The sequence below is a fragment of the Pseudomonas sp. W15Feb34 genome (assembly GCF_023127765.1).
GTDB lineage: Bacteria > Pseudomonadota > Gammaproteobacteria > Pseudomonadales > Pseudomonadaceae > Aquipseudomonas > Aquipseudomonas synxantha_A.
The window spans coordinates 57,672-115,342 of the sequence record NZ_SPKN01000033.1; the positions used below are offsets into that span (position 1 = coordinate 57,672).

Here is a 57,671-nt window from a genome sequence, read left to right on the forward strand (position 1 = left end):
TTGCGTTTATCGGCGGATCGGGCGCGACCTTGTGCCTGCTGCTGGCGATCCTGGTGTTTTCCCGCAGCCACTCCATGCGGTTGCTGGCGATCGCCAGCTTGCCGTTGTCGTTATTCAACGTCAGCGAGGTGCTGTTGTTTGGCTTGCCGATCATTCTCAACCCGCGTTTGTTCATACCGTTTCTACTGGTGCCGGCGTTCAACGCGATGGTGGCTTTGACGGTGGTGCAATTGGGCTGGGTCTCGCCGGCGGTGGCCAGCGTGCCGTTTACCGCGCCGGTGCTGCTCAATGCCTACCTCAGCACCCATGGCGACGTGGCGGCTGTGGCCCTGCAAGTGTTGCTGTTGGGCATGGGCACGCTGGTGTATGCGCCCTACGTGCGGGCCATTCATCGTCAGTCCATCGACGGTGGCACGGTTTACCTCAAGTCTCTGGACATGACCTTTCGCGGACTCGAAGAAAAAGGCCGCCTGCTGGAGTTCGATCCGGTAATGGCCTCCCACCGGACCCTGGCGCGGCAGGCCGTTGAATTGAGCCGGATCCAGCAGATCAGCGATTACGAGTTCTACCTTGAATTCCAACCCCAGGTGTCTACCCGTACCGGCTTGTGCACCGGGTGCGAGGCATTGATGCGCGCCCGGGACAGCCACGGCACGGTGCATTCACCCTGGGAGTTCCTGCAATGGCTGGCGCAAGCCAGGCTGATGCCGGACGTGGACGTGTGGGTGGCGTCCCAGGCCGTGCGCCAGTATCAGAAGTGGCGCAAGATCGGCTTTGAACTGCCCATGACCATAAACATTTCCAGTGCCACCTTGAAGGACGCCGCCTATGGTGATCGCCTGGTGGAAATTCTTGCCCAGGCCGATGGCCGGGTGTCGGTGGAAATCACCGAAGATGCGCTGGTCAGCGATATTCCCGCCGCCCGCCAAACCATCCATAAACTGCAGGCCACCGGAGCAAAAGTGTATCTCGATGATTTTGGCACCGGGTTTTCCGCGTTGAGTTACCTGCACCAGTTCCCTGTGGACTTTATCAAGATCGACCGCAGTTTTGTGGTGGCCCAGCGCGACCCCAAGGGCGCCCAGGTGCTGACCGGCATGTTGCGGTTTTGTGAGGCGTTGAACCTGGGCGTGGTAGTGGAGGGGGTGGAGACTGCCGAGCAACTGGCGTTCTTGAGTACGGGACCTGAGTTGTTTATCCAGGGGTGGTATTTCAGCAAGGCATTGCCGGGTGATCAGTTGCCGCGCTTTGTGCGCGAGCGGGCGGCGGTGGTTTGATCCGGCGGTGGGGACGACCGGATAGCCAGACGCTCTTGCCCCACCACTCGGCGATTGGCTAGCGGCAGGTCTGGTCCGTCATGGTCTCACGAGGCGCCAACGTCGTTTTCGTCGATGACCGTTTTTTCGTCACGTTGGGGCAATGCACAGGTCGGGCTGGGCGTGGGCAGACTGGACATGATGATCAGCGGGAGCAGTACCAGCAGGTGCTTGAGTGTTGACATGAAGAGTGAGTCTAGGCCTGGAATCACGCCTTTACAGAATCACCACAAATGTTCACCAAGGGGCATTTTGTTCAATATCCGCAGTGTCTGAGCCTTTACCGTGAAGTCACCTGTGTTTGACATAACAAGAAGGGACTGCAATGAGCTTGATCATTTCCATGGCCGCTTTCGCCCTGGCCACCTCCATTACCCCTGGCCCGGTCAACGTGGTTGCCCTGAGCAGCGGTGCACGCTTTGGCTTTGCCGCCAGCCAGAAACATGTGTTCGGCGCGGCAGTCGGCTTCACTTTACTGCTGGTGCTGATCGGCCTGGGGCTGCATGAAGTGCTGGTGCGCTGGCCGATACTGACTCAGGTGATCCAGTGGGGCGGGGTGGCTTTCCTGTTGTATATGGCTTGGAAACTGGCGATGGATGACGGTCGCCTTGACGCTGAAGGCGCCGCTACCGCGCCATCAATGCTGTACGGCGCGATCATGCAATGGCTCAACCCCAAAGCCTGGCTGGCCTGCGTGGCCGGGATGGGGCTGTTCGTGGCCGATGGCGACGCCAGGCAGGTATGGCTGTTTGCGGCGCTTTACCTGGTGATTTGCTACCTGTCGGTAGCGTGCTGGGCGTATGCCGGGACGTTCTTGCGTCGCTACTTGAACAACCCGCAGGGCGTGCGCCTGTTCAACCGCTCAATGGCCGCGTTGCTGGTGGCCAGTGTGGGTTATTTGCTGATGGCTTGAGGTTCTCGCGGTACTGCCCGGGCGTGGCGGCAAAGTGCTGTTTGAACGTGCGTTGGAAGTGCGCCTGGTCGGCAAAGCCTGCGGCCAGGGCGACATCGGCAATCAGTTCGCCGTCGCGCAATCGAGCGCGGGCGAACTGGATACGGCGATTGACCAGGAAGGCATGGGGTGTCAGCCCGTAATACTGCTTGAAGGCGCGAATCAGGTACGACGGCGACAGCTCGGCCGCCAGGCAAATGTCCTCCAGCTTCAACGCCTCGGTGCAGTGTTCACGGATGAAGTCCGCTGCACGCTCCAGCTTGTGATTGACCTCCCGTATCGGCGTAAGCGAGGGGTTCAAACGCTGCTGGACTTCGCTGAAGTAACCCACCAGCGCGCTCTGTTTGTGCAGCAGTTCGGCCTGCTCATCCACCAACAGTCGGTACAACGCCAATAAGCCGTTATACAGCGAGACGTCTAGGGTATAGGGGGTGCTGAACGGGCGGTAACCCTGGTCGGTGCTGAAACCCAACTGGTGCTGCAGGTCGGTCAGCCAGGGTGTGTCCAGGTAGAGCATATGGTAGGACCAGTGCTCATTCTGGATAGGGTTACAGGCGTGCACGTCGCCGGGGTTCATCAGCACCACGGTGCCTGCGCTGATCTCGAACGTCTGTGTGTCGTAGTGGTAATAGCTGCGCCCGGTGGTGATCGCACCGATGGAAAAGTGCTCATGGGCGTGCCGGGTATAGGTGACTTTGCGCCCGTCGGCAATGGTGCGCGCCTCGATAAACGGCAAGCGTTCGTCGCGCCAGAAACAAGGCGCCTGAGCGGGGCGGGCAGTGGTGTTCAGCGACATGGCGGTGGCTCCATCCCTTGAGAGATCGAGGGTTGATCATTACACACACCGTCAGGGCCGTCAGCCGAGAAGTTCCGTTTGGTCGCCAGTTGCAGGCTGCGGGGTTCGCCGTAAAAAGCGGCGCCGAAGTTGACCGTGTCGTTCGGTCTGGCTGGAACACGTTGCCGAAAAACTCGCTCTGCCAGTGCACTCCGCCGCCCACGGTGAGGCTTTACAGGGCACTGGGTAGCCCCGGTGGGCTATCAAACCAAAAAGCCAACGAAATCCCTTACAGCTATCACGCAACGACCCGCTCCTGCGCGGGCACTGCTGACAAACTAGTTTCATTGGCGAAGAGTATTTTGGGAAATTTCCTACTCACTTTCAGCAAGCACCGATTCAGGGTGTTGGCTGATAATCAAGTTTCCTGCCTATCAGGTGATTGACGCCCAAAGGCCGGTCTAGTCCGACGTGACACCAGCGAAACCCTTAGTGACCGTTGAAGCACTCCAGCCGAACACACTCTTAAATGACTCATGGAAGCCCCGTTATGTCTGATTGGGACCATCGTACCGATACCATTTGCACCTACAAGGTCGTTCAGGGAGGCAAGCAGATCAAGCACTGGCTGGAGTTTCAGTTGCTCGATGAGCTAGGGGACCCTTTGCCTCATCAACCTTTTCGGGCGATCAATGAGGCGACTCGTTGCAAGCTCATTCCAGAATTCAGCGGCCAGAGCGATGCCCAAGGAGTGATTCGCCTGGAAGGGTTGCACCCGCTGGCGGTGACCTTGCTTCTAACGGCCAACCCGCTGGCAGAGGTGATGCAGACCCGACGCCCACGTGCGATACGTGCCGAATCTCGGGTTTCAACGCCTCTGGAAGTTCCTTATCGCTATGATCCCTCTCCATCCTTCTTCTCCCCCATCGAGCCGAAGGCACTGGCCAATGGGCACTCTTATCACTACCTGCGCATCGGCCAGCTATGTGATCGCTTCCCGGACCTGAAGCCGTGGTCGGAGGAAGAAAAACTACCGGCATTTCATTTCCCCGACCCCAAGTTCGGCGGTTTCACGGTGACCGACGATGCACTGGACCGCCGTCACGTCCTGGAAATTTGCCCCTTCCGAGCCTGGTCATTGATTCTGCACCATCAGCCTGAATACAGCATGGCCAACGCCTATAACCTTGGGCTGATGGCCAATCTTTCCTACAGCGTTGTCGCCCAGAACATGTTGAAGAAAAAACCAAACACTGACACCAGTACGGTATCTGGCTCGGTAGAGGAGTTCTTTTTCCGCCAGTGTCTGGACCTGTCGCGTACACCCACGATGATCGACTCCAATGGGAGCCGTCTGCCAGCGCTAGTGATTGATGTCCCTTTTGACGAGCGCTACACCACGGCTGTCATGCTGGACTCACTGAAGGCCGAGCGCCCGCCGGGTGGGCCGGAGATTCCGCGACACATCATCGAAAACACACAACTCTTCTATTTCTTCAACAAGACTCAAGTAGTCGTGGCCTGGCGCGGGACCCAGGAGCCCATGGACTGGCTAACTGATGTGCTGTACCGGCCCATGCCAGCCGATGGCAGTGGTTGCGACTTGAAGTCGGCGTGTACGCCTTTGACGGATGTCGGCAGCGTTCATTACGGTTTTTTACAGGCGTTTGAGGTGGCTAAGAAACTGTTTCCTCAGCGATTTGAAGACATTCAGGACGCGTTAGCCAACAGAAAGTTATTTATTTGCGGCCATAGTCTGGGCGGCGCCCTAGCGCTAATCTACTCCGCAGAACTGAAAAATCGTAATCCCCTGCTTTATACCTACGGCATGCCTCGCACCTTCACCGCCAAGGCACAGGAACGCCTGAAATCAGTGATGCACTTTCGCCATGTGAACGATGCGGACACCGTTACCAGCGTGCCGCCCGAAGCGGAGCTGGGTAACTGGCTATACGAAGCCTTGGGTCCGTTGGGCCAGGACCTGGGGTACATCTGGTCCGTGGGACAGTTGCTGGCCGGAAAAATTGTTAGCTTTGGAGACCCCTACTGGCATCACGGGAAAATCGCCATGTTTTACCGAGCCGACCAGCATGTGGAAACGATGAGCTCCAATTCCTCGGCCTTTCGCAGTAAAGACGGGCTTGCCGTGGACCACACCACCGTTCTTAAGCGACTCCCGCATCGCACACGCATCTACCTCGTACCGAGCCTAAGCGATGAATTCAGTCGCTTCGCCCACGAAGATCAGAAAGCCCTGATCCGTTCATTGAACCGGGAAAACATGGCGGATCTGTTTCCATCACACACCAACCCCGAGCGCAGTACCCGCCGCACCAACCCTGCGGATCATTCGATGATCAAGGCCTACCTGCCCTTCCTGCACAATCAGTTGCTGGAGTTGAGCGACTCCAAGCTGCCACTGCGGCGCAAAGTGCAACGAGCGACGTTTGAGAAGCAGATGCAGACGCTGGGAGTGCCTGAGACGGAGATACACCGTAACGAGCAGTTCCTGGCGCTGCAAACATTACTGTCGATGGCGCTGCGCGCAACTAGAGCACTGGAAGGTGGGCCTGAAGCCCTACAACGCTTCTGCCAAGAGCGTGAGTTCGGCGAGATGATCGAGATTACCCAAGCCCGAAGCAGTCCTTCGGTACGACACAGCTAGCCAAACGCTTCTATCGCAAGGGAACCGCTTAAGTCATGAACATTCAGATTCATCAGGAAGGGATACAAGTATGAATGCTCTCCTAGGTCGCACGAGCGCTGCCTTGTTGCTGCTGGTCAGCATCAGTGGATGCGCACAGAACACGGCCTTGTCCCCACCTCCGGGCGGCGAACAGGTCAGTATTACAGTGAAGGTCCCCCCGAATCTCGCAGCAGACCCGATGCGGGTGATGTACCGCTCTGAGAAATGCCCGATCAAGCGCTCAGGGCCGGACTGGTCCAGTTATGAGGAGGATGGCTACCTGTCTACCACGGTCCAGCCGCAGCAGCAGGGGCAGAGCGACGTGTACGAGGCAAAGCTGCCCATCAATGGCGGTAGCAGATGCCAGTGGCAGTTGAGTAATGTGACCTTTGGTGTCACCTATGCCAACACAACGCACTTCGGGGAGAATGTTAGAGGGGGCCCGGGGGGAGGGCTTATTGTGATGTTCGATCAGCGCCTGCCACAACAACGCTCTGCTTTTGCGGTGACGCACGAGGTCAGCGGTGATGTGTTAATCAAGAAGGACTACTACCCTTGGGTAATCGAACGATTTCTGGGCCGGCATGAAAAGGTTGCCAGGTTACTTAGTGGGGGGGAAATCTACTCATATTATCGCGCCCAAAATACCAGAAAGGTGGTGTTCGAACCCCAGTTGTATGCCGACTATGTTCTGTATTCGGTAGAGCCAAAAGTGCAGAACGAGGGCTACAGACGCGAAACTTACCCCGATGGCAGCGTGACGGCCGATGGCTTTGACCCAAGTTTCAAGAGACTGCAAGCCATTCGTCTAGGACAATCGCAATGTACCTCGAAGTTCTAGGCTCATTGCCTGCCACCAGGGATGAAGAATGAACACGCTCATCCGCCATGCACTGGGAGGCGTGCTGCTGGTCAGCGTCAGTGGCTGCGCCCAAAACCAGACCTTGTCCCCACCTCCGGGCGGCGAACAGGTCAGTATTACAGTGAAGGTCCCCCCGAATCTCGCAGCAGACCCGATGCGGGTGATGTATCGCTCTGAGAGATGCCCGATCAAACGCTCAGGGCCGGACTGGTCCAGTTATGAGGAGGATGGCTATCTGTCTACCACGGTCCAGCCGCAGCAGCAGGGGCAGAGCGACGTGTACGAGGCAAAGCTAGCGATCAATGGCGGCAGCCGATGTCAGTGGCAGTTGAGTAATGTGACCTTTGGTGTCACCTATGCCAACACAACGCACTTCGGGCCGGACGTTAAAGCCAGCCCAGGGGGGGGAGGGATTATTGTGATGTTCGATCAGCGTCTGCCACAGCGACGCTCTGCTTTTGCAGCGACGCACGAAGTCAGCGGCGACGTGTTGATTCGTAAGGACTACTACCCCAGAGTTAGTGAGTATTTTCTTGGTAGGCATGAAAAACTCGCTCGGCTGCTCGGTGAGGGCGAAACCTATTCATATTACCGCGCCCCAAACGCACGAAAGGTAGCATTCGAACCCCAGTTACATGCCGACTATGTTCTGTATTCGGTGGAGCCTAAGGTGCATAAAGTGGGTGATTACACCCAGATTACCTACCCCGATGGCAGTGTTACTGCGGATGGCAATAAACCGGACTTTGAAAAGGTGCAAGCCATTCGTCTTGGACAATCGCAATGAACCTCGAAGTTCTAGGCTCATTGCCTGCCACCAGGGATGAAGAATGAACACGCTCATCCGCCATGCACTGGGAGGCGTGCTGCTGGTCAGCGTCAGTGGATGCGCACAGAACACGACCTTGTCCCCACCTCCGGGCGGCGAACAGGTCAGCATTACAGTGAAGGTCCCTCCAAACCTCGCAGCGGACCCGATGCGGGTGATGTACCGCTCTGAGAAATGCCCGATCAAACGCTCAGGGCCGGACTGGTCCAGTTATGAGGAGGACGGCTACCTGTCTACTACGGTCCAGCCGCAGCAGCAGGGGCAGAGCGACGTATACGAGGTAAAGCTAGCCATCAATGGCGGCAGCCGATGCCAGTGGCAACTGAGTAATGTGACCTTTGGTGTCACTTACGCCAACACAACGCACTTCGGGCCGGACGTTAAAGCCAGCCCAGGGGGGGGGAGGGATTATCGTGATGTTCGATCAGCGCCTGCCACAACAACGCTCTGCTTTTGCCGCGACGCACGAAGTCAGCGGTGATGTGTTAATCAAGAAGGACTACTAGCCCAGAGTTAGTGAGCATTTCCTTGGTGGGCATGAAAAACTCGCTCGGCTGCTCGGTGGGGGCGAAACCTATTCGTATTACCGCGCCCCAAATGCACGAAAGGTAGCATTCGAACCCCAGTTACATGCCGACTACGTGCTGTATTCGGTGGGGCCGAAGGTGAAAATGGATGGAAATTATACCCGCTATACCTACCCCGATGGCAGCGTGACGGCCGATGGCTTTGACCCAAGCTTCAAAAGACTGCAAGCCATTCGTCTGGGTAAGTCACAATGAGGGCTCCATGAATGAATCCCACCTCCGTGTAGGCATTGGTGGAAGTGCAGCGCCTCCCGATTTTCATTTGCAGATAGCATGAGCCAGCCGTACTTTACCCCACCTGTTTTTTACGGGCAGTGGTCAATGGTCGACATACGCGGCGCTGTAACTTGAGAGGCTCACAACATTCCGGTCGGCTGTCAGGCCGCCATCACGCCCTGAGCCCGTCCGTCAGGCAGGTACCAAAAAGGCGGCCTTGAGCAATTGGCGGGTGTAGGCATGTTGTGGGTCGGCAAAAATCGCCTTGGCATCGCCTTGCTCCACCACCTGGCCTTGCTTGACCACCATCAGTTGGTGGCTGAGCGCCTTCACCACCGCCAGGTCATGGCTGATAAACAGGTACGTCAGGTTGTACTTTGCCTGCAAGCCGCGCAGCAACTCAACCACCTGGCGTTGTACCGTGCGGTCCAGGGCGGAGGTGGGCTCGTCCAGCAAAATCAGGCGCGGCTTGAGCACCAGGGCGCGGGCGATGGCGATACGTTGGCGTTGGCCACCGGAGAATTCGTGGGGGTAGCGATGACGGGATTCGGGGTCCAGGCCCACTTCCCTGAGCGCTGCGATAATCGCTGCTTCCTGCTCGTCAGGCGTGCCCATCTTGTGGATGCGCAAGCCCTCGCCGACGATTTCGCTGACGCACATTCGCGGGCTCAGGCTGCCGAATGGGTCCTGGAACACCACCTGCATTTCCCGGCGCAACGGGCGCACCTGTTGCTGGGTAAGCGTGTCCAGTTGCTGGCCTTCGAAGCGTATCCCGCCCTTGCTGCCGATCAGGCGCAAAATCGCCAGGCCCAGGGTGGACTTGCCCGAGCCACTTTCACCGACGATGCCCAGGGTTTGCCCCTGGGGCAGGCTGAAATTGATGCCGTCCACCGCCTTGACGTAATCCACGGTGTTGCGCAAAAAGCCTTTCTTGATCGGGAACCAGACTTTCAGGTCGTCTACTTCCAGCAACGGTGGGCCGACCTCATTGCCGGCCGGCCCGCCGCTGGGCTCTGCTGCCAATAATTCCTGGGTATAGGGGTGCTGGGGCGACCGGAACAATGTCTCGCACTCGGCCTGCTCCACGATGCAACCTTGCTGCATCACGCACACGCGATGGGCGATGCGTCGCACCAGGTTGAGGTCGTGGCTGATCAGCAACAGCGCCATGCCCAGCCGCGCCTGCAACTCCTTGAGCAACTCCAGGATCTTCAACTGCACGGTGACATCCAGGGCCGTGGTCGGCTCATCGGCGATCAGCAGCTCCGGCTCATTGGCCAACGCCATGGCGATCATCACCCGCTGGCGCTGGCCGCCGGACAATTCGTGGGGCAGCGCCTTGAGGCGTTTGTGCGGTTCGGGGATGCCCACCAGCTCCAGCAATTCCAGGGTGCGCCGGGTGGCGACCTTGCCCGTCAGGCCCTTGTGCAGGCCGAGGACTTCGTTGATCTGCTTCTCGATGGAGTGCAGCGGGTTCAACGAGGTCATCGGCTCCTGGAAGATCATTGCAATGCGGTTGCCGCGAATATGCCGCAGGGTCTTTTCTTTAAGGGTCAGCAGGTCTTGCCCGGCGTATTCGATAGTGCCGGACGGGTGCCGCGCCAACGGGTAGGGCAGCAGCCGCAGGATCGAGTGGGCCGTTACCGACTTTCCGGAGCCGCTTTCGCCGACCAGCGCCAGGGTCTCACCCCGCTTGATGTCAAAGCTCACCTGGTTGACCACGCGGTGGTGATGTTCACCGGTGACAAACTCGACACTGAGGTCACGGATTTCGATCAGATTGTCCGGATTCATCTCATTTCCTCGGGTCGAACGCATCGCGAGCGGACTCGCCGATAAACACCAGCAGGCTCAACATGATCGCCAGTACGGCAAAGGCACTCATGCCCAGCCACGGCGCTTGCAGGTTGGATTTACCCTGGGCCACCAGTTCACCCAGCGACGGCGAACCCGCCGGCAGGCCGAAGCCAAGGAAATCCAGGGCGGTGAGGGTGCCGATGGCGCCGGTAAGGATGAATGGCAGAAAGGTCATGGTCGAGACCATCGCATTGGGCAGGATATGGCGGAACATGATCGCGCCGTTCTGCATGCCCAGCGCCCGTGCTGCGCGCACGTACTCAAGGTTGCGCCCGCGCAGGAACTCGGCGCGCACCACATCCACCAGGCTCATCCAGGAAAACAGCAGCATGATCCCCAGCAGCCACCAGAAGTTGGGTTGCACGAAACTGGCGAGGATGATCAGCAGGTAGAGCACCGGCAGCCCCGACCAGATCTCCAGAAAGCGCTGCCCGGCCAGGTCGACCCAGCCGCCATAGAACCCCTGCAACGCGCCGGCAATCACGCCGATGATCGAGCTGAGCACGGTCAGGGTCAGAGCAAACAGCACCGATACGCGAAAGCCGTAGATCACCCGCGCCAGCACGTCACGCCCCTGGTCATCGGTACCCAGCAGGTTGACGCTTGAAGGGGGCGCGGGGGCGGGGACCTTCAGGTCGTAGTTGATGCTCTGGTAGCTGAACGGGATCGGCGCCCACAAGGTCCAGGCATCCTTGGCCTTGAGCAGCTCCTGGATATACGGGCTCTTGTAGTTGGCTTCCAGGGGGAATTCGCCGCCGAAGGTGGTCTCGGGGTAGCGCTTGAGCGCCGGGAAATACCAGTCGCCGTCGTAATGCACGGCCAGGGGTTTGTCGTTGGCGATCAGCTCGGCGCCCAGGCTCAGCCCGAACAGGATCAGGAACAGCCACAGCGACCACCAGCCACGTTTGTTGGCCTTGAACCGCTCGAACCGGCGGCGATTGAGGGGGGACAGGTTCATCTCAATGCTCCCGGCTGGCGAAGTCGATACGCGGATCGACCAGGGTATAGGTGAGGTCACCGATCAGTTTCACGACCAGCCCCAGCAGGGTGAAGATAAACAGCGTGCCGAATACCACCGGATAGTCGCGGTTGATTGCCGCTTCAAAGCTCATCAGGCCCAGGCCGTCGAGGGAGAAGATCACCTCCACCAGCAGCGAGCCGGTAAAGAAGATGCCGATGAACGCCGAGGGGAAGCCGGCGATCACCAGCAGCATCGCATTGCGGAAGACGTGGCCGTAGAGCACGCGGTGGTTGGTCAGCCCTTTGGCCTTGGCAGTGACCACGTATTGCTTGTTGATCTCGTCGAGAAAGCTGTTCTTGGTCAGCAGGGTCATGGTCGCGAAGTTGCCGATCACCAGTGCGGTGACAGGCAGCGCCAAGTGCCAGAAGTAATCGAGGATCTTGCCGCCAACGCTCAACTCGTCGAAGTTGTTGGAGGTCAGCCCGCGCAAGGGGAACCAGTCGAAATAACTGCCGCCGGCAAACACCACGATCAGCAAGATCGCAAACAGGAACGCCGGAATCGCATAACCCACGATGATGGCCGAGCTGGTCCACACATCGAAGTGGCTGCCGTGTCGCGTGGCCTTGGCGATCCCCAGCGGAATCGACACCAGGTACATGATCAGGGTGCTCCATAACCCGAGAGAGATGGACACCGGCATCTTTTCCTTGATCAGGTCGATGACCTTGGCGTCACGAAAAAAACTGTCGCCAAAATCCAGCCGGGCGTAGTTCTTGACCATGATCCACAAGCGTTCCGGCGCCGACTTGTCGAAGCCGTACATCTTTTCGATTTCCTTGATCAGCGCCGGGTCCAGGCCCTGGGCGCCACGGTAGCTGGAGCCGGCCACCGCAACTTCGGCCCCGCCCCCGGCAATACGGCTGGTGGCGCCGTCGAAGCCTTCCAGCTTGGCGATCATCTGCTCCACCGGCCCGCCGGGGGCGGCCTGGATGATGACGAAATTGATCAGCAAAATCCCGAACAGCGTGGGAATGATCAGCAACAGGCGGCGAACAATATAGGCCAGCATTCAATCGCCTCCGCTCGCCGCATCGGCGTTTTGTGTGGTGTCCAGGGAGACCGCCGGTTTGACATCGGGTTTGGCCCACCAGGTGGCCGTGCCCACGTCGTAGCGTGGCGAGACTTTGGGATGACCCAAGTGGTCCCAGTACGCCACGCGGAAGGTCTTGATGTGCCAGTTGGGCACCACGTAGTAACCAAACTGGAGTACGCGGTCGAGCGCCCTGGCGTGGGCAATCAGGCTTTGGCGCGAGCCGGCATCGATCAGCTCTTCGACCAGTTGGTCAACGGCCGGATCCTTGAGGCCCATGTAGTTACGGCTGCCGGGTTTGTCGGCGCTGGACGACTTCCAGAATTCGCGCTGCTCGTTACCGGGCGAGGTGGACTGTGGGAAGCTGCCCACCAGCATGTCGAAATCCCGTGAGCGCAGGCGGTTGACGAACTGCGAGACATCCACTCGGCGAATCACCAGGTCGATGCCCAGGTCGGACAGGTTGCGCTTGAACGGCAGCAGGATGCGTTCGAATTCGGTCTGGGCCAGCAGGAATTCAATAGTCACCGGTTTGCCGGTGCTGTCGACCATCTTGTCATCGACAATCTTCCAGCCGGCAGCTTGCAACAGCTGGTAAGCCTCGCGCTGCTGGGTGCGGATCATGCCGCTGCCATCGGTTTTGGAAGGTTCGAAGGCCTGAGTGAAGACTTCGGGCGGGATCTTGTCGCGCAAAGGCTCAAGGATCGCCAGTTCATCCGGGCCAGGTAAACCGGTGGCGGCCATTTCCGAGTTTTCGAAATAGCTGCGGGTTCGGGTGTACGCGCCGTTGAACAGCTGCTTGTTGCTCCATTCGAAATCCAGTAGCAGGCTGATCGCCTTGCGCACCCGCACATCCTGGAACATCGGCTTGCGCATATTGAACACAAAGCCCTGCATACCGGTGGGGTTGCCGTTGGGGATCTCTTCCTTGATCAGTCGGCCCTGGGTCACCGCTGGAATGTTGTAGGCGTTGGCCCAGTTCTTTGCGCTGAACTCCAGCCAGTAATCGAATTGCCCGGCCTTCAAGGCTTCCAGGGACACGGTGCTGTCACGGTAGTAATCCGTGATGCGAGTGTCGAAATTGTAGAAACCCTTGTTGACCGGCAGGTCCTTGGCCCAGTAGTCCTTGACCCGCTCGTAGCGAATCATGCGTCCGGGCTTGACCTCCGCCACCTGGTACGGCCCGCTGCCCAGGGGCGCTTCCAGGTTGCCCTTGGAGAAGTCGCGAGTCGCCCACCAGTGCTTGGGCAGCACTGGCAACTGCCCGAGTATCAGCGGCAATTCGCGGTTGTTGGTGCGCTTGAACTTGAACAGCACACGCAACGGGTCTTCGGCCACCACCTCGTCGACATCGGCGTAGTAGTTGCGGTAAAGCGGGTTACCGTCCTTGATCAGGGTCTGGAAGGTAAACACCACGTCCTCGGCGCGCATCGGATGGCCATCGTGGAAGCGCGCTTCGGGGCGCAGGTAGAAACGCACCCAACTGTTGTCCGGGGCTTTTTCGATCTTGCCCGCCACCAGCCCGTATTCGGTAATGGGCTCGTCCAGGCTTTGCATGGCCAGGGTGTCGTAGATCAACGGAAGGTTATCCGCCGGCACGCCCTTGCTGATGTAGGGGTTGAGGCTGTCGAAGCCGCCCATGGCCGATTCGCGGAAGGTGCCGCCTTTGGGGGCGTCGGGGTTGACGTAGTCGAAATGCTTGAAGTCGGCGGGGTACTTGGGGGGCTCGTTGTAGAGGGTCAGCGCGTGTTGCGGGGCGGCTTGGGCCGCGGTGCACAGCAACAGGCTGGCGAGCAGGGTAGTACGCAAAGGCATCATTGGGCTTTCTCCGAAGCTTTCAGCCACCACGCACTCAGGCCCAGGCTATAGGGCGGTGTGGTAACGAAGGCGAACCGGTTGCGGTACGCCAGGCGATGATAGTTGAGGTACCAGTTGGGAATGCTGTAGTGCTGCCACAGCAGCACGCGGTCCAGGGCGCGGCCGGCCGCCAGTTGTTCTTCTCGGGTCTGCGCCGCCAGCAGTTGATCCAACAGATGGTCGACCACCGGCTTGGCGATGCCGGCGTAGTTCTTGCTGCCTTTGATCGTGGCCTGGCTGGAGTGAAAGTACTGCCACTGCTCCAGACCCGGGCTTAGGGTCTGGTTGAGAGTCATCAGAATCATGTCGAAATCGAATTGATCGAGGCGCTGTTTGTACTGTGCCCGGTCGACGGTGCGCAAGCGGGCGTCGATGCCGATGCGGGTCAGATTTTCGACATAAGGTTGCAGGATGCGCTCAAGGTTCGGGTTGACCAACAGGATCTCCAGGCGCAGCGGTTGCCCATCCTTGTTGAGCAGGCGTTGGCCCGACAGTTTCCAGCCGGCTTCGCCAAGCAGTGCCAGGGCGCGACGCAGCGTGTCGCGGGGGATACCGCGACCGTCGGTCTGCGGCAGGCTGAACGGCTGGGTAAACAGTGCGGCCGGCAGTTGGTCGCGATAGGGCGAGAGCATCAGCCACTCATGGCCCACGGGCAGGCCGGTGGCCGAGAATTCGCTGTTGGGGTAATAGCTCACCGAACGCTTGTAGGCGCTGCTGAACAGGGTGCGGTTGGTCCACTCGAAGTCGAACATCAACCCCAGGGCTTCGCGGACCTTGGCCTGGCTGAAGGCGGGCCGCCGGGTATTCATGAACAGGCCCTGGCTCTGGGTGGGGATCTGGTGGGCAATCTGCGCCTTGATCACATCGCCACGATTGACCGCGGGGAAGTTGTAGCCCGTGGCCCAGTTCTTGGCCTGATGCTCGATATAAATGTCGAATTCACCAGCCTTGAAGGCTTCAAAAGCCACGTCGCTGTCGCGATAGAACTCCACCTCGACCTTGTCGTAGTTGTAGAAGCCTCGGTTGACCGGCAGGTCCTTGCCCCAGTAATTCTTGACCCGTTCAAACACCAACTGCCGCCCAGGGGCGACCTTGGTGATGCGGTATGGCCCGCTGCCCAGCGGCGGCTCGAAGGTGGTGGCCTTGAAGTCACGGTCCTTCCAATAGTGTTGGGGCAGCACCGGCAATTCGCCCAGGCGCAGGATCAGCAACGGGTTGCCCGCACGCTTGAATACAAAACGGATGCGGTGGCGGTTGAGAATATCGACCCGGGCCACTTCCTGCAGGCTCGTACGGTATTGCGGATGGCCTTCGGTCAACAGCGTGCGATAGGAAAACGCCACGTCTGCGGCGGTGATCGGCTTACCGTCGTGAAAGCGCGCTTCGGGGCGCAGGTTGAACACCACCCAACTGCGGTCCTCGCTGTATTCCACCGACTGGGCAATCAGGCCATAGCTGGAAGTGGGCTCGTCGCCCGACGGCGCGTACTGGCCGGTGCCGACCATCAAGGGTTCGTTCAGCTCATTGACGCCGTATTGCAGGAAATTGCCGGTGGAAACCGGGCTGGTGCCCTTGAAGGTATAGGGGTTGAGCGTGTCGAACGTGCCAAAGGCCATAACCCGCAGCGTGCCGCCTTTGGGCGCTGCAGGGTTTACCCAATCGTAATGGGTGAATTTGGCCGGGTACTTGAGTGAGCCGAACTGCGCGTAACCGTGGCTCTCGGTAATCGTCGCGTTCGCAGCAAAGCTCAAGGCCAGACTTGTTAGTAGAAGGAGAGGACGCTTCAAGTCAGAGATCCGATCCAGGCGGCTTGGGCTTTATGATCGGTACAGTAACAGCTTGTTCCGGTTGGAAAAAGCCAGTTAGGGCGATGGCGATCCAATGTGGGAGGGGGCTTGCTCCCGATAGCGGCATGTCAGCCAATACATAGGCTGACTGACCCACTGCTATCGGGAGCAAGCCCCCTCCCACATTAGCCTCCGGTGTTCTTGAGGGCTTTATCTTGGCCCGGAAACCACCAGCATCTGCCCTGGCTTTAACGCCTGGCCGGTGCGCGGGTTCCAACGCTTGAGATGTTGCATCTCAACGTTGAAACGCTTGGCGACCATGTACAACGAGTCGCCTTTCTTGACCTTGTACTGCACCGGTTTTTTCGCTGCGGCCTTGCGGGTGTCCTGCATCACCAGGGTCTGGCCGACCTTGAGTGCCTGGCCGTTGAGCTTGTTCCAGCGTTGCAGGTCATGCACGTCGACCTTGTTGGCCTTGGCGATCAAGGTAAGGTTATCGCCACTGCGCACCTTGTAGCTGCGGGTACGCCCGGCCACCGACTTGGTCTCGACTTCGTCGAACACCGGCTTCTTGGGGCGCATGCTCAGCAATTCTTCCGGCTTCATCGTCGAAAGGGTGCTGGTGAGCAGCTGCGCCTTGGAGGTCGGCACCAGCAAATGCTGGGGGCCGTCCAGGGTGGTGCGTTGTTTCAGGGCCGGGTTGAGCTGGAACAGTTCGTCTTCGTCGATCTCGGCCAACGCGGCAACCCGTGACAGGTCCATGCTTTGCTTGACTTCAACCACTTCGAAGTACGGCGTGTTGGCAATCGGGTTCAGGTTGACACCGTAGGCCTCCGGCGCCAGAACCACCTGGGACAGGGCCAGGAACTTGGGCACATAGTCCTTGGTTTCCTGGGGCAGGGGCAGGTTCCAGTAATCGGTAGGCAGGCCGAGCTTTTCGTTGCGCTCGATCGCCCGGCTGACCGTACCTTCGCCGGCGTTATAAGCCGCCAATGCCAGCAGCCAGTCGCCGTTGAACATGTCATGCAGACGTGTCAGATAGTCCAGGGCGGCGGTGGTGGAGGCGGTAATGTCGCGGCGGCCGTCGTAGGCACGGGTCTGGCGCAGGTTGAAGTAGCGCCCGGTGGAGGGAATGAACTGCCACAAGCCGACCGCATCGCTGCGCGAATAAGCCATCGGGTTGTAGGCACTTTCAATCACTGGCAGCAGTGCCAGCTCCAGAGGCATGTTGCGTTCTTCAAGGCGTTCGACGATGTAATGAATGTAGAGGCTGCCGCGTTCACCGGCGTTCTCCAGAAAGGACGGGTTGCTGGCGAACCACAGACGCTGTTGCTCGATGCGTGGGTTGACGCCGACACCGTCCTGCAATTGAAAGCCCCGACGCATGCGTTCCCAGACATCCTGGGGTACTTCGGGGCTGGGCTTCTCTGATAGCCAAATAGGTTTTTGCTTGATCTTGGCAGCAAGATTGGGTTTGGGTTGCACGGTGGATTGTGCAGCGTAATTGGTCGATTGGCAGCCCGCCAGAGTTGCGGAAACGGCCACCGCCACGGCTTGAGCCAGGCGGGTCAATGCGTCTGAAGAAATGGATTTACGAATAGATGACGACATTGGCTGGAAGTAAGTTCCGGGCAAAAATGTCGGGCGATTCTAGAAAGCGCTTTGGTTCCGGTCAACCATTCAGAAATTACGTATCAGATTGCATCCTCTTAGAACTTATCTTTCCAAGCCCTCAAGCTAGCAAACACCTCGGCCCCAGAGCGGTTGTCGTGGCCGCTCCGTTCGTCCGCTTTTTGTTTAACGGATGTTTCAGCGGTGCGCAAAAAGGGATTCGTGAGTTTTTCCAGCGCCAGGCTCGAAGGCAGCGTGATCTCGCCACGGGCGCGAAGTTGGGCAACATTTTCCACCCGTTCGGCGATATCGATGTTGTCCGGTTCAACGGCCTGGGCAAACTTGAGGTTGCTTTGTGTGTATTCATGGGTGCAGTACACAAGTGTATCGGCAGGCAGGGCGGCCAGGCGCTGCAGGGAGGCATGCATCTGCTCAGGCGTGCCCTCGAACAGGCGGCCGCAACCGGCAGCGAACAGCGTATCGCCACACAACAACACGCCCTGATGGTAAAAGGCGATATGCCCCAGCGTGTGCCCCGGCACGGCGTACACGTCGAAGTCCCAGCCCAGCACGTTGATGCGGTCATTGTCGTGCAGGGCTACATCCCGCGCCGGAATCTTTTCATTGGCCGGGCCGTAGACCTTGGCGCCGGTGGTATTTTTCAGTTGCTCGACACCGCCCACATGATCATGGTGATGGTGGGTGACCAGAATGTCGCTGAGGGTCCACTCGGTGTTCTGCTTGAGCCAGGCCAGCACCGGCGCGGCATCGCCGGGGTCGACCACGGCGCAGCGCAGGGTGGAAGGGTCTTGTAACAACCAGATGTAGTTGTCGGTGAAGGCGGGTAGGGCACTGATCTGTATCATTCTTCGATTCGCCAAGCTGAACACATTGGTGCATCTTAGAACGTCTAGGCGAGTTGGAGAATGCAATGACTGATAAAGCGTTCGCCCAGGCCGATCCTGAGTGGCTGGCCCTGATCAGCGCGGCCCGCGAATGGTTGTCCGGGCCGATTGGACAATTTCTGCTGGACGAAGAGCGGCGTATGCTCGACGACGAGCTGGGCCGGTTCTTTGGCGGCTATCTGGTGCATTACGGCCCCTCGGCCCAGACGCCGCCTTCGGCGCCCCAGGTGCAACGCAATGTTCGCCTGGGCGCGCCGCTGCCGGGGGTGGAAATCGTCTGTGAGGAACAGGCCTGGCCCTTGAGCGAGCACGCCGCTGATGTGGTGGTGCTGCAGCATGGCCTGGATTTCTGCCTGTCGCCCCATGGGTTGCTGCGCGAAGCCGCGAGCAGCGTGCGCCCAGGTGGCCATTTGCTGATTGTCGGTATCAACCCCTGGAGCAGCTGGGGCTTGCGCCGTGTGTTCGCCCGTGATGGCCTGCGTCAGGCGCGCTGCATCTCGCCATCGCGGGTGGGAGACTGGCTGAACCTGCTGGGCTTTGCGCTGGAGAAACGTCGCTTCGGGTGCTATCGTCCGCCGCTTGCGACAGCCAAGTGGCAGGGCCGCCTGGCGGGCTGGGAACGCCGTGCGGGTGCCTGGCAATTATCCGGCGGCGGCTTCTATCTACTGGTAGCGCGCAAGATCGTGGTCGGGTTGCGGCCGGTGCGTCAGGTTGCGCGCCAGCCCATTGGCAAGCTCGTGCCGATGCCGATGGCCAAGGTCAACCGCAAGCAAAGCGAACGCTGAACCCTTTTTTGATTTCAGGCCGGTTTGTCCGGCCTCGGGATACTGTCGGTCGATTACCGCCAGCCCGTTTTGATGGATACAACCGATGACCGATAGCGTAGAACTCTTCACCGATGGCGCCTGCAAGGGCAATCCCGGCCCTGGCGGTTGGGGCGCCTTGCTGGTGTGCAAGGGCGTGGAGAAGGAACTGTGGGGCGGTGAAGCCAACACCACCAATAACCGCATGGAGCTGATGGGCGCTATTCGTGGCCTGGAAGAACTCAAGCGGCGCTGCAACGTGCTGCTGGTGACCGACTCGCAATACGTGATGAAGGGCATCAACGAGTGGATGGTCAACTGGAAGAAGCGCGGTTGGAAGACGGCGGCCAAGGAGCCGGTCAAGAATGCTGACTTGTGGCAGTTGCTCGACGAGCAATGCAACCGTCACGACATCACCTGGAAATGGGTGCGTGGGCACATCGGCCACCCTGGCAACGAACGCGCCGACCAGTTGGCCAATCGTGGCGTGGATGAAGTGCGCGGCTACAAGCAGAGCTGAATCAGCTCACGTGTTAACATCGCGCCCTTTGATTCACCACATCACATTGCACACCACACCGTTGAGAGCTGAACCCTGATGGCCATCCGATCTGTTGTACTCGATACCGAAACCACCGGCATGCCGGTGACCGATGGTCACCGGATCATCGAAATCGGTTGCGTCGAACTGATGGGGCGCCGGCTGACCGGCCGCCACTTCCACGTTTACCTGCAACCGGACCGTGACAGTGACGAAGGCGCGATCGGCGTCCACGGCATCACCGATGAATTCCTCAAGGGCAAGCCACGCTTTGCTGAAGTCGCTGATGAGTTCTTCGAGTTCATCAACGGCGCCCAGTTGATCATCCATAACGCGGCGTTCGACATCGGCTTCATCAACAACGAATTTGCCCTGATGGGGCAGACGGACCGTGCGGACATTTCCCAGCACTGCACGATCCTCGATACCTTGATGATGGCCCGTGAGCGTCACCCGGGCCAACGCAACAGCCTGGATGCCTTGTGCAAGCGTTATGGTGTCGATAACTCCGGCCGTGAACTGCACGGCGCCTTGCTCGACTCCGAGATCCTGGCCGACGTTTACCTGACCATGACCGGCGGGCAAACCAGCCTGTCCCTGGCTGGTAATGCCTCTGATGGCAGCGGCTCGGCAGAAGGCTCCGGCAATCGCCCTTCGGAAATCCGCCGCCTGCCGGCCGATCGCAAGCCTACGCCGATCATCCGCGCCAGCGAGCAGGACCTGGCCGAGCACGTGGCGCGGTTGGAAGCGATTGCCAAGGCGGCGGGTGCGCCGGCGTTGTGGACTCAATTGACACAACAATAAGCACGGGGCAGTGCAGTTGATCTTGATGGGCTGCCAAATCTTCATTCGCCACATTCGCTTCCAGCTTCTACCCTGAGTGCAAAGCCCTCCGGAGTAAGAGCGCTCATGTACAAAGACCTCAAGTTCCCTATTCTTATCGTGCACCGTGACATCAAGGCCGACACCGTTGCCGGTGACCGGGTTCGAGGCATCGCCAGGGAGTTGGAACAAGAGGGCTTCAGTATATTTTCTGCGGTGGACTACGCCGAAGGGCGGTTGGTGGCTTCCACCCATCACGGTTTGGCGTGCATGTTGATCGCAGCAGAAGGCGCCGGGGAAAATACCCACCTGCTGCAAAACATGGTCGAGCTGATCCGCCTGGCGCGGGTGAGGGCACCCAACCTGCCGATCTTTGCCCTGGGTGAGCAAGTCACCCTGGAAAACGCGCCGGCCGATGCGATGAGCGAGCTTAACCAGCTACGCGGCATTCTTTATCTGTTCGAAGACACCGTGCCGTTCCTGGCGCGCCAGGTCGCCCGCTCTGCACGCACTTACCTGGACGGCCTGTTACCGCCGTTCTTCAAGGCCTTGGTGCAGCACACCGCCGATTCCAATTATTCCTGGCACACCCCTGGCCATGGCGGTGGCGTGGCGTATCGTAAAAGCCCGGTGGGGCAGGCGTTTCACCAGTTCTTCGGGGAGAACACCCTGCGCTCGGACTTGTCTGTTTCTGTCCCTGAACTGGGCTCGCTGCTCGATCATACCGGGCCCCTGGCCGAAGCCGAGGCCCGCGCCGCGCGCAACTTTGGCGCCGACCATACGTTCTTCGTCATCAATGGCACCTCCACCGCCAACAAGATCGTCTGGCATTCCATGGTCGGTCGCGACGACCTGGTGTTGGTGGACCGCAACTGCCACAAATCGGTGTTGCACTCGATCATCATGACCGGCGCTATCCCGCTGTACCTGTGCCCGGAGCGCAACGAACTGGGGATCATCGGCCCGATCCCCCTGAGCGAATTCAGCCCCGAGTCAATCCGCGCCAAGATCGACGCCAGTCCGTTGGCATATGGCCGGCCACCCAAGGTGAAGCTGGCGGTGGTGACCAATTCCACCTACGACGGCCTGTGCTACAACGCCGAACTGATCAAGCAGCAATTGGGTAATAGCGTAGAGGTGCTGCACTTCGATGAAGCCTGGTATGCCTATGCGGCATTTCACGAGTTTTTCGCCGGGCGCTATGGCATGGGCACCTCGCGCACACCGGACAGCCCGCTGGTATTTACCACCCACTCCACCCACAAACTGCTGGCCGCATTCAGCCAGGCATCGATGATTCATGTGCAGGATGGCGGCGCACGGCAGCTGGACCGTGACCGTTTCAACGAAGCCTTCATGATGCACATCTCGACTTCACCGCAATACAGCATCATCGCTTCGCTGGATGTCGCTTCGGCGATGATGGAAGGCCCCGCCGGGCGCTCGCTGTTGCAGGAAATGTTCGACGAGGCCCTGAGTTTCCGCCGCGCGCTGGCCAATCTGCGCCAGCATATTGCTGCCGAGGATTGGTGGTTTTCGATCTGGCAGCCACAATCGGTGGCGGGTATCGACCGCGTTGCCACGGCGGACTGGCTATTGCATCCCCAGGATGATTGGCACGGCTTTGGCGATGTGGCTGAAGATTATGTCTTGCTGGACCCGATCAAAGTCACCCTGGTGATGCCTGGCCTCAATGCAGGTGGCGCCTTGAGCGATTGTGGGATTCCCGCCGCGGTGGTCAGCAAGTTTCTCTGGGAGCGTGGCCTGGTGGTGGAAAAAACCGGGCTTTATTCGTTCCTCGTGTTGTTTTCCATGGGGATCACCAAAGGCAAGTGGAGCACCTTGCTCACCGAGTTGCTGGAGTTCAAGCGCAGTTACGATGCCAACGTCAGCCTGGCCAGTTGTTTGCCCTCGGTGTACGCCCAGGGGCCGGTACGTTATCAGGGCTTGGGCCTGCGCGATCTTTGCGACCAGTTGCACAGCTGTTACCGTAGCAACGCCACCGCCAAGCATCTTAAACGCATGTACACGGTATTGCCGCAGATCGCGATGAACCCCGCCGATGCCTACGACCAACTGGTCAGAGGCGAAGTTGAAGCGGTATCCATCGATGCCTTGCCAGGACGCATCGCAGCCGTAATGCTGGTGCCTTATCCACCGGGCATTCCATTGATCATGCCCGGCGAGCGCTTTACCGAATCAACGCGGTCAATCATCGACTACCTGGCATTTGCCCGCACGTTCGATAGCAGTTTCCCCGGTTTTGTCGCCGATGTTCATGGGCTGCAACACGAAGATGACGGCAGTGGCCGTCGTTACACCGTCGATTGCATCAAGGGTTAAGAATGTTTATGCAGCAAGCTGTGATGAACCCGAAGTACCCAGGGCTCAGTGTGCGCGTCGCCGACGAAGGCTTCGACGCATACGTATGGGGCAATGACTTCAGCTTCGAGGTCAGCGCCTATGGCATACCGCAGATGGGCCAGCGCGTCGAGCAATGGCCGGTTGAGCGCGTCCTGCCGTATCGCAAATGCTATGGCATCGACCCGGAAGAGTTCGCCAGCTTTCGCGATGCCGCCGACAGTGCGATCTTCATGGCCTACCTGGATGACCGTGCGGTAGGGCACATTGTGGTCAGCACCAACTGGAACGGTTTTGCGCATGTTGATGAGTTGGCCGTGGTGTTGCCGGCGCGACGCCATGGCGTGGCCAAGGCGCTGCTGGATGTGGCGCAGTTCTGGGCGCGCAAGAAAAACCTACCGGGCATGATGCTGGAAACCCAGAACAATAATCTGGGTGCCTGCCGCCTGTATGAGCGCTGCGGGTACGTGATGGGCGGGATAGACCAACTGCGTTATCGCGGGATTGATCCACAAACACGCGAGGTGGCGATTTTCTGGTATCGGTTGTTCAAGACCGAGGTGGAAGCAGTCTGAACTCGCTTCTACAAGGGTTTGGTGTCGTTGCAAGCCAGGCTTTCGGCTTTCTGGGTGACTATTTCCAGCAGCGCATTCAAGGCTGGTGATGTCGCACCGTCCTTCAGGGTCAGTGCATAGAGGCTGACCAGTATGGGGGGCGACACCGGGCATACATCCAGCCCGGCCTCCCTTGCACCAAAGGCGGTAAAGGGGTCGACAATCGCCAAGCCTTCTCCGGCCTCGACCATGCTGCGCATCATCTGGTACGTCTGCACCCGCGTTTGCACCACCGGCAGCGGGCGCAGGGCTTGCAGCTTGGCATCCAGCAGGCGGCTGAGCGGGTCATGCCCCTCAAGCCCGATCAGCGACTGCCCGGCCAGGTCTTGCAGCGCAATGTACTTCTGCCTGGGTTTGAGCCAGCCATGGGGCGCGAGCAATTGCAGCTTGCCCTGGGCCAGCACCGTGCTTTGGATTTGCGCATGTTCCGGGTCATGCAGGCTCAGGCCCACATCCGCTTCGTGCAGCAGCAGGCTCCTGACGATCTCCCGGGTCGGCTGGCTCGACAGATTGCACGGCGTATCCTGGAAACGTCTGCGCAGCATGGCGATGCTTTGCGGCAACAGCTGGTTGGCCAGTGGCGGGGGGCAAAGGGCACGCAGGGTTGGAGCGTGATGGTGTTTCAAACGGCTGGCCAATCGCTGTACTGGCTCAAAGGCTTCGTACAGTTGGGCAATGTGCGTCTGCAACTCCAGCGTTTCCCGTGTTGCCTGGAGCCGACCGCGCACGCTGGCAAACAGCATGAACCCCAGCTGCAACTCGGCGTCCTTCAGGATTGCGTCTACTTCACCCACAGAGAGTTGCAACCATTCGGCGGCCGTGCCCAGGTGTCCGGTTTGCAAGATGGCCTGAATCACTTCGATATGACGTAAACGCATGGCCGGAGTCTATGTGCAGCGCGATGGGTATTCAATGGTGCAAGCCCTCAGGCGCAAAAAAGACTGCGCGGGTCGCCCCGGCCTATGGCGCTCGGCCATGACCTCATTAGAATGGTGCGTCTGATCAGCAACGACCAATGCCGGCTTGCCGGTACTTACAACAAAAAACAGGTCTGGTCTCAAATGCCTCTACCCTCGACGTTCTTCGGGGTGACGGCCAAGCAACTCGTGGTTCTTGTGACCGTGGGATGCGTGGCGGCTTACCTCTTCAACGACCCCACGGAACACCCATCCGAAGGCCTTGCACTTGAAACGTTCATCCGTTCCCAGGAAAAAGTGAACGAGCAGGTCGGCACTGTGTTGGCGGTTACCTTGATCAAGCAAGTGGAGGCGTACCCCGCGTCCAACCGGTCGGGCTACAAGCGCTCGATGTACGCGGTGGAGGGGGAGAGAGGGCAACTGGTGGTGACGCTCAAACAAAGTGAGCAGGGCATCGAAGTGACGCAGATCCGCAGTCCTTGATGGCCCCGGCCCAGTCAACGCCATCGATGGCCAGGACTGAGCGGGTGTACAAACGGGGAGCCTTATGATGCCAGGGTAGTTTTCGATTCGCGGACGAGAATGGTCCCCGACTGGATCAGTTTGAATTCATCGCCTTCCAGTTTCTCTACACGGTCGCCAATGGCCAGCTTGTAGGTGGTGGTGGGCGTCGAGCCAGCCAGGTCGCCTTGCGCCGGGTTGGATTCCTGGAACTCATGCACCGAATATACGCGGCCTTCCGCGTCTCTGGCATGGAACTGTCCGACTAGTACTGCTGCCATCTGTTTAGAACCTCTGGAGATAAACGCTCGATTTGCGGTTCTGTAGACCGTCAGGGAGCGGGGTAGTTTACCTATAAGAAAAAAAAACTATTCGCTGATATTTTCAGACACTTCCTACGCAGGTTACTGCAAGGAAAACGCCCCGGTAATCATCGAAACCCTCTGGTGAACACGCCGCTAAGCCTTTATAACTACAAGCTCCTTTATTCAGAAGTCGGGAAACCTCAATGAGCAAGGTCTACACGATTGCCGTCCTGGTGGGCAGCTTGAGAAAAGCGTCGATCAACCGCAAGGTCGCCCTGGCCTTGGCCGAGCTGGCGCCTGCCAATCTCAAGTTGAACATTGTTGAAATCGGCGACTTGCCGCTCTACAACGAGGACATCGACGGTGCAACACCGCCCGCAGCCTACAGTACTTTCCGCCAACAGGTGAGTTCATCCGACGCGGTGCTGTTCGTGACCCCGGAATACAACCGCTCCGTACCGGCAGCGTTGAAGAACGCTATCGACGTAGGTTCTCGTCCATATGGGCAAAGCGCCTGGAGCGGCAAGCCTGGTGCGATCATCAGTGTGTCGCCGGGTGCCATTGGTGGTTTCGGCGCCAATCATCACCTGCGCCAGTCACTGGTGTTCCTGGATGTGTGGTGCATGCAGCAGCCGGAAGCTTACCTGGGTGGGGCGGGCAGTGTGTTCGATGAGGCGGGCAAGGTGTCGGAAAAGACCAAACCATTCTTGCAAGCATTTATCGATGCCTACGGCAAATGGGTAGAAAAACAGAAGGCTTGATCGGGCAATGCGCTCAGGTGTGGGAGGAGCAAGCCCCTCCCACCTTTTCGTTTAACGCAGCCAGTTGGTCCGGGCCAGTTCAATCACCTCATCCCCGCGCCCACTCATCACCGCTTTGAGCATATACAAGCTGAACCCTTTGGCCTGTTCCAGCTTGATACTTGGCGGCATCACCAGTTCCTGAGTGGCGGTCACCACGTCTACCAGCACCGGGCCATCATGGGCCAATGCGCGGCGCAAAGCCGGCTCGAGGTCTTCGGATTGCTCCACGCGAATCCCCAGGATGCCCATGGCATTGGACATGGCCGCGAAGTCCGGGTTTTTCAGCTCGGTGCCAGTGTCCAGGTACCCGGCAGCCTTCATTTCCATGGCCACAAACCCCAGGGACGAGTTATTGAACACAATGAGTTTGACCGGCAGATTCAACTGCGCCAGTGAAATGAAATCCCCCATCAACATGGTAAACCCGCCATCGCCCGACATTGAAATCACCTGGCGCCCAGGGAATGCCGCCTGGGCGCCGATGGCCTGGGGCATGGCGTTGGCCATAGAGCCATGATTGAACGAGCCGATCAGCCGGCGTTTGCCATTCATCTTCAAATAACGCGCCGCCCACACCGTGGGTGAGCCGACGTCGGCGGTGAAGATCGCATCATCGTCGGCCAGCTCGCTGAGCAAGCGTGCGACGTACTGGGGGTGGATCGGTCGATTCGCCTTGGAGGGTTGCGCCAAGTCGTCCAGCCCCTGACGGGCCTTCTCGTAGTGCTTCAACGAGGTCTCAAGAAAGCTGCGATCGGTCTTGCGGGTCAGGCGCGGCAGCAGGGCATCGATGGTCTCCCTGACATCGGCGGCGATGCCCAGATCCAGCGTGGCGCGTCGTCCCAGGGCTTGCGGGTCGCGATCAACCTGAATGATCTTGGCATCGGTGGGGTAGAACTGGCGGTAGGGGAAGTCGGTGCCGAGCATGATCAAAGTGTCGCAGTCGAGCATGGCATGGTAACCGGAACTGAAACCGATCAGGCCGGTCATGCCCACGTCAAACGGGTTATCCCACTCCACATGTTCCTTGCCGCGCAACGCGTGCACCACCGGCGCGCCGAGCGCATCGGCCAGCGCTACGACTTGGTCGTGGGCACCGGCACAGCCGCTGCCGCACAGCAGGGTGACCTTTTCACTGCCCTGAAGGATCTCGCTGAGGCGTTGCAAGTCCTGCTCAGCCGGTAAGGTGCGCGGTGCGTGCAGAGCTGGCCAGGGCTTGAGTTTATCTTCCACTTCAAGCAACGACACATCCCCCGGAATCACCACCACCGCTACGCCGCGGTTGAGGATTGCCGAGCGCATGGCACGGTGCAGTACCTGGGGCATCTGCTCGGGGTTGCTCACCAGCTCGATGAAATGGCTGCACTCCTTGAACAGTTCCTGGGGATGGGTTTCCTGGAAATAGTTGAGGCCGATCTCCGACGACGGAATTTGCGCAGCAATCGCCAGCACCGGCACATGGTTGCGATGGCAGTCGAACAAACCATTGATCAAATGCAGGTTGCCCGGCCCGCAACTGCCGGCACACACCGTCAACTCCCCCGTGGCGGCGGCTTCGGCACCGGCGGCAAAGGCGGCGACTTCTTCGTGGCGCACATGCATCCACTCGATACTGTCCATGCTGCGCAGTGCGTCGGTCAGGCCATTGAGACTGTCACCGGTCAGGCCCCAGATGCGCTTGATACCCGCCTGTTCAAGGGTGGTCGCCAGTTGCTGGGCCAGGTTGATTTTCGCCATAAGGAACTCCAGTCGTCAGTGAGGTTAAAAACTGCTGATCAGTAGAGGACAGTTCGATTACAGCGAATGCTCACCCTATAGTGTGAAGATTGCTTCATGGCCACGCGGTATTGGCGGGGGCGCCGGGGGGTGAACCACTGGTCACGTACCAGCGCAATGCACGGGGCGACGTTGGCCTTGGTCTGCCCACCCAAATTTGCAGAGCCAAGCAGAACCAAATGTGGGAGGGGGCTTGCTCCCGATAGCGGTGGATCAGGCAACGAATCTGTTGACTGGTACTCCGTCATCGGGGGTAAGCCCCCTCCCACATTTTGATACTCAGCGTCGACGGAACAGCGGCAGCGGCTCGTCAGTGGCCGCCTGATAGGTCACCGAGAAATCCTTGAGGCTTTCCAGCGCTTCGTACGGGTCTTTGTCGGCGCGCAAGGCGAAGGCATCGAACCCGCAGCGGTGCAGGTAGAACAACTGGTCACGCAGCACATCGCCAATCGCCCGCAGTTCGCCCTTGTAGCCATAACGGTCACGTAGCAGGCGGGCGTTCGAGTAGTTGCGGCCATCGGTGAACGCCGGGAAGTTCAGGGCGATGACCTGGAAGTGTTCCACGTCGTCACCGATTTCCTCGGCTTCTTCATCGGCGTCCAGCCACACGCCCAGGCCGCCATCACGGGCCTTGAGCGCATGGCCGTGTTCGCGCCACAGGGCCAGCGGCACGATCAGGTCGTCGCAGTTGGAGATGCCGTCGAAGCTCGCGTCCTTGGGCAGCAGGTGCCAGGTTTCGTCGACGACTTCGTTGTTCTTAATGATTCGCTGCATAGACGCGCTCCTTGAACAGGTCGATGCCAATGCGCTGGTAGGTGTCGATGAAACGTTCATCTTCGGTGCGCTGTTCGATGTAGACGTCGATCAGCTTGCCGATCACCTCGGGCATGGCTTCCTGGGCGAAGGATGGGCCAAGGATCTTGCCCAGGCTCGCATCGCGGCTGGCGCTGCCACCCAGGGACACTTGGTAGAATTCTTCGCCTTTCTTGTCCACGCCCAGGATGCCGATGTGGCCGACGTGGTGGTGACCACAGGCGTTCATGCAACCGGAGATGTTCAGGTCCAGCTCGCCGATGTCGAACAGGTAGTCCAGGTCGTCGAAACGGCGCTGGATGGATTCGGCAATCGGGATCGACTTGGCGTTGGCCAGGGAGCAGAAGTCGCCGCCCGGGCAGCAGATGATGTCGGTCAACAGGCCAATGTTCGGCGTGGCAAAACCGCCTTCGCGCAACTCGCCCCACAGGCTGAACAGCTGGCTTTGCTCGACGTCCGCAAGAATGATGTTCTGCTCGTGGGAGGTACGCAGTTGGCCAAAGCTGTAGCGCTCGGCCAGGTCGGCAACGGCGTCCAGCTGCTTGTCGGTGATATCGCCTGGGGCAACGCCGGTGGGCTTGAGCGACAGGGTCACCGCCACATAGCCTGGCTTCTTGTGCGCCAGGGTGTTGCGCGTGCGCCAGCGGGCGAAACCTGGGTGTTGCTGGTCAAGGGCGGCCAGTTCGGCGTCCTGGTTGCTCAGGGCTTTATATTCAGGATCGACAAAATGCTTGGCGACGCGGTGCACTTCGGCTTCGGTCAGGGTGGTCTGGCCGCCGCGCAGGTGTTCCATTTCGGCATCGACTTTCTGGGCAAACACCTCAGGGGTCAGCGCTTTGACCAGGATCTTGATCCGGGCTTTGTACTTGTTGTCACGACGGCCGTAGCGGTTGTAGACCCGCAGGATGGCGTCGAGGTAACTCAGCAGGTCCTGCCACGGCAGGAACTCGTTGATGAACGCGCCGACCACCGGGGTACGGCCCAATCCACCACCCACCAGCACGCGGAAACCCAGCTCACCGGCAGCGTTGTACACCGGCTCCAGGCCGATATCGTGCACTTCGATGGCGGCGCGGTCCGAGGTCGAGCCATTAATGGCGATCTTGAACTTGCGCGGCAGGTAGGCGAACTCAGGGTGGAAGGTAGTCCACTGGCGCACGATCTCGCACCACGGCCGTGGGTCGATCAACTCGTCGGCAGCGACGCCGGCAAACTGATCGGTGGTCACGTTGCGCAGGCAGTTACCGCTGGTCTGAATGGCGTGCATTTGCACAGTGGCCAGTTCAGCCAGGATGTCCGGCACGTCTTCCAGGGCCGGCCAGTTGAACTGCACATTCTGGCGGGTACTGATGTGGGCATAGCCTTTGTCGAAGTCGCGGGCAATCCTGGCCATCATTCGCGTCTGGCGCGAAGTCAGCTGGCCATAGGGCACGGCGACCCGCAGCATCGGCGCAAAGCGCTGAACATAAAGGCCATTTTGCAGGCGCAGAGGGCGGAACTCTTCTTCGCTCAGTTCACCTGCTAAGTAGCGTCGGGTCTGATCACGGAACTGCTTGACGCGGTCCTCGATGATGCGCTGATCGTATTCGTCGTATACGTACATATAGGTCCTGTTCTCGGCAAATCTGCGCGCACGGCCGCGCACTCCCAACGGAGCCGGCGCACGATACCAGTTTGCGTATATGCGCAAAAGTGATGTTTGGGTATATGTAAATAACCAAACTGACTAATGAGAACTGTTATCGCCATACCCACATTTGTCATAGGGGCAACTCTGGTCTTTACTGTGGTCGAGTCTTAGTGCCGTCACCTATAAAACTGACAAGAGGCGATGCAATGAGCAATTCCACCAAAGTCCGTAAACCTGACAGTACCGTGGATGCTTGGGCCATTCTGTTCCTGATCATCTTGGTGGTCGGGACGGCCGTGTTCTGGGTCAGCCACCAGTAAAAGAGCGTTGACTGAGCCTCGATTTGCTGTCGCATTGCCACTATTATGGCGATCAATATTCCAGGCTCGAAACAACCATGTTGAAGGTTCTGATTACGTGTATGTGGTTAGCAGGATCGACGTACGGGGCGATGGCCCGGGCGGCGTCGGTGGTTTTTCTTAACCCAGGCTCGTCCACGGAAACCTTTTGGGTCAGTTATGCGCAATTCATGCAGGCCGCCGCCAAGGACCTCGGCCTGGATTTGCGCGTGCGCTATTCCGAGCGGAACGCCGATAACACCCTGGCACAAGCCCGTGAGACGCTGCAAGGCAGTCAGCGGCCCGACTATCTGGTGCTGGTCAATGAGCAATATGTAGCCCCGCCGATCTTGCGCATGGCCCGGGGCAGTGGGGTCAAGCTACTGATTGTGAATAACGCACTGACCAGCGATCAGGTGCAATTGCTGGATGCCCATAAAGACGCTGAGTGGATCGGCAGCCTGGTGGCCGACGATGAGCAGGCCGGTTACCTGATGCTCATCGACCTGCTAGGCAACCATGCCCCGCTCGCGCCAGGGGCATCCCTTGAGCTGTTGGCGTTTTCCGGAGCCAAGAACACCCCGGCTGCGCAGTTGCGTGAAAAAGGTTTGCGCCGTGCGTTGGCCGAGCACCCCCAAGTGCGTCTGCGTCAGCTTGTCTACGGTGAGTGGAACCGCCAGCGTGCCTTTGAGCAGGCCACACTGTTATTCAAACGCTACCCGCAGGCCGCATTGGTGTGGTCGGCCAATGATGAAATGGCACTGGGTGCCATGCAGGCCCTGCAAGACAGCGGGCGGGTGCCGGGTAAAGACGTGTTGTTCAGTGCGCTCAATAGCTCGCCAGAAATCCTCAGGGCACGCTTGGATGGGCGCCTGAGTACCTTGGTGGCAGGGCACTTCACTTTGGGCGGATGGGCGATGGTGTTGATCAATGACCATGCCAAGGGTGTCGATATCGGCGCGACCGGCACGCGCGACCGTCAACAAGCATTGTTCCAACTGATCGATGCCGACCAGGCGCGACAGTTGCAGGCGTCGACGCCGTCGGTGGATTTTCGCGCACTGTCGGCCGTAGGCAAGCCGGCATCCTACCGGTACCCGTTCAGCCTGCAATTACTGCTGCGTTAAACCCCGGCCAAGTGCAGCACAAGCTTGACGATGCCGAACAACGTCAAGGCAAATACCGCCGTGAAAAGCAGGCCCAGGATCACAAAGTGGCTGGGCTTGCCGTGGGTAAAGTCACGGGTGCGGTTCTTGCCGCTCTGAACACCAAAGGCCGCTGCCAGGACGCTGTGGAGCATTTGCCAGAAGGTTGGCGGCTTGTTGTTGGCTGGATCGTTCATAAAACCCTCGTGCGCAAGGCTGTCTTACAGAGCATAGACAATTGGGCAGCACGCGGCTGGCTTGTATCAGCCCTCTGAACCCTGCTTCTTGATCGTTCCCACGAGTGGAAACGATCAAGAACGACCGTACACCTCCAGGTTCAGGAACAGCTTCTGATCCAGCGGCGCATCGATCCGGGCGTCATCCAGATAGATCACGACGCGGTTATTGGCCTTGTCCCGCTCCATCAGTTGCTTGCGCGTAAACAGGCGTTCTGCTGGGGTCTTCAGGTGGCCGTAATTAGGCGGTGAGACGGGCGAGTCGACGGATGTGTAATGGAAGTGTGCGTACCACAGGTTAGCTTCCTCCCACTTTATTCCTGGTTTGATTTTACGTTTGTCCCGTATGACATATTCGGTGAGAAAGTCACCGGCCTTCAGTGGGATGCGTTTTTTCACCAGGTTGATATCGACAAAACCATGCGTGTGTAAATAGTCGATCCTGGAGGCTTTGGGGCGCTGTAGCAGATACCCTTCAGCGCACACCTGGTGAGCCTGTTCAGAGGCAGCCTTTGCCGCGTCATCGTAGCGCTTGCGCAGGGCCGCGGCTTCTTCGCCAGTCGCGCTCTCAAGCTCCTTGGCCAATGCTGAAAATTTTGCCGCATGTTGACTCAGCATCTCCTCCCAATCCCTGGGGTTGACTGTCTCGCGTTGACTGGGCTCCTGGAGTTTGCGCTGTTGGAAGCTAATACGTTCATTGATACTGGTTCGCTCGTTTTCGATGGTTTGTGCATCCGCTTTGATTCTTTTCAATGAGCGAACCACAGGCGCGGGCGTTTTTGCCGGCACACTCTCGGGCTTGACGATTTTCCAAACGCCTTCGCTGGGATGTTCGTGGTAAGAGGCGATGATTGCGCCGGTGAGTGGGTCGGCAATGTCGACATAATTGCCCGGTTCATTGGGCTGGTGCGTACGCATGTCGCCCACCAGACTCTTCTTGTCTGCGGTTTTGATCACCCGCCGGGTGGTGGATTTTTGTCGTTTGGTTTTGTCGAGAGCCGGCCTGGGGGCAATCTTTTCTTCAACGAGGATCAAGTTGGCCAGTTGCGCCTCAAGGCTTGAACGTGCCTCACCCAGGTGTTCCAGGTACGACACGCGATAAGCCTCCCGCACGAAACCGGAGTTCATTTCGTACAACGACTTAACGGCATTCTCCAGTTGCTCATAGCGCTCAAGGGCACCCTTGAGGACATTGATTTGCTCCACCGTCGAGTAGCCTGAGGTGGTGCGCATTTCTGTATGTGCGAGCACAATGCTGACGATTTGGGGGTCGTGGAGTACACGGATGAACGGAAACTCCATCACCCCCATTGGGCGATGGGTTCGATTGAACACCAAATCAGTGAACACTAGCAGTGCATGCTGTTTGATCGCCACTGAGGAGATGTTTTGATCGGAAGGGTCTCCTTCCAACAGTAATGGGCGCAGTGCAGGGTCGGCTTGCTTGAGGAAGGTCTCGATCTGTTCTGCCGGCTCGATCATTTGATTGAGGGCCGCTACTTGGCGCTTTTTGGTGTTGATGTACTCATCGTAGGCATGTGTGATGTTTTCCGGTAATTCTCGATTGGCGCGCTCACCGAGCTCGTCGGAGTTTTCGCCGTTGTCGCTTACCAGAGTGTCGGCCATTTTTTGCGCCAGACACGCAAAGACCGAACTCCAGTAGCTATAGATGATTCTTGTGGCCTTATCTCGTGTTTGCCTGCGTGTGGAATCTGTGCGGTCGGCTTGCATCAGTTCATCGGCCTTGGCTTCGATTCGTTGCATCACAGGGATCAATGTCCGGCCGTTTTGTTGGTAGTTGTCGAGTGCTGTTTCCCACTGGGCCCTGGCATGTGCTGTATCGACTCGCCTGGCCGCGTGGCGCCTGGCGACCTGGGCGTGAAGCTGCGGGATGCTGGCTGAGGTGCCGAGGAGTAGCCAGTCCTTTCTCAGAAGTGTTGCCTGGTCGGCCAGATGGGCGCGGGTGGTATTCAAGGTGGACTCAAGCACAGTGGTAGAGATCACTTCTGAATTCATCTCTATCAAGAGCGCGTCAAATTCTTGTTTTAACGTGCGAATACGCTGGTCACGCTTTGACTTCCACCCACTCAAGCTGTCCCTGGGCATGCCACCCTCCAGCCTGGCACGCCGGTCCAGCCGCCAATGTCCTTGGCCATCGCTGACCAGCTTGAAGCCGGGATGCTGGGGATGGTCCGGATGCACCAGATAGACCTCGTTGAAACCCGGCACCACGTTCGCCTGAAACAACAACCCGCCAATGCTGGCGTGCCACTTGCCGTCAATCCAGTACAGCCCTTTGAGAACACCGTGTGTTAGAGGGGAGGGTAGCGGAGTGGGCCACGGAACTTGCACATCGAGCAGCGCCTTGAGCAACTTCGCGCCGGCTTGAGGGCTGGCAATCGAGCGACCGAAGTCCAGGGCCGTGTGGCCGGTCGCCGGTGGTTCACCGGGCAGCGAAACTGGGCCATGGCGCACTATCGGCGCTTCTTGCGCAGGTGGCAGTCCCGCCGAGCGGTGCCACGTTTCCAGGTGCAGGGCATGCTCCTGCGCGGAGGGCTCCGACAACGGCTGTCGAGACCGATCGGAAGGGGCAGTGGCGTGCAGCAGCACCATGGCGGTGTTGAGCAAAAGATCGATCAGGGCCAGCTCACGGGTGGTGGGATCGTTGCTGTCCAGGCCGGCCAGATCCTGCTCCAGGCTGCTGACCAGCACCATGAACCAACCAGCCAGCATGGCCGGGCCCTGTACCAGCGGTAACAGTAGGGTATTGAACAGCAACCACGCGCCTTCCATCACGACGGCCCAGCGGCTTTCGTGGTTGGACACCGACTCGCGGTCCGCCAGGTCGACCAAGGCCCGTGCCGTGCTGCCGAACAGATGATTGAGCAGTTGACCGTTGACTTGCGATTGCAGCCATTCGCCCGCGCCTTCATCGACGGCGAGCGTCGCAGGTGCTGGCTTTTCAGGGATGCTGAATTCATCCCCGGGCAGGAAACGAATGATGTGCGGTTCCTTGATGCCGCCATGGTCATAGATGGGGCGGGCCGTGTCGCTCAGCCACGCCAGCACCGTGTCTTGCAACGCACCGGGCGCGGCCAGTGCGTCGAGCAAGGCCTGGCGGGTCGGGTATTCATGCAGGGCCTCGGCATACAGCGGCTGGTACAGCAGGTGCGGGCCGACACTCGTATCACGCGGCTCGATAATGAACGCGTTGTTGACTTCATCCGGTGCGGCCCCGGGCTTGCGGCACAGGGCCAATGGGCGCAGAACAATCTCCTGTTCGTCGACGATTCGGTCCGAGGGCATTTCACCCATCAACGCTTTGACGTAGCGATAACCGGTGACGGTGACGCCATGCTGCCCGCGAATCTTGTATTCCAGTGCCTGCATCGGCAGCTTGACCTTGAGTTCGCGGGTAAACAGGGTTTCCCGGCGGCGCGCGTCAACCGTGTCGGACAACAAGGTGTCTTTGATTGTTTGTGGATAGGTGGCGCCGATATCGACACGCTGGATCAGCCCGGTACTGCCCAGCAGGTAGTCTTCGTCCAGCCAGGTCGGCAGCGCCTGGGAGCCTTTGGCTGAGAGCGTCAGTGTGCCTTTAGGTTTGCCGGCCAGGTTCTTCAGCGCCAACTCCGTCAGCGACATGCGCACATGCTCGATAATACCGGCGCCGCCTGGATAACCGGCGGCCACGGCAAAGTCCAGCACCACTTCGTCAGGGTCGCAGTCGCCATGATCGGCTTGCATCTGCTTGCGCAGCGCGGCGCGGCTGAAACCGTAGATGTTTTCAATGCCCTCGTTGAACGAGCGGCCCTGGTTGCGTTGCAGCACCTGCGCCATGTCCTGTACGTGGCGATGGTAGGCAAAACGGTCGGTGGCGCTGGCCTGGGCGAGCCATGGCGGCAGTTGCTCATTGACCTTTTGCAAGGTCGGCTCAGCGGCTGTCGGCACCTGGGTAAACAGCAGCGCCGGATCGGTGAGTTTTCCCAGGCGTCGTTCAAGCGTTCTTTCGTCCTGGCCCTGAAATTTCAACGTCGCCAGATCTTCCAGTTGCTGATTGAGGATCAGGCCGGCCTGTTGCTCGAACACATTGCCGTCCGGTTCGTTGCGCCGCCACGTAAGGCTGTCGAACTGGAAGCGCGCCTGCATCCTGGCTCCCCAGGCAACACCGAAGTCATCGAGGCCGTCAAACGCCTGGATATCCCCGGCCACGCTGTACAGCAGCACCTGCTTGTCGCGCACCAGCAGCAGGTCGGGGGTTAGCAGGCTGACCTGTTCGCCGGCATGGGTGAATGTGTTCTCAATCAAATAAACATAGGTGGCGGGTGAGGATTGGGGCAGGCGCGCGGCTTGCACCGGCCAGGTAGCGACGACCCTGAGCATGTCCCGCTGGGTCGGGTTCAAGCTCGATTGGCTGGCGGCTATTGCCGTCATCCGGCCGTTGAGAAATTCGCCCAGCCACTGCCAACGGCTGCTGCCATGGCTGTCGGTTTCGCTCCAGTAGTCGGCCAGCGCAGCCTGGAAATACAGGTGAATCGATTCGGGCAGTTCATCAATGATGCTTGCGATTGCCTGCATGTCGATCAGCGGCGGGGAATCAGGTTTGAGGATTTTTGGGGACTGCTGGGTCAGGTAGTACGCCAGTTCGCGTTTGGGCTGCAGGTCAAGCAACTGTGGGTTGAGCACATGGGCGATGGCGACTTCCATCAACGAGCGGTAGGTGTACACCCCATCGGGGTGCGGGATGGCCAGCTTGACGGTAGCCAAGTCCAGCTTGAGCGACGGATAGCGCTCCAGGATACGGTCGCGCAGGGCATTGAACACCACGGAATACAAGGCCGGGCGCGTAGCGAAATGCGCATGGATGGCCTGGGCGGGCAGTTGGCTCAGGGTCGTGGGGGTGCTCGGGGTGGGCATGATGAAATCCTTTTACCTGTTTGAGAGAAGCGACAGGAAATCGAATGTGGTGACCCCGCAGGCGGTACAGGAATACCACTGCCGGCGCCCCGCCCCGAACGCGCACGACGTCATATATGCACCGCCTGGCCTAGCGGGCGCCGTGATGTGCTGTCAGTCCATTTCAAAGGAGTGACACGATGGACTCTTCATCCCAGCTTTCTTCGCCGGGCGTGCCAACCAACGACGTACCTGAGCCGGTGAAAAAGCTCAACGCCACCCAAAGCCTGCACGGTGACTTCCTGGAGCGCAGCAGTCCTGATTGGCTGATCAGCGCGACGCCGGCCCGCAAGCAGGCGCTCAAGGACGCCAGCACGGTCATGCCAGCGTGGCTCGCGAACGCCACGCCTGAGCAACGCAATGAGGTGACCGGCCGTTTTCTTGCCAACCTCACCACCCAGACGCAACTGGACAAGACGATGGCCTCCTTCCAGGGCATCGACGACTTCGCCCGGCCCTTGCTGCTCACAGCCCTGAAGGATCAGTACCGACTGGACCTCGATGTCGACAAAACCCTGTTGTGCCTGCGCCGCCCGCTGGCGGTGGGGATTGCCGAAGTCGAGGCGGGGGATTTCGAGTTTTTGAAACTGCCCCTGCTGGAAGCGGCCTTGCACAACTTTGAGGCCTACGAGTGCAAGGAGGGTGCTTACCACAAGACCTCCGGGTTCATGCAAGCCACCGGCACCTCCGGCACCTACCACTCGGTGGCGATCAACCTGAAGGTCAGCCAGTTTTTGACGCTGTGTCGAAACCTCAATATCGGCGCCAAATACCAGGCCTACCTGCAATCATTTTTCTACCCCGAAGACGCCAGCGCGCAAGTCACCCTACGTGACCAGTTCATCGCCAATCAGAAGGCCGCCGTCAGGGCCGCCGCCGAGCAGGCACTGTTGACCGGCGATATCGAGCCGGCCGATCACCGCATGCTGCTGTCGGTGATCGAGGGTGAAATTCATCCCTGGATGGGCGACAAGCAGGTCTGGTTCAGGACCCTGGGCCTGATGCGGCTGCGTATGACCGGCTGCATGGTGTTCTCGATCTGCAAGAAATACAGCTATCCGGACGAGCTGATCATCTATGTGCCCCAGGACCCTGAGCATCCGCTCAAGCGCTACCGCTGGCGGCAAATGCAGGCTGAATTCAAGCGCCTGTTCACCGCCCGCGACCCGGCCAAGGCCAATGATCCCTCGCCGACGCCGTACCAGCAGTTTTTCAGTCGCTTCGTGCCCTACGACAAGCGGCCCTACTACTTCAGCCAGTTCACCCAGAAAGCCGCCGACTCACCCACCGACATCTGGCGCTCACCGTGGAAGAAATTGCTGGATTTCACCACGCCGCACTTCATCACCGGCATCAAGGAGTTGCCGCCCGAGGCGCCTGCCAAGCTTGAACCCAACCCCGACCCTTTCCTTGATCCCTCAACGCGCACGCGGCGCGGTAAAGGGATCTGGGCGGCGAACATCGACCCCTGGCAGTACTTCTACGAGCAACACCGCGAGCAGGTAATCGCAGATGCACGGGCCCATGCCGTGCCCACCGCGGACGTGGATGCCAAGGCCCGTGACGCCAAACTGGCGCACCTGCTGGAAATCGGCATGCTGGGGTTGAACATGGTGTCGATGTTCGTACCGGTGCTGGGCGAGGTCATGATGGGGGTGATGGCCGGGCAGTTGCTCTATGAAACCCTGGAAGGTGCGATTGAATGGGGCGAAGGTGACCGCCAGGCGGCCAAGGCGCACTTGATTGACGTGGCCGAGAACCTGGCACAGATCGCCGTGATGGCCGGTGTGGGGGCGGGCGTCAGTCGCTGGCGAGCGGCCAAGGCCGAGCCGGTGATCGAGGCACTGAGCGAGGTTAAGCGGCCCGATGGCCAGGAACGCTTGTGGAAGCCGAGCCTGAGTGGTTATGAACACCCCGTGACCCTGGACCGCGCCGCCTACCCCAACGCCCAAGGGCAGTATGCGAAAGAGGGCAGGACCTATATCCGCCAAGGCCCTCAGGTTTACGAGCAATACTTTGACGAGTCAATTCAGAAGTGGCGGATCAAGCACCCCTCCGACCCCCAGGCCTACCAACCGGTGCTTGAGCACAACGGTCACGGCGCCTGGCGGCATACCCTGGAGCGCCCGCTGGAGTGGGATCGGTTGACGCTGTTGCGGCGCATGGGGCATCAAACCGAGGTATTCACTGACCAGGAGTTGCTCAAGATCGCCGATGTCAGCGGCGTCAGCGACAACACGCTGCGCAAGATGCATATGGACCATACGCTTGCGCCGCCCGAGCTGATTGATACGCTGCGCCTGTTCAAGGCGGATGCAGATGTGTCACGGGTGATCGAGCAACTAGAGGGTACCCGTGATATTGATGACCTGTACCTGTATGCGCTGCCGTTGATCGTTGAAATGCCCGGTTGGCCGCGAGGGCGCGTACTGGAAGTGTTCGAGGGGGCCGGTACCTTCGGCCGGTCGGTCAAGTATGGTGCTCACCGCTCGTTTAAAGGAGGGCGCGCAGCGCTGCCGATCAAGGTGGGGCGCAGCGATATTCTCGGCGGCGAAGTGCCTGCGCGGATTCTATTGGCGTTGGACGATTCAGAGCGGGTGCAGTTGCTCGGCACCGACGGCCCAGGCAGCCTCGACGCGCGCAAGGCGAGGTTCAACCAGCGACTGGCCGACTATGCGCGCCAGCGCAGGCCGGCGATTTTCGACAGTATCTACGGCGGCACCGAGCCGCTGGACAAGCGTATCAGCCTGCTGCAGCACACCTGCCCGGGGCTCAGCAAGGCGGCAGCGCAAACGGTGCTCGACCACGCCCGTGTCGATGAGCTTGAACGGCTAGCCGCCACCGCGCGCGTACCCTTGAACATGCTCGAGGAAGCTCGCTGGTATGCGCGACAAGGACGGTTGGCCCGAGCCTACGCCGGGCTGCGTAGCGAGACGATTGCCGCGGCCGACAGCCGACGGCTGGCGCTGCATGCCCTTCAAACGCTGCCGGGCTGGCTGGATACGTTGCGCCTGGAAGTGCGCAGCACCCACACGCGTGGCACGCTGATCGACAGCATTGGTGCGTCCACCGCGGCGCAGAAAAAATACTTGGTCAAGCACGGCCCCAGCTACCAGGCGTTCGATGAGCGGGGCGAAGCACTCAACAGTCTGGCACCGGAGGGCGACAACTTTTTCGCCTCGCTGATGCATGCCTTGCCCGATGAGGCGCGCCAGAGCCTGGGAGTGCCGCAGGTCAGCCAACACGCCGTGTTGCAACGCAAACTGATCGAGCAAGCCGATGCGCATCGTCTGGAGGCCTCGGCGTGGCTGGAGCCGAAAGTGCCCAGGTTCAAGCCGCCGGTGCGCATCAACGACACACTGATAGGTTATCAGGCCAGTGGGCGGGGGCCGAGTGTGAGCCCGCTGCTGGCTCATCAGGTGCGCATAATCTATCCGGATTTGGATGAGGTGCAGATCAATGCGTTTTTCCTTGAGCTGGTACGGGCGGGGAACGATGGCCGAGCAATCGTCAGCAGGTTGAAAGCACTGTTTGAAGAGCGCCAGGCGCTGCATGACGCGCTCAATCATTGGGTCAATCGCTCGTCGGTAGCCAATCGTCAGAGCAATTTCCTCGCCGGGGAAGCGCTCAAGCGTAGCTGGGGCCGTTCTTGGTTGGCCGGGAAAGTGCCGAGTGCCGATGCCTTGGCGTTGACCCTCAATGAACCGTTGCCTTCATTGACGGCGAACTTTTCATACGTGCGTGAACTATCTGTTCTCGGTACGGCCCTGCATGACACCAATATCGATGGGTTTCTGAGCCAGTTTCCCTCTCTCGAAAAACTGACCTTGCGGCCGCCCTATTTCCCAACCGTAGAAACCACGGATGCCAGCCCGAAGTTGACCCGCGTGCCCCAGGTGTTGGCACAGTTCACAGGGCTCAAACATTTGGCAGTCAGCTTCGATGCACATCAGTTGACCGCGCAGTTATCGTCGCAATTGACGGCACTGGCCGGCCTTGAACACCTGGAGCTCGGTTATTTCGCCTACGACGGCCACGTCCTCAACGGCCTGGATTTAAGCCCCTTGCAACGCTTGAAACGCTTGAAGATCGTGGCGCCCAACGTGCCAATGCAATGGCCCGCCTATGTGCAGAAACTGCCGCTTCTGGAGCGACTGGATCTGGCCCAGACCGCCATTGCCACGTTGCCTGCCGAGCTCTATAGCGGGTACGAGCGGTTATGGAGCGGGTTATCGCTGGACTGGTCGACGTTCAGCTATGAAGACTTCAAGCCAGCCTATGAGCACGTCAGGAATTATGCGGGGTCGTTCGGGCCACACCTGGCGAACCTGGACGAAATGGTCAGAGGCTTTGCACGCGGAGAATTGAGCCTGCTGATGGGCGAGGTCCCTGTCGGCCGTCGAATGACGGACGTGGTCATGGGCCTGTGGAACACGCCACAAACGCGGATGAACGCCGTGCAAGCGCTGCGTGAAGAACACCTCGGCATTTTCAAGCCGTTCTACGAACCCTCTTTGGTCCCCGTACTCCGGGTGCGCTGGAGGGACGGGCAGAATGCAAGCATCCTGGCGTTGCTGAAGAAAAGCTGGCGCGGGGCGGTATGCCAACGCTATGGCCTGCCGACCGATATCGATATTTCGATGTTTGAACTGCCGGATCCAAAGATGTCGCCGACCAATCCCCTGGTCGCTGAAAAAATCCGCGAATTGCCGGTGTTGCCGGCCGGTACCTTTTCGCATGTCAAAACGTTAAAGGTGAATTGGCTGGAGGATGTGCCGCCTGATCAGCTCAGTGGTTTCATCCAGGCGTTCGCCGGAACGCAAAGCCTTGAACTGCGCTTCAGTCGCCTCACTGAGGTACCGATCAGTGCGGGCATCCTGCCGGAATTGACACACCTGGACTTGTCCGACAACCAGATCGCAGTGACCCCGGCAGTACAGGCTCAATTCAATGGGTTGAACAGGCTGCAAGTGCTGAGCCTGCAATATAACCGGCTGGGCACCCTCGACGTCAGCGCACTGACCCGCCTGACGGCGCTGAACCTGCGCGAATCGATGCTACGGGAATGGCCGCAAGGTGCTGAACACCTCGCGCAATTGGCTTGCCTGGACTTACGTGACAATCAGTTGACGAGCCTTGCACCGCTCGCGATTGATGATTCAGATGTGTTGATGCGCACTGAGTTGGCAGGCAACCCGTTGAGCGTCGAAGGCACGACGGTACTCAATGCAGCGCGGCGTCGGGTCGAGACGACCAAAGGATTGCCTGAGGGAGCGTTGAGTCGGTTTGCGCTGGATCAGGAACCCCTGGTGTTTCCCCCGAAGCACACCGCAGGTTCGGTAGCGCACTATTTGCTGCCCTTGCCATCGGGTAGTGGACACTTTGAGGGTGTTCCGGAAAATGCGATAAGGGCGTTAAGCCCGCTCTCGACGCAAGAGCAAGCCATGGCCAGGGTCAGGCAACTGCGCGAGACGGGGCTGAGCGACCTGCAAATAGATACGCAGGTCGCTCGGTGGTATCAGACCCATGACGTGCTGACGCGTGAGTTGAATGGTTGGTTGTTTACCCGCGAGGCGCGCGCTTTTGGCGACAGTCTCGACAGTCTGAAGCGAGTAACCCCCGCGCAGGCGATCCGCGAATCCTGGGTTCGGGCTGTGGTAGAAGGGCGCCCGGCTGGCGAGGTCGAGACGTTGAGCTTGCAGGCGACCCAACCTGGTGATTTTCCCGCGCTCTCCGTGCCGTTTACCCATGTGCGCAGCCTCAATCTGACGGGGGTCAAGCTCACTGCGCAAGGCAGCAACGGGTTTTTAGCCGCCTTTGGCCCATTGAACCGGTTGATACTCAGTGGTAATGAGCTGACAGCACTGCCCGAAGCCGTTCAACGCATGGAGCAGCTTGAGCGTCTGGAACTGGCCTACAACGCCTTCACGCAAGCGCCGTCGTTGCCTGCTCGATTGCGCAGTGAGCGCTTGCGTTGGTTGGATTTGAATCATAACAACCTGCAGGCCTTTGATATGCGGGACTTCAGTCGCCTGGAGACATTGGACGTGAGCTACAACGACATCGCAAGCTGGCCCGAGGGTGCGTTGGAGTCGCAGCACCTGACCCGGCTGAACCTGAGCGGCAATGCGCTGGTGTCCTTCCCGCAGTCTTTACTCGAAGGCGCGCACGACGGCTTGGTGTCAGGTACGGACCTGGCCGATAACCATAACCTGACCGCGCAAGCCCTTGAACAAATGCGCAATTACGCCGAGGCGCATGAGGCCAATGAGGTCATGGGCTTTTCGCGAGCAGAACTCGACCGCGCCCATCGTCGCAATTATGGCGGGCCCGACACTGAGTCGGACCCGGACCCGGACTCCGACTCCGATGCTGATTCGGGCTCTGGTTCTGACGACGGTGATAGTGATCCGGACGCCGGCTACCTGCCGGCTGAGAGCATTGAAAACCCGCTGCAAAATACCGCGCAGCCGGCACTTGACCCCTGGTTGGCCGATACCTCAGCGGAGTTGGCGACGCAACGAACAGCGCTGTGGAATCAACTGGCACAGGCGCAGGATCATGATCGGTTTTTCCACCTCATTTCGCTGTTGCGCCTGACCTCGGAATTCAACCTCAATCGTCCAAGCCTCACGCAACGGGTATGGGGCGTTATCGCGGGGGCCGCAGAAAATGCCGAGTTGCGCGGTACCCTGTTCATCGAAGCCGAAACCCATGGCACCTGTATCGATGGCCGCATCCTCACGTTCAGTGAGATGGAAGTGCGGGTGTTCGAATACCGCGCCTTGCGCGATATCCCACAGCAACGGCTCGACCTCAGGGGCCGGGCGCTGCTGAACCTGTCGCGGCAGTTGTTTCGGTTGAGCAGGGCCGATCAACTCGCAGAAGCCGCCGCGGTGGGCATGGACCGGGCCGAGGTGCGCTTGAGTTACCGGATCGGCTTGACCCGCGGCTGGCCCGACGGCCTGGAGCTGCCTGGACAGCCGACCTACATGGCGTTCGCAAACCCGATCAATGCCGAGCTACAGGCACAGTTACGCGCACAAATCCTGGCAACTGAAAGTACCGATGCGTTTGTCGAAAGCCTGATTCAACGTGAGTACTGGTTGCGTTATCTGGATGAGCGTTACGCCGAACAGTTCGAGGCCCTTGAGGACGAACTGGCCCGCCGTTATGAAGCCTTGGAGGACGCACACAGCGACCGGGGCGATGCCCAGAGTATGGCGCGCTATGAGCAAGCCATTGGCCAGTTGGAGATCGAACGGGCTGCCGCCCGTACTCAGAAACGCATGGAGCTGTCCCGGGCGGAGATACAACGGTTATCGGGCATGGAACCTGCCACGCCCGCTCCGTCGTCACCCCAGCCCGGTCCGTCCTGGCGTCCCTGAAGCGGCAATTTAAGAGCGCCGCACCGGGTGGTCGGGGTTTAACCTCAGTTGTCATACCCCAGGTTCGGCGCCAGCCAGCGCTCCGTCACGCTGAGGTCCTGGCCTTTGCGCGCGGTGTAGCTGGCGACCTGGTCCTTGTCGACCTTACCCACGGCAAAGTACTGCGCCTGCGGGTGGGCGAAGTACCAGCCGCTGACTGCTGCTGCGGGGAACATCGCATAGTGCTCGGTGAGGAACACCCCGCTGCGCCCGGCGTGCATTTCACGGGCCTCGGGGTCCAGCAGTTGGAACAGCTGGGCTTTCTCGGTGTGATCCGGGCACGCCGGGTAGCCGGGGGCAGGGCGGATGCCGCTGTACTGCTCCTTGATCAGCGCCTCGTTGTCCAGTTGTTCATCCTTGGCATAGCCCCAGTGTTCTTTGCGCACTTGCTGGTGCAGCCATTCGGCGCAGGCTTCGGCCAGGCGGTCGGCGAGGGCCTTGACCATGATCGAGTTGTAGTCGTCGCCAGCGTCCTGGTAAGCCTTGGCCACTTCCTCGGCACCGATGCCGGCGGTGGTGATGAAACCACCGATGTAGTCGGTCACGCCGCTGTCCTTGGGCGCGACGAAGTCGGCCAGGGAAAAATTCGGCTTGCCGTCGGTCTTGATGATTTGTTGGCGCAGGTGATGCAGTTTGGCGATGGGCTGGCCGTCGTCGCCGTAGACTTCCAGGTCATCGTCCTGCACCTGATTGGTCGGCCAGAAACCGAACACCGCGCGGGCGCTGATGAGTTTCTCGTCGATCAGCTTCTTGAGCATTTCCTGGGCATCGGCGTACAGCGCAGTGGCGGCTTCACCGACCACCTCGTCTTCGAGGATGCGCGGGAACTTGCCGGCCAGGTCCCAGGAGATAAAGAACGGCGTCCAGTCGATGTACTCGGCCAGGACGTTGAGGTCGATATTGTCCAGCACCTTGGCGCCGGTAAAGGTCGGTTTGACCGGGGTGTAGCTGCTCCAGTCGAACTGCGGCTTCTTGGCGATGGCCGCCGGGTAGCTCAGGCGTTCGGTACGCGCACTGCGGTTGGAGGTGCGTTCACGCACGTCGATGTATTCCAGGCGGGTTTTCTCGACGAAACCGGCCTTCAGTTCCTTGGACAGCAACTGCGTGGCCACACCCACGGCGCGCGAGGCGTCGGTCACGTAGATCACGGCGTCATTGCTGTACTTGGGCTCGATTTTCACTGCCGTGTGCGCCTTGGAGGTGGTCGCGCCACCGATCATCAACGGCAGGTGGAAGTCCTGGCGCTGCATCTCGCGGGCCACATGCACCATTTCATCCAGGGACGGCGTGATCAGGCCGGACAGGCCGATGATGTCGCACTTCTGCTCCTTGGCCACCTGCAGGATCTTCTCGGCAGGCACCATTACACCCAAATCCACGATGTCATAGCCGTTGCACCCGAGCACCACGCCGACGATGTTCTTGCCGATGTCATGCACGTCGCCTTTGACCGTGGCCATCAGGATCTTGCCCTTGGCCTCCGGCTTGTCGCCTTTTTCCAGCTCGATAAACGGGATCAAGTGGGCCACGGCCTGCTTCATTACGCGGGCGGATTTCACCACCTGGGGCAGGAACATTTTGCCGGCGCCGAACAGGTCGCCGACGATGTTCATGCCGGACATCAGCGGGCCTTCGATCACTTCGATCGGACGTGCGAACGACAGGCGCGACTCTTCGGTGTCTTCGACGATATGCGTGGTGATGCCCTTGACCAGCGCATGTTCCAGACGCTTGTTGACGTCCCAGCCACGCCATTCCTCGGTCTCGGCTTCCTTGACGCTGCCGTCGCCTTTGTACTTGTCGGCAATCGCCAGCAGGGCGTCGGTGCCTTCCGGCGTGCGGTTAAGCACCACGTCTTCCACGGCGTCACGCAGCTCGGCCGGGATCTGGTCGTAGATCTCCAACTGGCCGGCGTTGACGATACCCATGGTCAGGCCGTTGCGGATCGCATACAGCAGGAACACCGAGTGGATCGCCTCACGCACCGGGTTGTTGCCGCGGAACGAGAATGACACGTTGGATACGCCGCCGGAGGTCAGCGCATACGGCAGTTCGTCGCGGATATAGGCACAGGCGTTGATGAAATCGACGGCGTAATTGTTGTGCTCCTCGATACCGGTGGCGACGGCGAAGATGTTCGGGTCGAAGATGATGTCTTCCGGCGGGAAGCCGACTTCATTCACCAGAATGTCGTAGGAGCGTTTGCAGATCTCTTTTTTACGCGCTTCGGTGTCGGCCTGCCCGGCTTCGTCGAAGGCCATCACCACCACCGCAGCGCCGTAACGCTTGCACAGTTTGGCGTGATGAATGAACTGCTCGACGCCTTCCTTCATGCTGATGGAGTTGACGATGCCCTTGCCCTGGATGCATTTGAGGCCGGCCTCGATCACTTCCCACTTGGAGGAGTCGATCATGATCGGCACACGGGATATGTCCGGCTCTCCGGCAATCAGATTGAGGAAGGTGACCATGGCCTTCTTCGAATCCAACATGCCTTCATCCATGTTGATGTCGATCACCTGGGCGCCGGCTTCCACCTGCTGCAGGGCGACTTCCAGGGCTTCGGTGTAGTTGTCTTCGCGGATCAGCCGAGCGAACTTGGCCGAGCCGGTAATGTTGGTACGCTCGCCGACGTTGACGAACAACGAGCTGCGATCGATGGTGAACGGCTCCAGGCCGGACAGGCGACAGGCCTTGGGAATGTCCGGGATCGGGCGGGGCGCATAACCGGCCACGGCCTTGGCAATGGCTTCGATATGGCCCGGTGTGGTGCCGCAGCAGCCGCCGACGATATTCAGGAAACCGCTCTGGGCGAACTCTTCGATGACCTTGGCGGTTTGTGACGGCAGTTCGTCGTATTCGCCGAATTCGTTGGGCAGGCCGGCGTTGGGGTGCGCCGAAACGTGGGTGTTGGCTTTGTTCGACAGCTCTTCCAGGTAGGGGCGCAGTTCGCTGGCGCCGAGGGCGCAGTTGAGGCCGACCGAAATCGGCTTGGCGTGAGCCACGGAGTTCCAGAACGCTTCGGTGGTCTGGCCCGACAGGGTACGGCCGGAGGCATCGGTGATGGTGCCGGAGATCATGATCGGCAGTTCGATATTCAGTTCTTCGAACACGCCTTGCACGGCGAAGATCGCGGCCTTGGCGTTGAGGGTATCGAAGATGGTTTCGATCAGGATCAGGTCGGCACCGCCTTCGATCAGGCCCTTGGTGGCCTCGGTGTAGTTTTCCACCAGCTCATCGAAGGTCACGTTGCGGTAGCCAGGGTTGTTCACGTCCGGGGACAGTGAGCAGGTACGGCTGGTCGGGCCCAGTACACCGGCGACAAAACGCGGCTTGGCCGGGTTCTCATGGGTTTTGGCGTCGGCCACCTTGCGCGCCAGGCGGGCGCCTTCCACGTTCAGTTCATAGGCCAGCTCTTCCATGCCGTAGTCGGCCATGGAGATCCGCGTGGCGTTGAAGGTGTTGGTTTCAAGGATGTCGGCGCCGGCGTCCAGGTAGGCCTTCTCGATTCCGCCGATCACGTCGGGGCGAGTGAGGACCAGCAGGTCGTTGTTGCCCTTCACGTCGCTTGGCCAGTCGGCGAAGCGTTTGCCTCGGTAGTCCTGCTCCTCAAGCTTATAGCTCTGGATCATCGTGCCCATGCCACCGTCGAGGATCAGGATACGGTCCTTGAGGGCTTGGTGAAGGGCTTGCAGGCGAGCGCTACGATCGGACATGGGACTACTCTGGTCAGGCATTACGGAGGGCGTGGATCATAGCAAACCTGTGCCGATTTGGAGTATGTCAGGGTTCTGCATGAATATCGCTCATGTTGTTGGCAGTCATGGCCCGGTAGAATCACCGCCACTTCACAGACCGCACGCCTTGAATCGGGACCCGATACATGTCACTTCGTTTGATCGTCAGCGCCGCCCTGGCCTTGATAGCCAGTACTGCGCAGGCTGATGGCCCTGCTTCGGCGATTTCCTATACCCGCGATATCCAACCGATCTTCACCGAGAAGTGCGTGGCCTGCCATGCCTGCTACGACTCTGCTTGCCAGCTCAACCTTGGCAGCGCAGAGGGCGCGGCCCGCGGCGCGAGCAAGATGCCGGTGTACGATGGCGAGCGTAGCCAGGCCACACCGACTACACGGCTGTTCTATGACGCGTTCGGCAAACAAGCCTGGCAGCAGAAGGGCTTCTATTCGGTACTGGATGCCCAGGGCAGCCAGGCTGCGTTGATGGCACGTATGCTGGAGCTGGGGCATAACGCGCCATTGCCACCCAATGCCAAACTGCCCGACGAGATTGTATTGGGCCTGAACCGCCAAAACATGTGCGCGACGCCCGGCGAATTCAACGCCTATGCCGGCGCCCATCCCAAGGAGGGCATGCCGCTGGCCGTTACCGGCCTGACCGACCAGCAATACCAGACCCTGCAACGCTGGCTGGCCTCCGGTGCGCCGATTGATGAGCAGAGTCTGGCTCCCAGCACCAGGGAAGCCTTGCAGGTGCAGCAATGGGAAACCCTGTTCAACCAGCCGGGCGCCCGGCAAAGCCTGGTGGCGCGCTGGTTGTACGAGCATTTGTTCCTCGCCCACATTTACTTCGAGAACGGCGAGCCGGGGCATTACTTCCAGTGGGTGCGTTCGCGTACGCCGAGCGGGCAGCCGATCGATCTGATCGCGACCCGTCGTCCTAACGATGACCCAGGCACTCAGGTCTATTACCGCCTGTGGCCGGTACAAGGCGTGATCGTGCATAAAACCCACATCACTTACCCGTTCAGCGCGGCGAAAATGGCGCGGATCAAAGACCTGTTCTATTCCGGTGACTGGCAGGTGAGCGCCTTGCCGGGCTACGGACCGGGGCGCCGTGCCAACCCGTTCGAAACCTTCGAAGCCATACCGGCCAAGGCGCGTTATCAGTTCATGTTGGATAACGCCGAATACTTCGTGCGCACCTTCATCCGCGGTCCTGTATGCCGTGGCCAGATCGCCACGGACGTGATCCGTGACAACTTCTGGACACTGTTCCAGGAGCCGGACCATGACCTGTACATCACCGATGCCCGTTACCGCGGCCAGGCCACGCCATTGTTGGCCATGCCTGGGCAAAACGATGATGTGGGCAGTGTGCTGGGCCTGTGGCTGGCCTATCGCGACAAGCGTAATCAGTATGAGGCGTTGCGCCGCGATAGCTACGCAGATGTGCCGCCGCCGAGTTGGTCGAGCTTGTGGGCGGGTAATGACAATGCCTTGCTGACCATCTTTCGCCATTTCGACAGCGCCTCGGTGACCAAGGGCCTGATCGGTGAGGTGCCGCAGACGATGTGGCTGTTCGATTACCCACTGCTGGAGCGCACTTATTACCAGTTGGCAGTCAACTTCGACGTGTTCGGCAATGTGTCGCACCAGGCCCAGACGCGCTTGTACTTCGACCTGATCCGCAACGGCGCCGAACAGAACTTCCTGCGTCTGATGCCGGCCGACACCCGCGAGGACTTCCTTGATGACTGGTACCAGAACAGTGGCAAGCTCAAGTTGTGGCTGGACTATGAAGCCATTGATGACGACAAGCCCACGGGGCTGCATCTGGACGAGAAAGATCCCAAGCGCGATTTTGCCAACCAACTGCTGACGCGTTACGGCGGTTTGAACGTCAGCCCGGACCCGATCAACCGCTGCACCGGGGCCTATTGCTCGCGCACCGGTATCGACCGGGCCTTGCAGGACGCCGAACAGGCGCTTAGCCGCCTGACGTCGCGCCCGGCGGCGGGGCTCAAGGTGATCGACCAGTTGCCCGAAGCCACCATGCTGCGCATCGAAACCCAGAGTGGCCAGCGCGTGGTCTACAGCATGCTGCGTAACCGTGCCCACAGTAACGTGGCTTTCCTGTTGGGTGAGGCTTATCGCTACCAGCCGGGCCTCGACACACTGACCATCTATCCGGGGGTGATGAGCAGTTACCCGAACTTCATGTTCAACATTCCAGCTCAAGAGGTGCCGCAATTCGTCACGCAAATGGAGCAGGCCAAGGATGCCAAGCGGTTTGAGAAAATAGTCGATCGCTGGGGGGTACGCCGCAGTCATCCGCAGTTCTGGCGGTACTTCCACGATTTGTCGCGGTACATACGTGAAACCACGCCAGTGGAAGAGGGTGTATTGGACATGAACCGCTACGAGAATCTATAACTACTGTATTGGTCCGGTCATTTCTCCAAGTGAGCGCTGAAGCAGTCGGATACCTACCTACGGACTGGACAGGGGACACCGATGTTGATTTCAGTGCAGTTTCTACGCGCCTTGGCGGCATGGAGTGTGGTGGGCCACCATTTCATGCAAGGGTTTTTCAACTTTGAAGCCAGCAACGCGCTGGAGTCTCTGTTTGTCGAAAAAGGCGCCATAGGGGTGGATGTGTTCTTTGTCATCAGTGGCTTGGTGATTTACCTGGCGACTGCCGACAAAGCGCTGAACCCCGGGCGTTTCATGCTGATGCGCGTGGCGAGGATTGTTCCGGCGTATTGGTTCTATACCCTGCTCATGATTCTCGTGGTTGCCGTTGTGCCTGCGATCTTTCCAGAGGCTCGGCTCGAACCCGGTCATGTACTCATGTCGATGCTCTTTATACCGGCCCAAAACCCGGGAGGCTTCGGCGTCTACCCACTGCTCGATGTCGGGTGGACACTGAATTTCGAGATGCTGTTTTATTGCCTGTTTGCCTTTGCCTTGCTGGTGCCCGCGGCCTATCGCTTGTGGGTGGTAGCAGCGCTGCTGTATCTGGTGTGCTACATCATCACTCCCGCCGTTGACCTGGCCAGTGGCTTCTACCATGAGGACATTATTTTCGAGTTCCTGATGGGCGTGGTGATCGGCATGCTGTATCGGCGCGGCCTATGCCGGGCCAAGCCGTGGCTGGCATTGTTGGGTATCGCAGCGGCCCTGGTGGCTATTGATCATGGCGCGGACATACCCCGAGCCCTGGAGTGGGGAGTGCCCAGCGCGATAGTGGTCTTCAGTTGCGTGGCACTGGAACCTTACTTCCAGGGCGCGCGCTTGTTGAAGGTGCTCGGGGATTGCTCCTACTCGGTCTATCTACTCCACGTGTTGGTGCTCAGCGCTGGGCGTTGGATCGCCGACCGCACGGGGATCGACCCTTACGCCATATTGCCTGGATGTATCGTCATCATCGGACTGGGCGCATTTGTGAGTTACCAATGGCTGGAGAGGCCTGCCTACCGCATGCTCACACGCTGGTTTGGCGTTGATGCTCCAGCACCCCTTTCGACAGCGCCTCGGTGACCAGGGATCTGGTCGGCGAAGCGCTTTACAAGTGGCCGGTCTCAGGGCTTCAAGTACTTCCAATAGCTTTTGCCATAGTCCATCAATAACTCGGTCCCGGCCGGAATATCCCGCCACGCGACAATAAATACCATGTATTTACCTACGCACAGGGAGCCGACGTTCTCGATACCGACATCGGTAATGCCCGGTACCTTGACCGCATTGATCAGGCTCAGCGTATTACTGTTGCCGTGGCCGCTATCAGCGCCTGCTGCTCGGGGTTGTCGGCGTTGGCGTGAAAGTGTGCCGCTGGCAGGTTGAGCAATTGTTCGAAGGTCATGTGGCGCGATGAGCCTAGTGCCAGCGCTTCGGCCAAAAGGAAACCGCTTCTGAAGTTGACCCAGGCAGTGGTGATGCAAGGCAGGCGTTGGTGATCGATCTGTTTTCAGGGGCAATGGGGCGGTTGTTCGCCATCGGTCAGGGGGATAGGGGGCTTTTCCGACAAAAATGCTCGGACTTTGTACCTGCGTAATAATTTGGCGTAAACTGCCGGCAAGCCTGTGAGGAGTTTCCATGACTGCCATAACCATTACCGACGCCGCCCACGATTACCTGGCTGACCTGCTGTCCAAGCAGAACACCCCGGGTATCGGCATCCGCGTCTTTATCACCCAGCCCGGCACCCAGTACGCCGAGACCTGCATTGCCTACTGCAAGCCTGGTGAAGAGAAGCCTGAAGACACCGCCCTGGGGCTGAAAAGCTTCACCGCGTACATCGATGCCTTCAGCGAAGCTTTCCTTGACGACGCTGTAGTCGACTACGCCACCGATCGCATGGGCGGCCAGTTGACTATCAAGGCGCCCAACGCCAAGGTGCCCAACGTTAACGCCGACAGCCCGGTCAATGAGCGGATCAACTACTACCTGCAAACCGAGATCAACCCGGGGCTGGCCAGCCACGGCGGTCAGGTGAGCCTGATCGACGTAGTGGATGACGGTATCGCGGTATTGAAGTTCGGCGGCGGCTGCCAGGGTTGCGGCCAGGCGGACGTGACTCTGCGCGAGGGCATCGAGCGCACCTTGCTTGAGCGTATTCCTGAGCTCAAGGGTGTGCGCGACGTGACTGATCACACGCAGAAAGAAAACGCCTACTACTGAGTAAGGTGTTCACTGCGAGCTTAAAAGACGGCGCCCCGTGAGCGCCGTTTTTTTATGCTCTAAATTCAGCCAGCTATGATGATTGTCTGATAGTTTGGATTGGCTGTGGTTCAGTCCATATCTTCAAGGACGATAGAGGTGGGCGTGACCTGCGCGGTACAGCGAGGATTCGCCAAAGCTATCATTTGCCAACACCCGCCCGACCACAATCAGCGCCGTACGCCGAAAGCCTTTAGTCGCGACCTTCTGGGCAATATCACTCAACGAACCCACCACCCAATCCTGGTCCGGCCATGTCGCGCGGTGCACCACGGCGATCGGGCAATCTGCACCATAGTGCGGCAGCAGCTCAGCGACGATCCTGTCCAGATGATTGACCCCCAAGTGAATGGCCATTGTCGTGCCGTGCCGGGCCAGGCTGTCGAAGTCCTCACCCACCGGCATGCTGGTTTTATCCGCATAACGGGTCAGGATCACACTCTGGGCAATGTCCGGCAGGGTCAGTTCGGTTTCCAGCAACGCCGCGCAGGCAGCCACCGCCGTGACCCCGGGAATGATCTGAAAGGGAATGCCCAGCTCGCGCAAGTGACGGATTTGCTCACCAATCGCCCCATACAGGCTCGGGTCGCCGGAGTGCACGCGCGCCACATCCTGGCCTTGCGCATGGGCGGCTTTGATCACGTCGATGATCTGTTCCAGGTGCAGCTCGGCGCTGTTGACCACCTGGCGTGCCTGATGACCTTCCAGTACTGCCGCAGGCACCAGCGAGCCAGCGTAGATGATCACCGGGCAGCTGCGGATCAGCCGCTGGCCCTTGACGGTAATCAGTTCCGGGTCGCCGGGGCCTGCGCCGATGAAGTAGACGGTCATGGGGAATTCCTGTTGAAAAAACGGGCGAGCATGAAGATTGCTCATGATCGAGAGCGGCAATTATCGGGATTTTAACCGGCGCAGGCTAATGCAAGGGTGGCCTGGATGGTTTTCTTGCGGGTGATGAGCAGGTGGGCAGGGCCGTGGGCGAGTTGCTCGGCCAAGGCCAATGCGGCACTTTCGGCGATGCCGTAACAGCCGGTATGGCTAAATGCTACGTCTGATTTGTGGCTCAGCCGATGTTCAAAGCCGGCCAGTTGTTCGGCGCTGAAACACTGCAAGGGCAGGCTCAATAATTGGGCCAGGGCCACCAACCCCGGCTCAGCCTGTTTGCGATCAATGCTCGCCAGCGCGGTAATGCGTTGGCGTTCAATGCCGCCTTCGGCGAGGGCGCTATCAAGGAGTTCCAGCAGGGTTCGGACATCACAACCCCGCTGGCAACCCAGGCCGACGACGAGGGTCATGCCGAGTAGTGTTCGTCGCGGTTACGGCGAAACAGCCAGGCACTGATCAGACCAAGGGCCAGCCAGAACGCCACATTGGTCAACTGCGATGCGATCTTGAACTGGGCTTCGAGGGCCTCCGGGGCCAGCATGGAGTGGACTTCCGGCTGCGGAGCGCCAATCACGTGGGGTACGGCGACGATCGCCACGCCCAGCACTTTGAGCAACCAGCCGCGACCGAACACCAGCAAAGCAATGCCGGCAGCGGTAGACGCGGCAGTGCCGATCCACCAGATCTGCCGTTGCGCCAGATCAGCGGCGGCGGTGCCCGGCAGTTCAGGCGGCAGGCCCAAGGTCGGCGCAAGTACGAATGTCGCGTAACCGGCCAGGCCCCACAGTAGCCCTTGAGCTGTACGGGTTGGTGCGCGCAGGGTGTACAGGCCGGCCAGCATCAGCGCAAACCCGACCGCAACGACCAGGTTGCCACCGGTGGTCGACAGCACGCGCTGCCAGCCATCTTCCGGCTCCCAGGCTTCGGCGTCGTGGGTGTGGGCAGCGGTGCCAGCAGCATGTTCATGGGGGACTTCGGCAACAGCTGGAGCCTTTTCAAAGGTCTCCGCCTGCAAAATCAACGGCGCGACCCACAAGCTTTGCAGCAGGGTCAGCAGCAGGGCGGCCAATAAGCCGGTGAACCCTGCGGTTTGGGCAATACGCTTGATCATGTCGGCAGGTCTCAGTGGCACGGGAACGCGGCGCTGTGGCGGGTATCGTGGGCCGCGTTGTGCACGGCTTCGATATGGGAGAAACCGGCGAAATACACCAGGCACGCACCAAGGATTGACGCACCGATGGCGGCGGTCAGGCGTTGGCTCAAGGTGGCAGTGCTGCTGGCGGAGTGCGAAGTGCTGCTGATGATCGACATGGCGCGTCCCTTTCAGGTATCAGGGTGAAACGAGCGCATGAAAACCCCGCGAGCCAGGCACGCAGGGTTCTGAACAGCGCCCGCCCACCGCGGGTTTGTTATCTGATATTTTCGGGCCGGTCTCCGGGCTTGCGAGGGGCGGCTCTTGATAGAGTCCATCCTGACAAGCGTCTCCTTCCCATGCACAGCACAGTGGATTTGACGCTTCGCTCGCTTACCGTTGCGGGGGCAGCACCGGACTGGCCATAAGTCTATGACGCACCGGTTTCCCGTTTCACCCTGTGAGGGGCACCCGAAACAAGATGTGTAGGAGAGCATGACGCAGTGATGTGCGTCAAACTGATACGTAGTGACGAACGCAGCTTGCCTGTCGAAACCTTGCCATCTTGTATCAAGCACCGCCGACTGTGTTGTATCTGACCGAACTAATCAGGTGAGTCGGTAATCCAGCAAAATCGCAAAGTGCTCTCCCATATAAGTTGGCTTTGTTAACATGTGCTCGATGTTTTCAATATCAAATCTCCCATCTTCCGCGCCGGGCCGGCCATGGTCACCAATTCCGATATCTAACTCACGAAGTACCCGAGGGTTCTGCAGGAGTATTTTGGCATAGAGGGTTGCCTCGGCGGAAAAAGCTCTGGTGGTTGGTATTTGACCTGCCGCTTCTTTCAATTCGTTAAAGTTTACAAATCGGTCGTTTTCGCCTGCGGCGTACTCACGAAAGTGCTTTTTTATCCCATTTATCAGATCGTCTTGGAAGCAGTGGAGTAGGGGGCCACGTTTGCTGATCCCTTGTTCCACAAGGCTGCTCATAAGCGGCTCTGATCGTTTGAATCGCGGTAAGTTGCCGCGAGCGTTCAGGGCTGCGGGAGGGTTGTCCTGAGAATCCAGCGGCGCACGCCCAACAGCGTCAGCACTGACGGGCTGTTTGTTATTGATTGCACCCGTATTGTTAAAAAGAGCGAGGGGGGTGGGCGCGTTAGAAGTCGATATCAGCATGATTCATTCCTGAAGCCAATGGATTAAAATTCGCCACATTTCAAAAACACTCCGCTAATTGCGAAATGGCAGGAGTCTCTGTATGAAATGAGCACTGCTGCGTGGTGTCGGACTGCGCGACCGTTCCGTATTGAATATGACATCATATTGCAGGGCGCTTTTGCGGGATCGGCGCAAGCCTTACAAAGACTGAGTTGGTCAAGGCACAGGCTGGGTAAGTTTATGCTTTAGGCGGCGCGACATTGACCCGCTCCGTTGCACTGCGTAGCCTTGCACCCTCGAGGTTCTTCGGCCCAGGTCGAAGCTAAGAAGGGAACGCGGTTCAAGCCGCGGCTGCCCCCGCAACTGTGAAGGGTTCAGTTGACTGCCACGCCACTGCCGAGACGGCGGGAAGGCGCAGTCAGCGTTGGTCACAAGACCTGCACGCCCCAAGCCAGGAGACCTGCCTCGTCACCGATTTTCCAATTCAACCGGGCGGGGTGATCCGGTGACGAAATCCGCTGCTGCGCGCGCCGCAGGGCCTGTCGTCCCGTATGCCCGCCCCAAAGGGCATCCGATGAAAACACTGGCCAAACTCCCCGTCACCATCGTTACCGGCTTCCTCGGCTCGGGCAAGACCACGTTGCTGCGCCACATGCTCGATAACGCCCAGGGCCGTCGCATAGCCGTGATCGTCAACGAGTTCGGCGAACTGGGCATTGACGGCGAAATCCTCAAGCAATGCTCCATCGGGTGTACCGAAGAAGAAGCCAACGGCCGCGTGTACGAACTGGCCAACGGCTGCCTGTGCTGCACCGTGCAGGAAGAGTTCTTCCCGGTGATGCGCGAACTGGTCGCCCGTCGTGGTGACCTTGACCATATCCTGATCGAAACCTCGGGGCTGGCCTTGCCAAAACCCTTGGTGCAAGCGTTCCAGTGGCCGGAAATCCGCAGCGCCTGCACGGTTGACGCGGTGATCACCGTGGTCGACAGCCCGGCCGTGGCCGCCGGCACTTTCGCTGCGTTCCCGGATCAAGTCGACGCCCAGCGCAAACTGGACCCGAACCTGGACCACGAGTCGCCTTTGCACGAGCTGTTCGCCGACCAACTGGCCAGCGCCGACCTGGTGATCCTCAACAAAGCCGACCTGATCAGCACCGAAGACCTGGCCCGCGTGCGCCTGGAAGTGGCCGAGGAGCTGCCGCCGGCGGTTAAGATCATCGAAGCCAGCAGCGGTCGCCTGCCATTGGACGTGCTGATCGGCCTGGGTGCCGGCTCCGAAGAGCATATCGACGCTCGCCACAGCCATCACGATCATCACCATGAAGGCGAAGACGACCACGATCACGATGCTTTCGACTCCATCTCCATCGACCTGCCTCAAGCCGACGAAGCACTGTTGCTGGACGCCCTGACCCAATTGGTGGTGCAACACGGCATTTTGCGCGTCAAAGGCTTTGCTGCTATCCCGAACAAGCCGATGCGCCTGCTGATCCAGGGCGTGGGCACACGCTTTGACAAGCACTTCGACCGTGCCTGGGGTGCCGATGAAGCGCGTATCACGCGCCTGGTGCTGATCGGTCAGGAGCTGGACGCCGCTGGCCTTGAAGCGCAATTGCGCGCTGCCCTCAGCGTTTAACCATGCACCTGCTCAGGACCCAACCCGGTGGTTTCGTCGCGGACGACAATATTGCTGACCTTGGCCAAACCCCCGCCGAGCTGGTGATCCTGTGCAGCGGTGACTCCAGCCTGGCGCT

42 protein-coding genes and 2 riboswitches (2 of these 44 cut by a window edge) are annotated in these 57,671 nt (G+C 59.5%); of the genes, 20 read left to right on the plus strand and 22 right to left on the minus strand.

Features of this window, described 5'->3' with window-relative positions:
- A protein-coding gene (locus E4O97_RS16395; RefSeq protein ID WP_078821526.1) for an EAL domain-containing protein crosses the window boundary here: on the plus strand, positions 1 to 1,277 show its 3' portion. It extends 793 nt beyond the left edge of the window; only the last 1,277 of its 2,070 coding nucleotides appear in the window; the start codon falls outside the window, past its left edge; its stop codon occupies positions 1,275 to 1,277.
- A gap of 86 nt (positions 1,278 to 1,363) precedes the next feature.
- On the opposite strand, the gene E4O97_RS16400 is transcribed toward E4O97_RS16395, so the two are convergent.
- Positions 1,364 to 1,501, minus strand: a complete 138-nt coding sequence (locus E4O97_RS16400) for a hypothetical protein (RefSeq protein WP_187432789.1) — start codon at positions 1,499 to 1,501, stop codon at positions 1,364 to 1,366.
- Between the two features lie 140 nt (positions 1,502 to 1,641).
- Between E4O97_RS16400 and E4O97_RS16405 the strand changes: the two genes are divergently transcribed.
- Positions 1,642 to 2,229 carry a LysE family translocator gene (locus E4O97_RS16405; RefSeq protein ID WP_148853701.1) on the plus strand — a complete coding sequence of 196 codons (588 nt, stop codon included), beginning with the start codon at positions 1,642 to 1,644 and terminating at the stop codon, positions 2,227 to 2,229.
- On the opposite strand, the gene E4O97_RS16410 is transcribed toward E4O97_RS16405, so the two are convergent.
- On the minus strand, positions 2,171 to 3,064 hold the full coding sequence (locus tag E4O97_RS16410) for an AraC family transcriptional regulator (RefSeq protein ID WP_078821524.1): 894 nt from the start codon (positions 3,062 to 3,064) through the stop codon (positions 2,171 to 2,173). The two genes, E4O97_RS16405 and E4O97_RS16410, sit on opposite strands and share 59 nt — an antisense overlap.
- 529 nt (positions 3,065 to 3,593) lie before the next feature.
- Between E4O97_RS16410 and E4O97_RS16415 the strand changes: the two genes are divergently transcribed.
- The 4 genes from E4O97_RS16415 to E4O97_RS16430 all read left to right on the plus strand — a co-directional run bounded on the left by E4O97_RS16415 (position 3,594) and on the right by E4O97_RS16430 (position 7,901).
- The gene (locus tag E4O97_RS16415) at positions 3,594 to 5,708 is read left to right on the plus strand and encodes a lipase family protein (RefSeq protein ID WP_248161752.1); all 2,115 of its coding nucleotides are present in this window, start codon (positions 3,594 to 3,596) and stop codon (positions 5,706 to 5,708) included.
- Between the two features lie 103 nt (positions 5,709 to 5,811).
- Positions 5,812 to 6,570 (plus strand): hypothetical protein, encoded by a 759-nt coding sequence (locus tag E4O97_RS16420; protein ID WP_248161753.1) that lies wholly within the window; start codon positions 5,812 to 5,814, stop codon positions 6,568 to 6,570.
- A 28-nt stretch (positions 6,571 to 6,598) separates the two neighbouring features.
- The gene (locus tag E4O97_RS16425) at positions 6,599 to 7,378 is read left to right on the plus strand and encodes a hypothetical protein (RefSeq protein ID WP_248161754.1); all 780 of its coding nucleotides are present in this window, start codon (positions 6,599 to 6,601) and stop codon (positions 7,376 to 7,378) included.
- A 43-nt stretch (positions 7,379 to 7,421) separates the two neighbouring features.
- Positions 7,422 to 7,901 (plus strand): hypothetical protein, encoded by a 480-nt coding sequence (locus tag E4O97_RS16430; RefSeq protein WP_248161755.1) that lies wholly within the window; start codon positions 7,422 to 7,424, stop codon positions 7,899 to 7,901.
- 514 nt (positions 7,902 to 8,415) lie between these two features.
- On the opposite strand, the gene E4O97_RS16435 is transcribed toward E4O97_RS16430, so the two are convergent.
- The 7 genes from E4O97_RS16435 to gloB form a co-directional block, all read right to left on the minus strand.
- Complete coding sequence (locus E4O97_RS16435) at positions 8,416 to 10,017, minus strand: ABC transporter ATP-binding protein (protein WP_078821523.1); 1,602 nt, start codon at positions 10,015 to 10,017, stop codon at positions 8,416 to 8,418.
- A gap of 1 nt (position 10,018) precedes the next feature.
- Positions 10,019 to 11,038: an ABC transporter permease gene (locus E4O97_RS16440; RefSeq protein WP_005788757.1), complete on the minus strand. Its 1,020-nt coding sequence runs from the start codon at positions 11,036 to 11,038 to the stop codon at positions 10,019 to 10,021.
- A 1-nt stretch (position 11,039) separates the two neighbouring features.
- Positions 11,040 to 12,113 carry a microcin C ABC transporter permease YejB gene (locus E4O97_RS16445; RefSeq protein WP_005788756.1) on the minus strand — a complete coding sequence of 358 codons (1,074 nt, stop codon included), beginning with the start codon at positions 12,111 to 12,113 and terminating at the stop codon, positions 11,040 to 11,042.
- Positions 12,114 to 13,952 (minus strand): extracellular solute-binding protein, encoded by a 1,839-nt coding sequence (locus E4O97_RS16450; RefSeq protein WP_248161756.1) that lies wholly within the window; start codon positions 13,950 to 13,952, stop codon positions 12,114 to 12,116.
- A complete protein-coding gene (locus E4O97_RS16455) occupies positions 13,949 to 15,778 on the minus strand; it encodes an extracellular solute-binding protein (protein WP_248161758.1) in 1,830 nt (609 codons plus the stop codon). Before E4O97_RS16455 ends, E4O97_RS16450 begins: the two co-directional genes overlap by 4 nt.
- 210 nt (positions 15,779 to 15,988) lie before the next feature.
- Positions 15,989 to 17,389 (minus strand): transglycosylase SLT domain-containing protein, encoded by a 1,401-nt coding sequence (locus E4O97_RS16460; RefSeq protein WP_216091547.1) that lies wholly within the window; start codon positions 17,387 to 17,389, stop codon positions 15,989 to 15,991.
- Positions 17,390 to 17,487: 98 nt separating this feature from the next.
- Positions 17,488 to 18,255, minus strand: a complete 768-nt coding sequence (gene gloB, locus E4O97_RS16465) for a hydroxyacylglutathione hydrolase (protein WP_078821519.1) — start codon at positions 18,253 to 18,255, stop codon at positions 17,488 to 17,490.
- 65 nt (positions 18,256 to 18,320) lie between these two features.
- Between gloB and E4O97_RS16470 the strand changes: the two genes are divergently transcribed.
- The 5 genes from E4O97_RS16470 to E4O97_RS16490 all read left to right on the plus strand — a co-directional run bounded on the left by E4O97_RS16470 (position 18,321) and on the right by E4O97_RS16490 (position 23,396).
- On the plus strand, positions 18,321 to 19,079 hold the full coding sequence (locus E4O97_RS16470; protein ID WP_032875979.1) for a methyltransferase domain-containing protein: 759 nt from the start codon (positions 18,321 to 18,323) through the stop codon (positions 19,077 to 19,079).
- An 85-nt stretch (positions 19,080 to 19,164) separates the two neighbouring features.
- Positions 19,165 to 19,617 (plus strand): ribonuclease HI, encoded by a 453-nt coding sequence (gene rnhA / locus E4O97_RS16475; RefSeq protein WP_003173571.1) that lies wholly within the window; start codon positions 19,165 to 19,167, stop codon positions 19,615 to 19,617.
- An 84-nt stretch (positions 19,618 to 19,701) separates the two neighbouring features.
- Positions 19,702 to 20,442, plus strand: a complete 741-nt coding sequence (dnaQ, locus tag E4O97_RS16480; RefSeq protein WP_164699548.1) for a DNA polymerase III subunit epsilon — start codon at positions 19,702 to 19,704, stop codon at positions 20,440 to 20,442.
- A gap of 105 nt (positions 20,443 to 20,547) precedes the next feature.
- Entirely contained in the window at positions 20,548 to 22,803 is a 2,256-nt protein-coding gene (locus E4O97_RS16485) for an Orn/Lys/Arg decarboxylase N-terminal domain-containing protein (RefSeq protein ID WP_248161760.1), read from the plus strand.
- A 23-nt stretch (positions 22,804 to 22,826) separates the two neighbouring features.
- Positions 22,827 to 23,396, plus strand: a complete 570-nt coding sequence (locus tag E4O97_RS16490) for a GNAT family N-acetyltransferase (RefSeq protein ID WP_078821556.1) — start codon at positions 22,827 to 22,829, stop codon at positions 23,394 to 23,396.
- An 8-nt stretch (positions 23,397 to 23,404) separates the two neighbouring features.
- Here the strand turns inward: E4O97_RS16490 and E4O97_RS16495 are convergent, their stop codons facing one another.
- Positions 23,405 to 24,313, minus strand: a complete 909-nt coding sequence (locus E4O97_RS16495; protein ID WP_248161762.1) for a LysR substrate-binding domain-containing protein — start codon at positions 24,311 to 24,313, stop codon at positions 23,405 to 23,407.
- Positions 24,314 to 24,496: 183 nt separating this feature from the next.
- On the opposite strand from E4O97_RS16495, the gene E4O97_RS16500 reads away from it, so the two are divergent.
- The gene (locus tag E4O97_RS16500; protein WP_032880976.1) at positions 24,497 to 24,835 is read left to right on the plus strand and encodes a hypothetical protein; all 339 of its coding nucleotides are present in this window, start codon (positions 24,497 to 24,499) and stop codon (positions 24,833 to 24,835) included.
- A gap of 62 nt (positions 24,836 to 24,897) precedes the next feature.
- Here E4O97_RS16500 and E4O97_RS16505 read toward each other — a convergent pair whose 3' ends face one another.
- Complete coding sequence (locus tag E4O97_RS16505; RefSeq protein ID WP_032875971.1) at positions 24,898 to 25,134, minus strand: hypothetical protein; 237 nt, start codon at positions 25,132 to 25,134, stop codon at positions 24,898 to 24,900.
- Positions 25,135 to 25,361: 227 nt separating this feature from the next.
- Here E4O97_RS16505 and E4O97_RS16510 point away from each other — a divergent pair, with 227 nt between their 5' ends.
- On the plus strand, positions 25,362 to 25,919 hold the full coding sequence (locus E4O97_RS16510) for an NAD(P)H-dependent oxidoreductase (RefSeq protein WP_005788734.1): 558 nt from the start codon (positions 25,362 to 25,364) through the stop codon (positions 25,917 to 25,919).
- 51 nt (positions 25,920 to 25,970) lie between these two features.
- Here the strand turns inward: E4O97_RS16510 and poxB are convergent, their stop codons facing one another.
- The 3 genes from poxB to E4O97_RS16525 all read right to left on the minus strand — a co-directional run bounded on the left by poxB (position 25,971) and on the right by E4O97_RS16525 (position 30,150).
- The gene (gene poxB, locus E4O97_RS16515; protein WP_103734337.1) at positions 25,971 to 27,695 is read right to left on the minus strand and encodes a ubiquinone-dependent pyruvate dehydrogenase; all 1,725 of its coding nucleotides are present in this window, start codon (positions 27,693 to 27,695) and stop codon (positions 25,971 to 25,973) included.
- A 318-nt stretch (positions 27,696 to 28,013) separates the two neighbouring features.
- Entirely contained in the window at positions 28,014 to 28,508 is a 495-nt protein-coding gene (locus E4O97_RS16520; protein WP_005788729.1) for a DUF934 domain-containing protein, read from the minus strand.
- Complete coding sequence (locus tag E4O97_RS16525; protein WP_122734705.1) at positions 28,492 to 30,150, minus strand: nitrite/sulfite reductase; 1,659 nt, start codon at positions 30,148 to 30,150, stop codon at positions 28,492 to 28,494. The genes E4O97_RS16520 and E4O97_RS16525 overlap by 17 nt, the downstream gene beginning before the upstream one ends.
- Positions 30,151 to 30,574: 424 nt before the next feature.
- Here E4O97_RS16525 and E4O97_RS16530 point away from each other — a divergent pair, with 424 nt between their 5' ends.
- Positions 30,575 to 31,642, plus strand: coding sequence for an ABC transporter substrate-binding protein (locus tag E4O97_RS16530; RefSeq protein ID WP_248161763.1), 1,068 nt, complete (start codon positions 30,575 to 30,577; stop codon positions 31,640 to 31,642).
- Here E4O97_RS16530 and E4O97_RS16535 read toward each other — a convergent pair.
- The gene (locus tag E4O97_RS16535; protein ID WP_032875959.1) at positions 31,639 to 31,857 is read right to left on the minus strand and encodes a DUF2970 domain-containing protein; all 219 of its coding nucleotides are present in this window, start codon (positions 31,855 to 31,857) and stop codon (positions 31,639 to 31,641) included. The two genes, E4O97_RS16530 and E4O97_RS16535, sit on opposite strands and share 4 nt — an antisense overlap.
- Positions 31,858 to 31,971: 114 nt before the next feature.
- Positions 31,972 to 36,813 carry a DUF6543 domain-containing protein gene (locus E4O97_RS16540; RefSeq protein ID WP_248161764.1) on the minus strand — a complete coding sequence of 1,614 codons (4,842 nt, stop codon included), beginning with the start codon at positions 36,811 to 36,813 and terminating at the stop codon, positions 31,972 to 31,974.
- Between the two features lie 179 nt (positions 36,814 to 36,992).
- On the opposite strand from E4O97_RS16540, the gene E4O97_RS16545 reads away from it, so the two are divergent.
- Positions 36,993 to 44,240, plus strand: coding sequence for an NEL-type E3 ubiquitin ligase domain-containing protein (locus E4O97_RS16545; RefSeq protein ID WP_248161765.1), 7,248 nt, complete (start codon positions 36,993 to 36,995; stop codon positions 44,238 to 44,240).
- 44 nt (positions 44,241 to 44,284) lie between these two features.
- Here the strand turns inward: E4O97_RS16545 and metH are convergent, their stop codons facing one another.
- The gene (metH, locus tag E4O97_RS16550) at positions 44,285 to 47,995 is read right to left on the minus strand and encodes a methionine synthase (RefSeq protein ID WP_248161766.1); all 3,711 of its coding nucleotides are present in this window, start codon (positions 47,993 to 47,995) and stop codon (positions 44,285 to 44,287) included.
- A gap of 167 nt (positions 47,996 to 48,162) precedes the next feature.
- Between metH and E4O97_RS16555 the strand changes: the two genes are divergently transcribed.
- The 3 genes from E4O97_RS16555 (at position 48,163) to nfuA (ending at position 52,701) form a co-directional block, all read left to right on the plus strand.
- Positions 48,163 to 50,454, plus strand: coding sequence for a fatty acid cis/trans isomerase (locus E4O97_RS16555; RefSeq protein ID WP_248161767.1), 2,292 nt, complete (start codon positions 48,163 to 48,165; stop codon positions 50,452 to 50,454).
- 81 nt (positions 50,455 to 50,535) lie between these two features.
- The gene (locus E4O97_RS16560; RefSeq protein WP_078821509.1) at positions 50,536 to 51,561 is read left to right on the plus strand and encodes an acyltransferase; all 1,026 of its coding nucleotides are present in this window, start codon (positions 50,536 to 50,538) and stop codon (positions 51,559 to 51,561) included.
- A 555-nt stretch (positions 51,562 to 52,116) separates the two neighbouring features.
- Positions 52,117 to 52,701 (plus strand): Fe-S biogenesis protein NfuA, encoded by a 585-nt coding sequence (nfuA, locus tag E4O97_RS16565; RefSeq protein ID WP_003190728.1) that lies wholly within the window; start codon positions 52,117 to 52,119, stop codon positions 52,699 to 52,701.
- A 123-nt stretch (positions 52,702 to 52,824) separates the two neighbouring features.
- On the opposite strand, the gene cobM is transcribed toward nfuA, so the two are convergent.
- From cobM to E4O97_RS16590, 5 genes are all read right to left on the minus strand, one after another.
- A complete protein-coding gene (gene cobM / locus E4O97_RS16570) occupies positions 52,825 to 53,571 on the minus strand; it encodes a precorrin-4 C(11)-methyltransferase (RefSeq protein WP_248161768.1) in 747 nt (248 codons plus the stop codon).
- Between the two features lie 71 nt (positions 53,572 to 53,642).
- Positions 53,643 to 54,035, minus strand: a complete 393-nt coding sequence (locus E4O97_RS16575) for a cobalamin biosynthesis protein (RefSeq protein ID WP_032875943.1) — start codon at positions 54,033 to 54,035, stop codon at positions 53,643 to 53,645.
- Positions 54,032 to 54,736: a CbtA family protein gene (locus E4O97_RS16580; protein WP_032875940.1), complete on the minus strand. Its 705-nt coding sequence runs from the start codon at positions 54,734 to 54,736 to the stop codon at positions 54,032 to 54,034. Before E4O97_RS16580 ends, E4O97_RS16575 begins: the two co-directional genes overlap by 4 nt.
- Before the next feature lie 11 nt (positions 54,737 to 54,747).
- Positions 54,748 to 54,936, minus strand: coding sequence for a CbtB-domain containing protein (locus E4O97_RS16585; protein ID WP_032875937.1), 189 nt, complete (start codon positions 54,934 to 54,936; stop codon positions 54,748 to 54,750).
- 96 nt (positions 54,937 to 55,032) lie between these two features.
- A riboswitch (cobalamin riboswitch) is annotated at positions 55,033 to 55,247 on the minus strand.
- A 118-nt stretch (positions 55,248 to 55,365) separates the two neighbouring features.
- Positions 55,366 to 55,935: a hypothetical protein gene (locus E4O97_RS16590; protein WP_179119832.1), complete on the minus strand. Its 570-nt coding sequence runs from the start codon at positions 55,933 to 55,935 to the stop codon at positions 55,366 to 55,368.
- A gap of 264 nt (positions 55,936 to 56,199) precedes the next feature.
- Positions 56,200 to 56,400, plus strand: a riboswitch (cobalamin riboswitch).
- 91 nt (positions 56,401 to 56,491) lie between these two features.
- Between E4O97_RS16590 and cobW the strand changes: the two genes are divergently transcribed.
- Both cobW and cobN read left to right on the plus strand, forming a co-directional pair.
- Positions 56,492 to 57,553 carry a cobalamin biosynthesis protein CobW gene (gene cobW, locus E4O97_RS16595; RefSeq protein ID WP_032875935.1) on the plus strand — a complete coding sequence of 354 codons (1,062 nt, stop codon included), beginning with the start codon at positions 56,492 to 56,494 and terminating at the stop codon, positions 57,551 to 57,553.
- A gap of 2 nt (positions 57,554 to 57,555) precedes the next feature.
- Positions 57,556 to 57,671 carry the 5' end (the start) of a cobaltochelatase subunit CobN gene (gene cobN, locus E4O97_RS16600; protein ID WP_248161770.1) on the plus strand. Its footprint extends 3,646 nt past the window's final position, so the window shows 116 of its 3,762 coding nt (coding positions 1-116); its start codon is at positions 57,556 to 57,558; the stop codon falls past the right edge of the window.

Coding starts and splice junctions, on each gene's coding strand:
- E4O97_RS16400 (WP_187432789.1), bottom strand. CDS start 1,501: ATGTCAACACTCAAGCACCTGCTGGTACTGCTCCCGCTGATCATCATG.
- E4O97_RS16405 (WP_148853701.1), top strand. CDS start 1,642: ATGAGCTTGATCATTTCCATGGCCGCTTTCGCCCTGGCCACCTCCATT.
- E4O97_RS16410 (WP_078821524.1), bottom strand. CDS start 3,064: ATGTCGCTGAACACCACTGCCCGCCCCGCTCAGGCGCCTTGTTTCTGG.
- E4O97_RS16415 (WP_248161752.1), top strand. CDS start 3,594: ATGTCTGATTGGGACCATCGTACCGATACCATTTGCACCTACAAGGTC.
- E4O97_RS16425 (WP_248161754.1), top strand. CDS start 6,599: ATGAACACGCTCATCCGCCATGCACTGGGAGGCGTGCTGCTGGTCAGC.
- E4O97_RS16430 (WP_248161755.1), top strand. CDS start 7,422: ATGAACACGCTCATCCGCCATGCACTGGGAGGCGTGCTGCTGGTCAGC.
- E4O97_RS16435 (WP_078821523.1), bottom strand. CDS start 10,017: ATGAATCCGGACAATCTGATCGAAATCCGTGACCTCAGTGTCGAGTTT.
- E4O97_RS16440 (WP_005788757.1), bottom strand. CDS start 11,038: ATGAACCTGTCCCCCCTCAATCGCCGCCGGTTCGAGCGGTTCAAGGCC.
- E4O97_RS16445 (WP_005788756.1), bottom strand. CDS start 12,113: ATGCTGGCCTATATTGTTCGCCGCCTGTTGCTGATCATTCCCACGCTG.
- E4O97_RS16450 (WP_248161756.1), bottom strand. CDS start 13,952: ATGATGCCTTTGCGTACTACCCTGCTCGCCAGCCTGTTGCTGTGCACC.
- E4O97_RS16460 (WP_216091547.1), bottom strand. CDS start 17,389: ATGTCGTCATCTATTCGTAAATCCATTTCTTCAGACGCATTGACCCGC.
- gloB (WP_078821519.1), bottom strand. CDS start 18,255: ATGATACAGATCAGTGCCCTACCCGCCTTCACCGACAACTACATCTGG.
- E4O97_RS16470 (WP_032875979.1), top strand. CDS start 18,321: ATGACTGATAAAGCGTTCGCCCAGGCCGATCCTGAGTGGCTGGCCCTG.
- rnhA (WP_003173571.1), top strand. CDS start 19,165: ATGACCGATAGCGTAGAACTCTTCACCGATGGCGCCTGCAAGGGCAAT.
- E4O97_RS16485 (WP_248161760.1), top strand. CDS start 20,548: ATGTACAAAGACCTCAAGTTCCCTATTCTTATCGTGCACCGTGACATC.
- E4O97_RS16490 (WP_078821556.1), top strand. CDS start 22,827: ATGAACCCGAAGTACCCAGGGCTCAGTGTGCGCGTCGCCGACGAAGGC.
- E4O97_RS16495 (WP_248161762.1), bottom strand. CDS start 24,313: ATGCGTTTACGTCATATCGAAGTGATTCAGGCCATCTTGCAAACCGGA.
- E4O97_RS16500 (WP_032880976.1), top strand. CDS start 24,497: ATGCCTCTACCCTCGACGTTCTTCGGGGTGACGGCCAAGCAACTCGTG.
- E4O97_RS16505 (WP_032875971.1), bottom strand. CDS start 25,134: ATGGCAGCAGTACTAGTCGGACAGTTCCATGCCAGAGACGCGGAAGGC.
- E4O97_RS16510 (WP_005788734.1), top strand. CDS start 25,362: ATGAGCAAGGTCTACACGATTGCCGTCCTGGTGGGCAGCTTGAGAAAA.
- poxB (WP_103734337.1), bottom strand. CDS start 27,695: ATGGCGAAAATCAACCTGGCCCAGCAACTGGCGACCACCCTTGAACAG.
- E4O97_RS16520 (WP_005788729.1), bottom strand. CDS start 28,508: ATGCAGCGAATCATTAAGAACAACGAAGTCGTCGACGAAACCTGGCAC.
- E4O97_RS16525 (WP_122734705.1), bottom strand. CDS start 30,150: ATGTACGTATACGACGAATACGATCAGCGCATCATCGAGGACCGCGTC.
- E4O97_RS16530 (WP_248161763.1), top strand. CDS start 30,575: ATGTTGAAGGTTCTGATTACGTGTATGTGGTTAGCAGGATCGACGTAC.
- E4O97_RS16535 (WP_032875959.1), bottom strand. CDS start 31,857: ATGAACGATCCAGCCAACAACAAGCCGCCAACCTTCTGGCAAATGCTC.
- E4O97_RS16540 (WP_248161764.1), bottom strand. CDS start 36,813: ATGCCCACCCCGAGCACCCCCACGACCCTGAGCCAACTGCCCGCCCAG.
- E4O97_RS16545 (WP_248161765.1), top strand. CDS start 36,993: ATGGACTCTTCATCCCAGCTTTCTTCGCCGGGCGTGCCAACCAACGAC.
- metH (WP_248161766.1), bottom strand. CDS start 47,995: ATGTCCGATCGTAGCGCTCGCCTGCAAGCCCTTCACCAAGCCCTCAAG.
- E4O97_RS16555 (WP_248161767.1), top strand. CDS start 48,163: ATGTCACTTCGTTTGATCGTCAGCGCCGCCCTGGCCTTGATAGCCAGT.
- E4O97_RS16560 (WP_078821509.1), top strand. CDS start 50,536: ATGTTGATTTCAGTGCAGTTTCTACGCGCCTTGGCGGCATGGAGTGTG.
- nfuA (WP_003190728.1), top strand. CDS start 52,117: ATGACTGCCATAACCATTACCGACGCCGCCCACGATTACCTGGCTGAC.
- cobM (WP_248161768.1), bottom strand. CDS start 53,571: ATGACCGTCTACTTCATCGGCGCAGGCCCCGGCGACCCGGAACTGATT.
- E4O97_RS16575 (WP_032875943.1), bottom strand. CDS start 54,035: ATGACCCTCGTCGTCGGCCTGGGTTGCCAGCGGGGTTGTGATGTCCGA.
- E4O97_RS16580 (WP_032875940.1), bottom strand. CDS start 54,736: ATGATCAAGCGTATTGCCCAAACCGCAGGGTTCACCGGCTTATTGGCC.
- E4O97_RS16585 (WP_032875937.1), bottom strand. CDS start 54,936: ATGTCGATCATCAGCAGCACTTCGCACTCCGCCAGCAGCACTGCCACC.
- E4O97_RS16590 (WP_179119832.1), bottom strand. CDS start 55,935: ATGCTGATATCGACTTCTAACGCGCCCACCCCCCTCGCTCTTTTTAAC.
- cobW (WP_032875935.1), top strand. CDS start 56,492: ATGAAAACACTGGCCAAACTCCCCGTCACCATCGTTACCGGCTTCCTC.